The sequence below is a fragment of the Pseudomonas aphyarum genome (genome assembly GCF_028657055.1).
Taxonomy (GTDB): Bacteria; Pseudomonadota; Gammaproteobacteria; order Pseudomonadales; family Pseudomonadaceae; genus Aquipseudomonas; species Aquipseudomonas aphyarum.
Genome location: NZ_JAMDGS010000014.1, coordinates 223,005 through 277,561 on the forward strand (window position 1 = coordinate 223,005; position 54,557 = coordinate 277,561).

General features: G+C 62.3%; 57 protein-coding genes (2 of these 57 cut by a window edge). 22 read left to right on the forward strand and 35 right to left on the reverse strand.

The annotated features are described in order from the left end of the window. From ilvD to M5G18_RS21840, 5 genes are all read right to left on the reverse strand, one after another. Window positions 1–237, reverse strand: partial view of a dihydroxy-acid dehydratase gene (gene ilvD / locus M5G18_RS21820; protein ID WP_007953430.1) — the 5' end (the start) only. The gene continues 1,605 nt to the left of window position 1, outside the view; the window shows 237 of its 1,842 coding nt (coding positions 1–237); its start codon is at window positions 235–237; its stop codon lies beyond the left edge, outside the window. A gap of 255 nt (window positions 238–492) precedes the next feature. Beyond that, window positions 493–1,710 carry a multidrug effflux MFS transporter gene (locus tag M5G18_RS21825; RefSeq protein WP_273896162.1) on the reverse strand — a complete coding sequence of 406 codons (1,218 nt, stop codon included), beginning with the start codon at window positions 1,708–1,710 and terminating at the stop codon, window positions 493–495. Continuing rightward, a complete protein-coding gene (locus M5G18_RS21830; protein WP_273896163.1) occupies window positions 1,703–2,659 on the reverse strand; it encodes a diiron oxygenase in 957 nt (318 codons plus the stop codon). The genes M5G18_RS21825 and M5G18_RS21830 overlap by 8 nt, the downstream gene beginning before the upstream one ends. Then, a complete protein-coding gene (locus M5G18_RS21835) occupies window positions 2,656–3,729 on the reverse strand; it encodes a SagB family peptide dehydrogenase (protein WP_273896164.1) in 1,074 nt (357 codons plus the stop codon). The genes M5G18_RS21830 and M5G18_RS21835 overlap by 4 nt, the downstream gene beginning before the upstream one ends. Before the next feature lie 446 nt (window positions 3,730–4,175). Then, complete coding sequence (locus tag M5G18_RS21840) at window positions 4,176–5,372, reverse strand: class I SAM-dependent rRNA methyltransferase (protein ID WP_273896165.1); 1,197 nt, start codon at window positions 5,370–5,372, stop codon at window positions 4,176–4,178. 266 nt (window positions 5,373–5,638) lie between these two features. Here M5G18_RS21840 and M5G18_RS21845 point away from each other — a divergent pair, with 266 nt between their 5' ends. The 3 genes from M5G18_RS21845 to M5G18_RS21855 all read left to right on the forward strand — a co-directional run bounded on the left by M5G18_RS21845 (window position 5,639) and on the right by M5G18_RS21855 (window position 7,685). After that, window positions 5,639–6,451: an HDOD domain-containing protein gene (locus tag M5G18_RS21845; protein ID WP_164872189.1), complete on the forward strand. Its 813-nt coding sequence runs from the start codon at window positions 5,639–5,641 to the stop codon at window positions 6,449–6,451. A gap of 28 nt (window positions 6,452–6,479) precedes the next feature. Further along, a complete protein-coding gene (gene mutM / locus M5G18_RS21850; RefSeq protein ID WP_007953423.1) occupies window positions 6,480–7,292 on the forward strand; it encodes a bifunctional DNA-formamidopyrimidine glycosylase/DNA-(apurinic or apyrimidinic site) lyase in 813 nt (270 codons plus the stop codon). Window positions 7,293–7,361: 69 nt separating this feature from the next. After that, window positions 7,362–7,685: a multidrug transporter gene (locus M5G18_RS21855; protein WP_273896166.1), complete on the forward strand. Its 324-nt coding sequence runs from the start codon at window positions 7,362–7,364 to the stop codon at window positions 7,683–7,685. A 38-nt stretch (window positions 7,686–7,723) separates the two neighbouring features. Here M5G18_RS21855 and M5G18_RS21860 read toward each other — a convergent pair whose 3' ends face one another. From M5G18_RS21860 to M5G18_RS21880, 5 genes are all read right to left on the reverse strand, one after another. Continuing rightward, a complete protein-coding gene (locus M5G18_RS21860) occupies window positions 7,724–7,975 on the reverse strand; it encodes a YfhL family 4Fe-4S dicluster ferredoxin (protein WP_003195146.1) in 252 nt (83 codons plus the stop codon). Between the two features lie 102 nt (window positions 7,976–8,077). Further along, the gene (gene coaD, locus M5G18_RS21865) at window positions 8,078–8,557 is read right to left on the reverse strand and encodes a pantetheine-phosphate adenylyltransferase (protein ID WP_007953414.1); all 480 of its coding nucleotides are present in this window, start codon (window positions 8,555–8,557) and stop codon (window positions 8,078–8,080) included. A gap of 115 nt (window positions 8,558–8,672) precedes the next feature. Then, entirely contained in the window at window positions 8,673–10,268 is a 1,596-nt protein-coding gene (locus tag M5G18_RS21870; RefSeq protein WP_007953413.1) for a GMC family oxidoreductase, read from the reverse strand. 42 nt (window positions 10,269–10,310) lie between these two features. Next, on the reverse strand, window positions 10,311–10,856 hold the full coding sequence (locus M5G18_RS21875) for a twin-arginine translocation pathway signal protein (RefSeq protein WP_273896167.1): 546 nt from the start codon (window positions 10,854–10,856) through the stop codon (window positions 10,311–10,313). A 24-nt stretch (window positions 10,857–10,880) separates the two neighbouring features. Beyond that, window positions 10,881–12,311 (reverse strand): coniferyl aldehyde dehydrogenase, encoded by a 1,431-nt coding sequence (locus M5G18_RS21880; protein WP_115079522.1) that lies wholly within the window; start codon window positions 12,309–12,311, stop codon window positions 10,881–10,883. Window positions 12,312–12,457: 146 nt separating this feature from the next. Between M5G18_RS21880 and M5G18_RS21885 the strand changes: the two genes are divergently transcribed. Together M5G18_RS21885 and M5G18_RS21890 are read left to right on the forward strand one after the other, a co-directional pair. Further along, window positions 12,458–13,129 carry a TetR/AcrR family transcriptional regulator gene (locus tag M5G18_RS21885; protein WP_007953407.1) on the forward strand — a complete coding sequence of 224 codons (672 nt, stop codon included), beginning with the start codon at window positions 12,458–12,460 and terminating at the stop codon, window positions 13,127–13,129. A 28-nt stretch (window positions 13,130–13,157) separates the two neighbouring features. Further along, a complete protein-coding gene (locus tag M5G18_RS21890; RefSeq protein WP_273896168.1) occupies window positions 13,158–14,012 on the forward strand; it encodes a sulfurtransferase in 855 nt (284 codons plus the stop codon). A gap of 4 nt (window positions 14,013–14,016) precedes the next feature. On the opposite strand, the gene M5G18_RS21895 is transcribed toward M5G18_RS21890, so the two are convergent. The 6 genes from M5G18_RS21895 to M5G18_RS21920 all read right to left on the reverse strand — a co-directional run bounded on the left by M5G18_RS21895 (window position 14,017) and on the right by M5G18_RS21920 (window position 19,704). Next, window positions 14,017–14,847, reverse strand: coding sequence for an AraC family transcriptional regulator (locus M5G18_RS21895; RefSeq protein WP_273896169.1), 831 nt, complete (start codon window positions 14,845–14,847; stop codon window positions 14,017–14,019). 4 nt (window positions 14,848–14,851) lie between these two features. Continuing rightward, window positions 14,852–15,850, reverse strand: a complete 999-nt coding sequence (locus tag M5G18_RS21900) for a hydrolase (RefSeq protein ID WP_273896170.1) — start codon at window positions 15,848–15,850, stop codon at window positions 14,852–14,854. Window positions 15,851–15,913: 63 nt separating this feature from the next. Then, a complete protein-coding gene (rsmD, locus tag M5G18_RS21905; RefSeq protein ID WP_273896171.1) occupies window positions 15,914–16,522 on the reverse strand; it encodes a 16S rRNA (guanine(966)-N(2))-methyltransferase RsmD in 609 nt (202 codons plus the stop codon). Beyond that, complete coding sequence (locus tag M5G18_RS21910) at window positions 16,522–18,009, reverse strand: M16 family metallopeptidase (RefSeq protein ID WP_273896172.1); 1,488 nt, start codon at window positions 18,007–18,009, stop codon at window positions 16,522–16,524. The genes rsmD and M5G18_RS21910 overlap by 1 nt, the downstream gene beginning before the upstream one ends. After that, window positions 18,002–19,357, reverse strand: coding sequence for a M16 family metallopeptidase (locus tag M5G18_RS21915; protein ID WP_273896173.1), 1,356 nt, complete (start codon window positions 19,355–19,357; stop codon window positions 18,002–18,004). The genes M5G18_RS21910 and M5G18_RS21915 overlap by 8 nt, the downstream gene beginning before the upstream one ends. 152 nt (window positions 19,358–19,509) lie before the next feature. Next, window positions 19,510–19,704, reverse strand: coding sequence for a hypothetical protein (locus M5G18_RS21920; protein WP_273896174.1), 195 nt, complete (start codon window positions 19,702–19,704; stop codon window positions 19,510–19,512). Here M5G18_RS21920 and ftsY point away from each other — a divergent pair. The 4 genes from ftsY to rpoH all read left to right on the forward strand — a co-directional run bounded on the left by ftsY (window position 19,703) and on the right by rpoH (window position 23,881). Continuing rightward, the gene (ftsY, locus tag M5G18_RS21925; RefSeq protein ID WP_273896175.1) at window positions 19,703–21,220 is read left to right on the forward strand and encodes a signal recognition particle-docking protein FtsY; all 1,518 of its coding nucleotides are present in this window, start codon (window positions 19,703–19,705) and stop codon (window positions 21,218–21,220) included. The genes M5G18_RS21920 and ftsY overlap by 2 nt on opposite strands. Next, window positions 21,217–21,888, forward strand: a complete 672-nt coding sequence (ftsE, locus tag M5G18_RS21930) for a cell division ATP-binding protein FtsE (RefSeq protein WP_007953396.1) — start codon at window positions 21,217–21,219, stop codon at window positions 21,886–21,888. The genes ftsY and ftsE overlap by 4 nt, the downstream gene beginning before the upstream one ends. Continuing rightward, a complete protein-coding gene (gene ftsX, locus M5G18_RS21935; RefSeq protein ID WP_007953395.1) occupies window positions 21,885–22,910 on the forward strand; it encodes a permease-like cell division protein FtsX in 1,026 nt (341 codons plus the stop codon). The genes ftsE and ftsX overlap by 4 nt, the downstream gene beginning before the upstream one ends. A gap of 116 nt (window positions 22,911–23,026) precedes the next feature. Further along, window positions 23,027–23,881 (forward strand): RNA polymerase sigma factor RpoH, encoded by an 855-nt coding sequence (gene rpoH / locus M5G18_RS21940; RefSeq protein ID WP_007953393.1) that lies wholly within the window; start codon window positions 23,027–23,029, stop codon window positions 23,879–23,881. Between the two features lie 70 nt (window positions 23,882–23,951). Here rpoH and mtgA read toward each other — a convergent pair whose 3' ends face one another. Next, a complete protein-coding gene (mtgA, locus tag M5G18_RS21945) occupies window positions 23,952–24,674 on the reverse strand; it encodes a monofunctional biosynthetic peptidoglycan transglycosylase (RefSeq protein ID WP_230734024.1) in 723 nt (240 codons plus the stop codon). A gap of 74 nt (window positions 24,675–24,748) precedes the next feature. On the opposite strand from mtgA, the gene M5G18_RS21950 reads away from it, so the two are divergent. The 4 genes from M5G18_RS21950 to trmB all read left to right on the forward strand — a co-directional run bounded on the left by M5G18_RS21950 (window position 24,749) and on the right by trmB (window position 26,992). After that, on the forward strand, window positions 24,749–25,129 hold the full coding sequence (locus M5G18_RS21950; RefSeq protein ID WP_273896176.1) for a DUF423 domain-containing protein: 381 nt from the start codon (window positions 24,749–24,751) through the stop codon (window positions 25,127–25,129). Window positions 25,130–25,201: 72 nt separating this feature from the next. After that, window positions 25,202–25,402 carry a sulfur carrier protein ThiS gene (gene thiS / locus M5G18_RS21955; protein WP_007953386.1) on the forward strand — a complete coding sequence of 67 codons (201 nt, stop codon included), beginning with the start codon at window positions 25,202–25,204 and terminating at the stop codon, window positions 25,400–25,402. A gap of 60 nt (window positions 25,403–25,462) precedes the next feature. Then, window positions 25,463–26,257 carry a thiazole synthase gene (locus M5G18_RS21960; protein ID WP_007953385.1) on the forward strand — a complete coding sequence of 265 codons (795 nt, stop codon included), beginning with the start codon at window positions 25,463–25,465 and terminating at the stop codon, window positions 26,255–26,257. 9 nt (window positions 26,258–26,266) lie between these two features. Further along, window positions 26,267–26,992: a tRNA (guanosine(46)-N7)-methyltransferase TrmB gene (trmB, locus tag M5G18_RS21965; protein ID WP_085646976.1), complete on the forward strand. Its 726-nt coding sequence runs from the start codon at window positions 26,267–26,269 to the stop codon at window positions 26,990–26,992. Window positions 26,993–27,058: 66 nt separating this feature from the next. Here the strand turns inward: trmB and M5G18_RS21970 are convergent, their stop codons facing one another. The 10 genes from M5G18_RS21970 to M5G18_RS22015 all read right to left on the reverse strand — a co-directional run bounded on the left by M5G18_RS21970 (window position 27,059) and on the right by M5G18_RS22015 (window position 34,119). Further along, window positions 27,059–27,382: a DUF3392 domain-containing protein gene (locus M5G18_RS21970; RefSeq protein WP_074690154.1), complete on the reverse strand. Its 324-nt coding sequence runs from the start codon at window positions 27,380–27,382 to the stop codon at window positions 27,059–27,061. 19 nt (window positions 27,383–27,401) lie between these two features. Then, complete coding sequence (gene hemW / locus M5G18_RS21975) at window positions 27,402–28,607, reverse strand: radical SAM family heme chaperone HemW (RefSeq protein WP_007953367.1); 1,206 nt, start codon at window positions 28,605–28,607, stop codon at window positions 27,402–27,404. Next, the gene (gene rdgB / locus M5G18_RS21980; protein WP_007953366.1) at window positions 28,604–29,200 is read right to left on the reverse strand and encodes an RdgB/HAM1 family non-canonical purine NTP pyrophosphatase; all 597 of its coding nucleotides are present in this window, start codon (window positions 29,198–29,200) and stop codon (window positions 28,604–28,606) included. Before rdgB ends, hemW begins: the two co-directional genes overlap by 4 nt. Beyond that, entirely contained in the window at window positions 29,197–29,631 is a 435-nt protein-coding gene (locus tag M5G18_RS21985; RefSeq protein WP_007953365.1) for a DUF4426 domain-containing protein, read from the reverse strand. Before M5G18_RS21985 ends, rdgB begins: the two co-directional genes overlap by 4 nt. 26 nt (window positions 29,632–29,657) lie before the next feature. Next, on the reverse strand, window positions 29,658–30,278 hold the full coding sequence (gene metW / locus M5G18_RS21990) for a methionine biosynthesis protein MetW (RefSeq protein ID WP_007953362.1): 621 nt from the start codon (window positions 30,276–30,278) through the stop codon (window positions 29,658–29,660). A gap of 7 nt (window positions 30,279–30,285) precedes the next feature. Then, a complete protein-coding gene (gene metX / locus M5G18_RS21995) occupies window positions 30,286–31,425 on the reverse strand; it encodes a homoserine O-succinyltransferase MetX (RefSeq protein WP_134022578.1) in 1,140 nt (379 codons plus the stop codon). Window positions 31,426–31,696: 271 nt separating this feature from the next. Then, window positions 31,697–31,993, reverse strand: coding sequence for a DUF167 domain-containing protein (locus tag M5G18_RS22000; RefSeq protein WP_273896177.1), 297 nt, complete (start codon window positions 31,991–31,993; stop codon window positions 31,697–31,699). Continuing rightward, window positions 31,990–32,580: a YggT family protein gene (locus M5G18_RS22005; RefSeq protein ID WP_011336374.1), complete on the reverse strand. Its 591-nt coding sequence runs from the start codon at window positions 32,578–32,580 to the stop codon at window positions 31,990–31,992. Before M5G18_RS22005 ends, M5G18_RS22000 begins: the two co-directional genes overlap by 4 nt. A 10-nt stretch (window positions 32,581–32,590) precedes the next feature. Next, window positions 32,591–33,409 carry a pyrroline-5-carboxylate reductase gene (gene proC, locus M5G18_RS22010; RefSeq protein WP_207984224.1) on the reverse strand — a complete coding sequence of 273 codons (819 nt, stop codon included), beginning with the start codon at window positions 33,407–33,409 and terminating at the stop codon, window positions 32,591–32,593. Window positions 33,410–33,432: 23 nt separating this feature from the next. After that, the gene (locus M5G18_RS22015) at window positions 33,433–34,119 is read right to left on the reverse strand and encodes a YggS family pyridoxal phosphate-dependent enzyme (RefSeq protein WP_273896178.1); all 687 of its coding nucleotides are present in this window, start codon (window positions 34,117–34,119) and stop codon (window positions 33,433–33,435) included. Window positions 34,120–34,175: 56 nt separating this feature from the next. Between M5G18_RS22015 and M5G18_RS22020 the strand changes: the two genes are divergently transcribed. Further along, entirely contained in the window at window positions 34,176–35,210 is a 1,035-nt protein-coding gene (locus tag M5G18_RS22020; protein ID WP_123454310.1) for a type IV pilus twitching motility protein PilT, read from the forward strand. 116 nt (window positions 35,211–35,326) lie between these two features. Here the strand turns inward: M5G18_RS22020 and M5G18_RS22025 are convergent, their stop codons facing one another. Next, window positions 35,327–35,944 (reverse strand): C40 family peptidase, encoded by a 618-nt coding sequence (locus tag M5G18_RS22025; protein ID WP_007953345.1) that lies wholly within the window; start codon window positions 35,942–35,944, stop codon window positions 35,327–35,329. A 249-nt stretch (window positions 35,945–36,193) separates the two neighbouring features. On the opposite strand from M5G18_RS22025, the gene M5G18_RS22030 reads away from it, so the two are divergent. Next, window positions 36,194–36,628 (forward strand): NINE protein, encoded by a 435-nt coding sequence (locus M5G18_RS22030; protein WP_127800400.1) that lies wholly within the window; start codon window positions 36,194–36,196, stop codon window positions 36,626–36,628. Window positions 36,629–36,663: 35 nt separating this feature from the next. On the opposite strand, the gene M5G18_RS22035 is transcribed toward M5G18_RS22030, so the two are convergent. From M5G18_RS22035 to gshB, 7 genes are all read right to left on the reverse strand, one after another. Next, window positions 36,664–37,935, reverse strand: a complete 1,272-nt coding sequence (locus tag M5G18_RS22035; RefSeq protein ID WP_273896179.1) for a dihydroorotase — start codon at window positions 37,933–37,935, stop codon at window positions 36,664–36,666. Beyond that, a complete protein-coding gene (locus M5G18_RS22040) occupies window positions 37,932–38,936 on the reverse strand; it encodes an aspartate carbamoyltransferase catalytic subunit (RefSeq protein ID WP_007913665.1) in 1,005 nt (334 codons plus the stop codon). The genes M5G18_RS22035 and M5G18_RS22040 overlap by 4 nt, the downstream gene beginning before the upstream one ends. A gap of 27 nt (window positions 38,937–38,963) precedes the next feature. Beyond that, window positions 38,964–39,467, reverse strand: coding sequence for a bifunctional pyr operon transcriptional regulator/uracil phosphoribosyltransferase PyrR (pyrR, locus tag M5G18_RS22045; RefSeq protein WP_085646969.1), 504 nt, complete (start codon window positions 39,465–39,467; stop codon window positions 38,964–38,966). An 81-nt stretch (window positions 39,468–39,548) separates the two neighbouring features. After that, the gene (gene ruvX, locus M5G18_RS22050; RefSeq protein WP_007953334.1) at window positions 39,549–39,986 is read right to left on the reverse strand and encodes a Holliday junction resolvase RuvX; all 438 of its coding nucleotides are present in this window, start codon (window positions 39,984–39,986) and stop codon (window positions 39,549–39,551) included. After that, window positions 39,986–40,558, reverse strand: a complete 573-nt coding sequence (locus tag M5G18_RS22055) for a YqgE/AlgH family protein (protein WP_039767938.1) — start codon at window positions 40,556–40,558, stop codon at window positions 39,986–39,988. The genes ruvX and M5G18_RS22055 overlap by 1 nt, the downstream gene beginning before the upstream one ends. A gap of 59 nt (window positions 40,559–40,617) precedes the next feature. Continuing rightward, on the reverse strand, window positions 40,618–41,517 hold the full coding sequence (locus M5G18_RS22060; protein ID WP_007953332.1) for an energy transducer TonB: 900 nt from the start codon (window positions 41,515–41,517) through the stop codon (window positions 40,618–40,620). A 107-nt stretch (window positions 41,518–41,624) separates the two neighbouring features. Further along, window positions 41,625–42,575, reverse strand: a complete 951-nt coding sequence (gshB, locus tag M5G18_RS22065; RefSeq protein WP_273896181.1) for a glutathione synthase — start codon at window positions 42,573–42,575, stop codon at window positions 41,625–41,627. A gap of 224 nt (window positions 42,576–42,799) precedes the next feature. Here gshB and pilG point away from each other — a divergent pair, with 224 nt between their 5' ends. The 7 genes from pilG to mdcA form a co-directional block, all read left to right on the forward strand. Next, on the forward strand, window positions 42,800–43,204 hold the full coding sequence (pilG, locus tag M5G18_RS22070) for a twitching motility response regulator PilG (RefSeq protein ID WP_007953330.1): 405 nt from the start codon (window positions 42,800–42,802) through the stop codon (window positions 43,202–43,204). 60 nt (window positions 43,205–43,264) lie between these two features. After that, complete coding sequence (gene pilH, locus M5G18_RS22075) at window positions 43,265–43,630, forward strand: twitching motility response regulator PilH (protein ID WP_007953328.1); 366 nt, start codon at window positions 43,265–43,267, stop codon at window positions 43,628–43,630. Between the two features lie 10 nt (window positions 43,631–43,640). Further along, the gene (locus M5G18_RS22080; protein WP_007953327.1) at window positions 43,641–44,180 is read left to right on the forward strand and encodes a chemotaxis protein CheW; all 540 of its coding nucleotides are present in this window, start codon (window positions 43,641–43,643) and stop codon (window positions 44,178–44,180) included. A 13-nt stretch (window positions 44,181–44,193) separates the two neighbouring features. Beyond that, entirely contained in the window at window positions 44,194–46,254 is a 2,061-nt protein-coding gene (locus tag M5G18_RS22085; protein ID WP_273896182.1) for a methyl-accepting chemotaxis protein, read from the forward strand. 35 nt (window positions 46,255–46,289) lie between these two features. After that, entirely contained in the window at window positions 46,290–52,205 is a 5,916-nt protein-coding gene (locus M5G18_RS22090; protein WP_273896183.1) for an Hpt domain-containing protein, read from the forward strand. Then, the gene (locus tag M5G18_RS22095; RefSeq protein WP_273896184.1) at window positions 52,198–52,665 is read left to right on the forward strand and encodes a chemotaxis protein CheW; all 468 of its coding nucleotides are present in this window, start codon (window positions 52,198–52,200) and stop codon (window positions 52,663–52,665) included. The genes M5G18_RS22090 and M5G18_RS22095 overlap by 8 nt, the downstream gene beginning before the upstream one ends. 320 nt (window positions 52,666–52,985) lie before the next feature. Then, window positions 52,986–54,557: the 5' portion of a malonate decarboxylase subunit alpha gene (gene mdcA / locus M5G18_RS22100; protein ID WP_273896185.1), read on the forward strand. The gene runs 99 nt beyond the window's last position; 1,572 of the gene's 1,671 nt are visible here — the first part of the coding sequence; it begins with the start codon at window positions 52,986–52,988; the stop codon falls past the right edge of the window.

A 54,557-nucleotide genomic window follows, 5' to 3' on the forward strand; every position in this document is an offset into this window, starting at 1 on the left:
CACGGCGATGGTGTTGAATTCTTTTGCAACGCCGCCAGCGCGTTCGATCTCACGGGCAACCAGTTGACCCAGGTCCTTCAGGTGAACGTGACCCGGTACGAACTGGGTGAAGGAGTTGGCAATGGCGATGATCGGCTTCTTGAAGTCGTCATCTTTCATCCCGGTGGCGCGCCACAGTGCGCGGGCGCCGGCCATGTTGCGGCCGTGGGTGGATGTTTTCGAGCGGTAATCTGGCATGGAGCACTCCGGGCGGCTAATCAGGTATCAAAAGGGAGTGAGCTTCTATTGACGTCTGGAACACTCAGAAATGGCCGTGTGTCCTGATGTTGCCGATGACGTTGCGGGATCGCCGCTGGTCTCAGCCTGAGCTCATAAACCCGCCGGGGATGAATGGCGATGAATCTCGCGATTCTACACCGCTGGCGTCAGGAGGGAATGGCGCAAAGCGTTGTTCCAGTGCTGACGAAGCGTGCGGGATGACGACCGGCAGGATTAATCGCTGTCCGGTTGCCCCACCAGATCGTTGCGCCGACTGATCCGGGCGTTCAACGCCAGTGCCACTCCGCTGAGTATCACGAAGCTGTAGCCCAGTGTGGATTGCAGATTGGTCGGGCTCAGGCTGATCAAGGCACTGATCAAGCCGCCGCAGATGAAAATGATCGTGCTGCCGGCCGAGGCCGAAGTGCCGGCGTTTTCCGGAAACAGACTCATGGCCCGGGACGTGGCCGCCGGCCGGGCAATGGTGGTGCCGGCGGTGCAGATCAGCATCGGGATCAGCACGGTCGCCGGAGCCAGTGCAAAGTTCGACGACAGGTACAGCATGGTCACGCCGGCGAACAGGATCAGGCTCAGGCCGACGACCATCTGCTGGCCGCTGTTGATGCGCCTGCTCAGCACGCTGGCGAGGATCCCCCCGGTGACGTAAGCCGCACCGTAGATCAGCAGGATCAACGAAAACTCGTAAGCGGACAGTTGCAGTCGATCCATGAAGATCAGCGGCGAGATCACGATGAATGAAAAGTGGCAGGCGAAGGCAAACGCTGAAATCAGCCAGTAACCGACGAAGTCGAAATCCCCCAGAACCCGTCGATAGGCCCTGAGGAAGTTCGTACGTGTGCCACTGGCGGTCGGTCGGGTGTTCTCCAGAAACAGCCAGGCCTTGAGCAGCACTGCGGCTGATAATGCGATGAACACCCAGAAGCTGCCGCGCCAGCCCAGCGTCGCCTGAAGAAAGGTGCCGGCCAGCGGCGATATCGAGATGAAAATCCCGCCGGCGGTCACCATCAGGATCCGCAGGCGATCACGTTGCTCGCCTTCAAACAGGTCCTGCACCAGCGCCTGTGACAGCACGAAGCAACCGCACCCCAGCGCCTGCACCACCCGAAAAATCAGAAACAGCGAATAGTCCGAGGTCATCACGCACCCGAGGGCGCCGAGTATGGAAATGCTCATGCCGGCGAGCAGCAGCCCCTTGCGCCCGATCACATCCGACAGCGGCCCGATCAGCAACTGGGCGAAGGCAATCCCGACGGCAAACAGGCTGATCGACAGGGCGATGTCCGCCGGGGTGCGGCGAAAATGTTCGGCCAGTGCCGGGAACGAGGGCAGCAGGACATCCAGTGGAAAGACGCCGAGCAACACCATTGCCAGCAAAAGACTGACAGCCCCGCGCCGCTGTCGTCGGGTCACCACAGATTGTCCGTCATCCATCGATCAGTCCTGCCCTGGCAAATAGTGTCTGGTTTTGAGGTTCGGTAAAAAATCCGGCTTTTTTCAATGCGTTCAATGTAGCGAGGCTGCCAGCACGTGCCCGCCGCCGACTGGCCTGGGTCGTTGTCATCGTGCCGAGAATGTCCATCACCGTGGTGTTTGCAATGCCCGCGCCACAGAGGCTTTCCTGCAGCCAGTGCTCATCCACTTCGAAGAAGATTTCCAGAATGTCGAGCAAGGTCGTCGCGGTGAACGTTCGCTGTCGCGGGTTCAGGTGCAGCCAGAGGTAGTGGAACACCTCGGTGAAATAACGGCTGTGGCGCGCTTCGTCGGTGAGGTGATCGCGCAACATGTCGTTGACCCCGGACACCAGGCTGTCGCGGCAGACATCCAGCAGTTCACGGGCAATGATCGTTTCCGAAACGAAGCCCAGAAGAAAGCACGCCAGCGGCCGTTGCGCCTGCGCGGTGCGCGCAATCAGCAGGTTCATCCGGGTGATTCGTCTGGGCATGACCGGGCGCCCGGAAATGGCGTAGAGGCTGGCAATCTGCTCTGCCACCTGACTGGAAAACAGGGCGTGATAGCCCTCGTCGGTGTAGAGCTGGAGCGCGGCGGTTTTCATCGGCGCAGGCACCGCGACCGGCAGCTCGCCGTGGACGATGGTTTCGACGGCGCGATTGACGATCCGGTGTTCGAGCAACGTGGTGTAGTCGAGAAAATGCACCAGATGCCGGGCCGTAAGCCGATGCAGCATCGAACGGCCCGCTGCTTCAATAGACGGGTGGGCGAGATAGGGCAGGAACGCCGGCGGAAACCAGTGCCGGGTCTCCAGTTGTTCCTGCACGTTTTCCGGCAAGCGGTAATCGTGGGGGCTGGTGCGAACCGAGGCGCGGGTGTTCCAGTCACTCAGCGTGAACTGAAAGACCGGTGCCGGGGCGAGGGCGCTCATGGTTGTGCCTCACGCAGCAGCTCGCGCATTTCCTGACACATCGCCTGACCGTCGCTTTCCCCGCAACCGACAAAGAACAAGGGTTGTTCCGCACTGTTCTCGAGTTGCAGCAACGTTTCGACCTGATCATCGGAAAACGCGCCCGTGAGCCAGGTGTTCATGCCCAGCGCTGTAGCCACCAGTTGAAACGTCTGCGAAAGGTGCCCGGCTTCGACGAACGCCATTCGATAGGCGCGCGAGTGCGGGTATTTCCACCAGAGCCGGTCGAAGCGGGCGGTGATGAACAGCCCCAATGGCAGGTTATTGATGAAATGCTGGCCCCCCAACAGATTGCCGGGCGCGGTGTCGGGCAAAGGGTTGATGAAGCTCAGGGCGTGTTCGGCGGGGTGGTAGGCATAAACCCCAGGCGCCAGTCCGTCGACGTTCTGTACAAACACGAACCCGGCACAGGCATTGAGACCGCCGCCGGAAGGGCTGCTGCGCCGCGCGCCCAGTCCTTCGGCGATGCTGTCGTCGCAGTCGGTTTCGCGTTCTCCCAGGTAACCGAGTGACAGGTAAAGCAAGGTGCCGACATCGTCCAGCGACACGGCGGCACCGGTGAAGGATCGGCAGGTCTTTCGCCGGATCAGTGAATTCGACAGGCTGTCGTCATTCAGTGCCAGCGGCTCGGGCAGGGCGATGAGTGCGTTCGGACGGGTATTCACAGGGATGTCGTACGGCGGTGGAGTGGCAAGCACTGTGTTGCAGTGTTCGAGGTACTGCCTGGACCATTCCTGAATGTTTCGGGGCGTGTGTTCGCAAGGAATATCCCGAGTCCCGATATGGTAGATCATGGACAGTTCATCCCAGCCCCAGACTGGTGCCGAGATTTTTGAAGAAGTCAGTATTCCGGCATTTAATAACTGTGTGTCTATTATATTGCTGTCGTCGTATAAGTCAGGGTCGTGGACAAGTTGCGCCAGTCGGGAAGAGTATTCAAGATCAAGTTCATGTTGAGTATGGTCTTTGTAGTTCCAGACTATCTGGCCGGGCGTTCGTGGCAGTATGAATAAATAAGGATTTATATGCATGTTGGGGCACGCTGCTCTGGATAAGTGCTTTGTCAGAGGCGCTGGGTAGCCGGCTATACCCAGCGCCCACCTTACTTAACGGGCTTTAGGTGCGACCAGAAAAGCCAGGTTTGCGAGGGTGCGGGATTCCAGAGTAATTGCTTTCATGATTGAACTCCTTGTTCGTTGTTGCTTCGTGGTTAGTTGGTGTCACCTCCGTGGTGACGACTTAATAATAGTTTGTAATGGATTAATCGCAAGCAAATATTAAGTAGGAATAATCCAGTAATTTTGTCGGAGTGATCTTTGGCTGGAAGTGAGTGTGTAAGTTAAATTTCAGTAAATAAAGTATTCGCGGAAATATCCTGCACGTCGGCAGGACGATAAATGTAGGAACGCAAAGTTAAAGACAAAAAGAAGGGGAGCCCATGGGCTCCCCTTTCGATAGCGTCATTGCCGTGCGTCTGTCAGCTGTTCGGCAGCAGGCGGCAGGTGATGCTCTTGATGTAGCGGGTTTCCGGGATGGCCGGGTGTACCGGGTGATCCGGGCCCTGACCGCCGCGCTCCAGCAGCTGGATGTTGCGGTCCAGGTGACGGGCGCTGGTCAGCAGGATGTTCTGCAGATCGTCTTCCGGCAGGTGCATCGAGCACGAAGCGCTGAACAGGATGCCATCCTTGGTGAGCAGGCGCATGGCTTGCTCGTTCAGGCGACGGTAGGCGCCTTCACCGTTTTTCAGGTCTTTCTTGCGCTTGATGAACGCAGGCGGGTCGGCAACGATCACGTCGAAGCGCTCTTCGCTGGCCTTGAGTTCCTTCAGGGCTTCGAACACGTCGCCTTCGATGCAGGTCATCTTGTCGGCGAAACCGTTGAGTGCGGCATTGCGCTCAACGCCGTCGAGGGCGAAGCCCGAGGCGTCGACGCAGAACACTTCGCTGGCGCCGAATGCGGCGGCTTGCACGCCCCAGCCACCGATGTAGCTGTACAGGTCCAGCACGCGTTTGCCCTTGGCGTAAGGGGCCAGGCGCGCACGGTTCATGCGGTGGTCGTAGAACCAGCCGGTTTTCTGGCCCTGAATCACCGGGGCTTCGAATTTCACGCCGTTCTCTTCCAGCGCCACCCACTCCGGCACCACGCCGAACACGGTTTCGGTGTAACGCTCGAGGCCTTCGGCATCGCGCGCGGCGGAGTCGTTCTTGAACAGGATGCCGCTTGGCTTGAGCACTTGGGTCAGCGCCGCGATCACGTCATCTTTATGGGCTTCCATGGTCGCCGAGGCGAGCTGGACCACAAGGATGTCGCCGAAACGGTCGACCACCAGACCCGGCAGCAGGTCGGAATCGCCGTAGACCAGACGATAGAACGGTTTGTCGAACAGGCGCTCGCGCAGCGACAGGGCCACGTTCAAGCGATGCACCAGCAGCGACTTGTCCAGCGGCAGCTTGATGTCGCGCGACAGCAGGCGCGCGCAGATCAGGTTGTTCGGGCTCATGGCGACGATGCCCAGCGGCTTGCCGCCGGTGGCTTCGAGGATCGCCTGGTCGCCGGCCTTGAAGCCGTGCAACGGGGTGGCGGCCACGTCGATTTCGTTGCTGTAGACCCACAGGTGACCGGCGCGCAGGCGACGGTCGGCGTTGGCTTTGAGGCGCAAGCTAGGCAGGGACATGACGTCGCTCCGGAAAAAAGAGCGGGAGTATACCGTGTTGCGCTGCATGCGGGTTCGACGCTGGACACGCGGCGCGTCAGCCCGGCCTGCAAATGAATGAAGGCAGAATTGGCCAGATGGTCTTGAATGAAAGTTTCCGCCGATCTGCCCCCGATGTGTCGTCCGTCGGTTTTTAGAGGTTAGAATCGCCGCCTGTCCCAGAGTGTGTACTTATGTCCCAAGAGCTGACCACCGAACAGATTCAACAGTCCCTGCAAGGCATCAGTGTGCCCGCGCAGCCGCAGATCATGGTGGATCTGCAAATGGAGCAATACATGCCCGACCCGGACCTGGAGACGATCGCCAAGCTGATCTCCCAGGATCCCGGCCTGTCCGGCTCGCTGCTGAAAATCGTCAACTCGCCGTATTACGGCCTGAGCAACAAGATCACTTCGATCAAGCGCGCGGTGAACCTGCTGGGCAGCCGTTCGATCGTCAATCTGATCAACGCGATGTCGATCAAGGGCGAGATGAACGACGACACCATCGTCACCCTCAACCGTTTCTGGGATACCGCCCAGGACGTGGCCATGACCTGCCTGACCCTGGCCAAGCGCGTCGGCACCGAGGCCAGCGACGAGGCTTATGCCTTGGGGCTGTTCCACGACTGCGGCGTGCCGCTGATGCTTCAGCGTTTCCCGGACTACATGACGACGCTCGAAAAGGCCTACGCCAACGCGAGTGCCGAGCGCCGGGTCGTGGACACCGAGAACGATGTCTACAACACCAACCACTCGGTGGTCGGTTATTACACCGCCAAGTCCTGGCGCCTGCCGGAACACGTCAGCGCGGCCATCGCCAACCACCACAATGCCTTGGCGATCTTCAGCGACGAGACTTCGCGCAACACTCAGATGAAAAACCTGCTGGCGATCCTGAAAATGGCCGAGCACATCTGCGCGTCGTACCGGGTGCTGGGCAACCAGACCGAAGACTTCGAATGGCAGGCGGTCGGGCCGCTGGTGCTTGAGTACATCGGCCTTTCGGATTACGACTTCGAAACGTTGAAGCAGACCATCCGCGAACTTGGCGCGCACTGATTCAAGAAGCTAATGATTCGAGGAACTCATGCCTGAATTGCCGGAAGTCGAAACCACCCGCCGCGGTATTGCCCCGCACCTGGAAGGGCAGCGCGTCAGCCGGGTGATCGTGCGGGACCGGCGGCTGCGTTGGCCGATTCCCGAAGACCTCGATGTGCGCCTGTCCGGGCAACGAATCGTGCTGGTCGAGCGGCGTGCCAAGTATCTGCTGATCAACGCCGAAGTCGGCACGCTGATCAGCCACTTGGGCATGTCGGGCAACCTGCGGCTGGTTGAGGTCGGGATGCCGGCGGCCAAGCATGAGCATGTCGATATCGAACTGGAGTCGGGCCTGGCCCTGCGTTACACCGATCCTCGGCGTTTCGGGGCGATGCTCTGGAGCACCGACCCGCTCAATCACGAGTTGCTGATCCGTTTGGGCCCGGAGCCGTTGACCGATCTGTTCGATGGCGAGCGGTTGTATCAGCTGTCACGCGGGCGTTCGATGGCGGTCAAGCCGTTCATCATGGACAACGCGGTGGTGGTGGGGGTCGGCAATATCTACGCGACCGAAGCACTGTTCGCCGCCGGTATCGATCCGCGCCGTGAAGCCAAGGGCATTTCCCGGGCGCGTTATCTGAAGTTGGCGATCGAGATCAAACGTATCCTCGCTGCGGCCATCGAGCGTGGCGGCACCACGTTGCGTGATTTCATCGGTGGCGACGGGCAGCCGGGGTATTTCCAGCAGGAACTGTTTGTCTATGGTCGTGGCGGCGAGCACTGCAAGGTCTGCGGCACGGGCCTGCGGGAAATGAAGCTCGGCCAGCGCGCCAGCGTCTGGTGTCCGCGCTGCCAAAGCTGAGCAAAGCGTCCGAAAAAGTCCTACGGTCTATAGTGAGTTGTCTTACTGTTCAGCCCGAAGGATCGTGCCATGAAGTCCTTGCAATCCCTCATCGTCGCCCTGCTGCTGTGCTTCAGCCTGACCGTTCAGGCCACGGAAGGCGGCAGCGGTGACCCTCGTTACGCTATCCAGAATCCACCGGCCTACGCCATGCTCGGCGATCTGCTGATTGCCCGACCATTGCTGGTCGTGGCGACGGTGATCGGTGCCGGGGCGTTCGTCGTGTCGTTGCCGTTCACCGTGCTGGGTGGCGGAATTGGCGATGCGGGAGAGGCGTTGGTGGTGGCGCCGGCGAAAGCGGCGTTCGTGCGTTGTCTGGGCTGCACCGGGGAGGGATTCGAGCAGCGTGAATGACGCGATCGCAGCCGGGAGCTGCGATCGGATTCAGTGGCTCAAGCCTTGCCGGTGATCTTGCGGTATTTCTCCATCAACTGTTCTTCAGTCTCCGGGTGGGCTTCGTCCAGTGGAATGCAATCCACCGGGCAGACCTGCTGGCACTGCGGCTCGTCGTAGTGGCCGACGCACTGGGTGCACAGGTTCGGGTCGATCACGTAGATCTCTTCGCCTTGGGAAATGGCGGCGTTCGGGCACTCGGGTTCGCAGACGTCGCAGTTGATGCAATCGTCGGTGATGATCAGGGACATGCTAACTCCAGCCGGGGCGGGGAGCCCGGGCGCTATGAATCAATGCGCGCAATTGTGCCGCATTGGCGCCCGTAGTGCACGCGGGCGCCGTTTGAACGGTCGTTACTTCTTGAAGCGCAGGGTCAGGGCTTCGGCCACCGCCGGGTGGACGAACTTGCTGATATCGCCGCCCAGGGCCGCGATTTCCCGCACCAGGGTCGAGGAAATGAACGAATAACGCTCGGACGGGGTGAGAAACAGGCTCTCCACATCCGGGGCCAGCTGGCGGTTCATGTTGGCCAGCTGGAATTCGTACTCGAAGTCCGACACCGCGCGCAGGCCACGCAGGAACACGTTGGCGTTCTGCTCTTTGGCGAAATGCGCCAGCAGCGTCGAGAAGCCGACCACTTCCACGTTCGGCAGGTGTTTGGTGACCTCGCGGGCCAGCTCGACCCGTTGTTCCAGCGGGAACAGCGGATTCTTCTTGGGGCTGGCGGCGACGGCGATGATCACATGGTCGAACAGGCGCGAGGCGCGTTCGACCAGATCGCCATGGCCCTTGGTAATAGGGTCGAAGGTACCTGGGTACAACACTCGGTTCATCGCGTCGTCCTGGCGGGAATCCGTTGGGGAGTCGGATGGTATCGCAGCCGTCCCGGTCGGGAAAGTCGCCTGTTGGGTAAGAAAGCACTATAGACGATCGCAATTTTCGTCTTTTTCACGGGTTTCTCAACCGTTCGCCGAGGGATGTAGCCAGTTGCGCCGTCAGACCGTACACCGACAGCTGCGGGTTGGCGCCGATGCTGGTGGGGAACAGCGAACCGTCATGGATCGACAGATTGCTCAGTTGATGATGGCGGCCGAGGCTGTCGGTGACGGCGGTTTTCGGGTCCTCGCCCATCGCGCAGCCGCCCATGACGTGAGCGCTGCCCAGGCGGGTGCGGTACAGCTCCAGACTCAGGCTGTCGATCAACGAGCGGGCCTCGGCCAGGCTGTTCACGTAGCGCGCATCCGCGTGCATCGGCATCACCGCTTTGGCGCCGCCGGCGAACTGGATCTCGGCCATGCTGTGGAATGACCGGCGTAATCCTTCCCAGGTGTAAGGCGACACCTGATAGTCGAGCACTGGCGAGCCGTCACCGCGCAATTCGACGCTGCCGCCCTGGCTGTCCGGGTGAAAACCGTCGCGCAGCAGGGCGAGCATCGCGTGGGTGTGCGGCAGGTCCGCCATGTGTTGCGCGCTTTCCTGACCAAAGCCACCGAGCAACGTGGCGGCCAGTGCGGGGTGCAGCGGCGGCACTTCGAGTTTGTAGGCCATCGGGCCGGTGGTGCCGTCCTTCCACTGGAAATGGTCCGAGTAGATCGACTGTGGCGCGCCGTAGAACGGGTTGATGACCTCGTCGAAACGCCCGGCGGACATGTTAACCAGATGCAGGAAAGTACGCTTGCCCAGCCGTTTGTGCGGATCCGGTGCATCCGAACGCATCAGCAGCGCCGGGCTGTTGATCCCGCCGCCGGCCAGCACGTAATGTCGCGCCTTGACCGTAATGGTGCGTCCAGTCGGCTCGACGCAGCGTTCGTCCATCGCCACGCATTGCAGGCCGGTGACCTTGTCGCCGCTGATCAAAAGCTTTTCGGCCCGGGCCAGATAGAGCAGTTCGCCGCCCTTTTCCAGGGTTGCCGGAATGGTCGTGACCATCATCGATTGCTTGGCGTTGGTCGGGCAGCCCATGCCGCAGTAGCCGAGGTTCCAGCAGCCGCGCACGTTGCGCGGGATCACGTGCCAGCTGTAGCCGAGTTGTTCGCAGCCTTTGCGGATCACGTCGTTGTTGGCATTGGGCGGCACCATCCACGGGGCGACGCCGAGGCGCTGCTCCATTTTTTCGAACCACGGCGCCATGTCGGCGGGGCTGTGGCCTTTGACGTTGTGTTCTTTGGCCCAGTGTTCGAGGGTCGGTTCGGGCGTGCGAAAACTCGATGTCCAGTTGATCAGCGTGGTGCCGCCGACCGCGCGGCCCTGAAGGATGGTGATCGCGCCATCCTTGCTCATGCGGCCGATGCCTTCCTGATAGAGGCTGCTGTAGGCCTGGTCTTCCAGCAGTTTGAAATCGCTGCTGGTCTTGAGCGGGCCTTCTTCGATCAGCAGCACTTTGTAGCCGGCGGCGCTGAGGATTTCCGCCGTGGTGCCGCCACCGGCGCCGCTGCCGATGATGGCGACATCGGCTTCCAGGGTCAGGTCATCGGTGAGTTGCGCGCCGTTGTAGGTTTTCCAGCCACGGGCAAGGCCTTCGCGAAACGGGTCGGGTACGGGCATCGATCAGGTTCTCTTATTATTGTTTTGCGTGGGTCGCCAGGCTCAAACGGCGGGCGGGCCGGGGTAACCGCAATGGGCCCAGGATTCGGCGCGGGTGTACCAGGCCATCATCACCATTTGCAGCAACGAGCTGTGGCCCATGCGCAGCAAGCTCAGCGAGCTGTTTTCCCAACGTTCGAGGAAGTGACGGATCGCCTCGGCGCTGGCGTTTTCCCAACTGCCCCAGATTCCGGTCAATGGCCCGCGTGTCACGGCCATGCCCAGCACATCGAACAGTTGCCGGGTGAGCTTGAGCATTTCCGGCGACAAGTGATCGAGGCTGTAATCCAGCGACTTCAGGGTGCCATCGACAGCGGCGGGCAGCTTTTCCACAGCAACGGCGCCCTCCAGCATCACTGGAATCAGCGCGCGCAGAAACAGCAGGTCGCCGCTGCGCAACGTGGCGAATCCGTTGGCTGAAACGCTCGACGAACAGCCGCTAAGGCTGGCACCAAGGCCGGCGGTGGCGAGAAAAGCCGTGGCGCCCAGGCTGAATTTCAGCAGGCCACGGCGCGACAGGGCAGGTGTTTCGGTCAGGCTTGGGTGCATTGTTGTTATTACCCGGCGGTGACGTTAGCGAATGAACAGTTTCTGGATCAGTTTCTGAATGGATTTGCCGTACGGCGGGTAGATCAGCTTCGCCGCGTTGAAGCGCTGTTTAACGAGTACGCCCTTGGCCTTGCTGAACGTCAGGAAACCTTCGTGCCCGTGGTAATGGCCCATGCCCGACGGGCCGATGCCGCCGAACGGCATGTCGTCCTGCGCCACGTGCAACAGCGTGTCGTTGAGGCAGACGCCACCGGAATGGGTTTCGCTGAGTACGCGCTTCTGTTCGCGCTTGTCGTAGCCGAAGTAGTAAAGAGCCAGAGGACGTGGCCGCTGATTGATGTAAGCAAATGCCTGATCCAGATCCTGATACGGCACGATCGGCAGCAGCGGGCCGAAGATCTCGTCCTGCATCACCGTCATCTCGTCGCTGACATTCAGCAACAGGCTGTGAGGCATGCGCCGGCCCTGGCCCTGGTCGAACAGCGGAATCAACAGCGCGCCCTTGCTGGTGGCGTCGCTGAGGTAGCTGTTCAGTCGCGCCAGTTGGCGCTCGTTGATGATGGCGGTGTAGTCGGGGTTGTCGGCGAGTGTCGGATAAAAACCGCGCACCGCCTGGCGATAGGCTTCGACGAAACCACCGATGCGCGCTTCCGGCACCAGCACGTAGTCCGGGGCCACGCAGGTCTGGCCGGCGTTGAGGGTCTTGCCGAAAGCGATGCGTTCGGCGGCGTCCTTGAGCGGTACGTCGTGGGAAACGATGGCCGGGGATTTGCCGCCCAGTTCCAGCGTTACCGGTGTCAGGTTTTCTGCCGCTGCGCGCATCACGTGCCTGCCGACGCTGGTGGAGCCGGTGAACAGCAGGTGGTCGAAGCGCATCTTCGAAAACGCCACGCCGACATCGGCCTCGCCGAGCACCACGCACACCAGATCTTCGGGGAAGATCCGCGCCAGCAGTTCCTTGAGCAGCAGGCCGGTGGCCGGGGTCGATTCGCTGAGTTTGAGCATCACTCGATTGCCGGCCGCGAGCGCGCCGGTCAGCGGGCCGATGGCCAGGAACAGCGGGTAGTTCCACGGCACGATGACGCCGACCACACCCAGCGGCTGATACACGACTTTCGCCGACGCCGGCTGGAAAGCCACACCCACTTTGCGCCGCGAAGGTTTCATCCACTGGCTGATGTGCTGGCTGGCGTAGTGAATGCCGTGCAGGCTCGGCATCAATTCGGCGAGCAGGGTTTCATCGGCGCTGCGGTGGCTGAAGTCGGAGCTGATGGCGTCGATCAGGGCCTGCCGTTCGCTGCTCAGCAAATCGCGCAGGGCCTTGAGCCATTGCTGGCGCTGGGCCGCAGGCGGCATCGGGTTGGCGGCGTAGGCGGCACGCTGCGCATCGAACAGCCGGTTGAGCTCTTCCAGCGGCTGTTGCAGCGTTTGCAGGTAGGCAATATCGGCAGTCATCGTCAGCTCCGGAGATGTTGTTGTGAGGAACTTTTTAGAGTCTATGCTCTATAAAGTCAAATGGCTTCCTTGCGCATCCTGGTTTTATCCCGTTCCGGTTAGGTCGTAAGATGCCCCCCAACGCACTCTGAATTAAAGCTCAAGCCATGGCCCCACGGATCAAAACCAGCGAGCGCATCGTGCAGAACAGCCTCGAGCTGTTCAATCAGCAGGGCGAGCGCAGCATCAGCACCAATCACATCGCCGCCCACATGGAGATTTCTCCGGGCAATCTGTACTACCACTTCCCCAACAAGCAGGCGATCATCGCCGTGCTGTTCAGTGAGTACGAAAGCCTGGTGGACAGCTTTCTGCGTCCGCCCCAGGGCCGTGCCGCGACGGTCGAAGACAAGCGTTTCTATCTCAAGGAGCTGCTGTCGGCGATGTGGCGCTACCGTTTCCTGCACCGCGATCTCGAGCACCTGCTCGACAGCGATCCGGACCTGGCCGGGCGTTATCGGCGCTTCTCCCAGCGCTGCGTGATCCAGGGCGCGGCGATCTACGAAGGCTTCGTTGCTGCCGGGATCCTGAAGATGGACCGGGTGCAGATCGAGTCCCTGACCCTCAACGCGTGGATCATCCTCACCTCGTGGGTGCGCTTCCTGTGCACGACCCGGGAGAATTCCAATCACCTCAGCGAACAGGCCATCAAACGTGGCGTGTATCAGGTGCTGGTGCTGGAAGCGGGGTTCGTCACCGAGCAGGCCCGCGATGAGGTCAATGCCTTGTTCGAAGAGTTCTACGTGCCGCTGGCCCAGGCCCTCGAAGAAAGACCGTAAGCCCATTTCCTCACTGGAGTCGTTCGCTATGCCGATTGCGCAACTGATCAGCCCGACCGCACTGGATGCCCGCAAGGCGCAACCGGGGCTGGTGATTCTCGATTGCCGTTTTGCCCTCGAAGACCCGGATTACGGCCAGCGCAGCTACGCCGAAGGGCACATCGCCGGGGCACATTTCGCTGATCTTGAGCGCGACCTCAGCGGCCCGGTGACCAAGGGCGTGACCGGTCGTCATCCGCTGCCGGAGCCGGCGGCGCTGATCGAACGCCTGCAAGCCTTCGGCATCAACAATGACAGTGACGTGGTTTTGTATGACGACGGTCCCGGTGCCTATGCGGCGCGGGCCTGGTGGTTGCTGGCGTGGCTGGGCAAGCGCGACGGCGTGTTCATTCTCGATGGCGGTCTCAAGGCCTGGCATGCGGCGGGGCTGCCGTTGAGTCTTGATCCACCGTCAGCAGCTCGCGGCAATTTCAGCGGCCAGCCGGACATGAGCCTACTGCTCAGCGCAGAGCAGTTGCAGCAGCGCCTCGGCCAGCCGGCCCTGACCCTGCTCGATGCCCGCGCCTTGCCGCGCTTCAAGGGTGAAGTGGAACCGATCGACCCGATCGCCGGGCACATTCCCGGCGCGCAATGCGCGGCGTTCACCGACAATCTGGGCAGCGACGGGCGTTTCCTGCCGGCCGATCAGCTCAAGCAGCGTTTCGCCGCGAAACTCGGCAAGCGTTCGCCGGCCGATCTGGTGGCGTATTGCGGTTCTGGTGTGACGGCGTGTCACAACCTGTTCGCCCTGAGCCTGGCGGGTTACCCGTTGGGTTCGCTGTATGCCGGATCGTGGAGCGAGTGGATCAACGAGCCGTCGCGCGGTATCGCCACCGGCGAGTAAGCGCTCAGCGATCCAGCCGCGCACTGCGATAGGCCGCCGGCCCCACGCCATAAACCTGTTTGAACTGCCGGCTCAGATGGCTCTGGTCGGCAAATCCCAGCTGCGTGGCGACTTCCACCGGCAGGCAGCCGCTCTGCAACAAGCCCCGCGCGCAGGCGATCCGCTGCTGCATCAGCCAACTGTGCGGCGGCATGCCGGTGGCGCGGCGGAACACCCGGGCAAAGTGGAAAGGCGAGAGGTTCACGGCCGCCGCCAGTTCTTCCAGCGAGGGCGCCGCCGCCAGTTGCGCGTGCAGCAACTCCTTGGCCATCGCCACCGCGCGGTGCTCCTTGCCGGGGTTGCCGTTGATCTGCACCGCCGCGTGACGCTGCAACAGCAGCATCATCATCTCGCGCCATACCGTTTGCTGCTGCAGCGCGGTGGCGGGGCTTTCCAGCAAACGATGCAACTGACAGAAACCGTTGACCAGATCCGGATCGCGATACAGCGTCGCGCCGAAGGCCGGCATCGGTGCGGTCGGTAGTTCCAGTTCATTGAGCAGCGCGACGATCTGCCCGGTGTCGGGATAAAACGCCCGGTACAGCCAGCCGTCCTCGGTGCCCTTGTGGCCGTTATGCACTTCGTCCGGATTGATCAGCACCAGCGTGCCGCTGCCCGCCAGGTGTTCGGCGCCGCGATAACGGTAGCGCTGGGCGCCGGCCATGATCATGCCGATCACATAACCGTCGTGGACGTGCGGGGCGAAACGATGCTCGATGTAGCGCGCGGTCAACAGCTCGACACCGGCCAGAGGCGCGGCTTGCCAGAAACGGATCGACTCGCCCTGTTCGCTCATGACCTCACCCGCGCCCCGCGTCGGTCAGCCACTGCGGAATCCGTCGTTCCAGGTAATAACCCGGCTGACGGAACGTGCCGTCGACGAAACCGACATGTCCGCCCTTGCTCTGCAATTCGAACTGGGTCGTGGCCGACAACTCACTGACCGAAGGCAGACTGTGGGGGAACACGAACGGGTCGTCGGCCGCCTGAATGATCAGGGTCGGCGTGCGGATCTCGCCGAGAAAATAGCGGCTCGACGCGCGGCGATAGTAATCCTCGGCATCGGCGAAACCGTGCAGCGGCGCAGTCACCCGGCCATCGAAATCCCAGAAGGTGCGCATGTTTTCCAGCGAGCCGAGCGCGGCCAGTGCGGCGAGACCGTCCTCGCGCCCGTCGTGCTGGAACTGGCGCTGCTTGTTCTTGATGTAGGCGACCATCTCGCGCATGAAGTGCGCCTGATAGACCTTCGAGAAACCCTGACCAATACGGTCGGCGCATTGATCGAGGCGAAACGGCACCGACACCGCCACCGCACCGAGCACGCCGCTGGCGCTGCCGGTTTCCCCCAGATGCTTGAGCAACACATTGCCGCCGAGTGAATAGCCGACCGCATACAGCGGCGCCAGTGGCCGCTTGGCTTTCAGGTGGCGAATGGTCTCGGCGAGGTCTTCACTGGCGCCGGAATGGTAGCTGCGCGGCAACAGGTTCGGTTCGCCCGAGCAGCCGCGCCAGTTCAGCGCAACACTGGCCCAGCCTTGCGCGGCGAGCGCTGCCTGGATCCCGGCCACGTAAGGCGAATTGGAAGAACCGGTCAGCCCATGCAGCACCAATACCAGCGGCGCTTCGGCGCTGTGCGGGCCGTGCCAGTCGAGGTCGAGGAAGTCGCCGTCGTCCAGCCACAGCCGTTCGCGCTGGCGATCAAGGTGCACGGTTTTGCGCCACAGCGGCCCCCACAAGGTTTGCAGGTGCGGATTGCCGAGGCCGAAGGCGGGGATGAACGGTTTTGACGAAGGGGGCACGATTGCTCTCGATGCAGCGCAGCGAGCCTCGGCTGAGACTCGCCGCTTTTTCAGGCCGGTCGGTTAACCGGCGATCACTGCCATACGTTGCCACAACGCGTAGTACACCCGCCCGGATTTCTGCTCGCGGTGCAGGCGCCAGTTGCCCGGCAGGCCGAGGGTCGATGGCGCGGTTTCGCTTTCAGTGTAGATCCACGAATCGTCGGCCAGCCATTGGCGCTCTTCCAGCAATGAGCACACCGTCGGCAGCAGGTTCTGGTTGAACGGCGGGTCGAGGAACACCAGGTCGAACGCGGTTGCGGTCTGGGTTTCGAGGTAGCGCAGGGCATCGGCGGTCTGCACGTGGCCGTTGGTGCAACGCAGCGTGCCGAGATGTTCTTTCAGGCTGGAGACTGCGACGTGGCTGGCATCCAGCGCCTGACCCATGGCCGCGCCACGGGACAGCGCTTCCAGAAAAAGCGCGCCGCTGCCGGCGAACGGATCGAGCACCTTGGCCCCGGCAACGTACGGCGCGAGCCAGTTGAACAGGGTTTCGCGCACCCGGTCAGGCGTCGGACGCAGGCCCGGCGCATCAGGAAAGCTCAGCTTTCGGCTGCGCCATTCGCCGCCGATGATGCGCAACTGGTTCACACCGTTGTGCAGTTTTTGTACAGGTTTCTTTGGACTGGCCATTAATGCTCCGGAACCCCGAGCGGCTGCTCGGCAGGTTTGTCAGATGGGGCCGGTAACGGCTTTTGCGGCACGGTCGGGCCAGCGCTGACGATGACCAGTTTATCCGTGCTCAAGTGTTTGTTCAGGACGTCGCGAACCTGCTCGACCGTCAGGCTCTGGGATTGACGCATGAAGTCATCCAGATAGCTCAGCGGCAGGTTGTAGAAACCCATGGCGCCGAGCTGGCCGACGATATCGGCGTTGCTCGCGGTGGACAGCGGGAAGCTGCCGGCCAGTTCGCGCTTGGCGTCGTCGAGTTCTTTCTGGGTCGGGCCGGTCTTGAGGTAGTCGGCGAGCACGTCCTGCACCAGTTTCAGGGTGCCTTCGCTCATTTCCGCGCGGGTCTGCAGGTTGATCATGAACGGGCCGCGAGCCTGCATCGGGCTGAAGGCCGAATACACGCCGTAGGTCAGGCCGCGCTTCTCGCGCACTTCGCTCATCAGCCGGGTACCGAAACCGCCACCGCCGAGGATCTGGTTGCCCATCGACAGCGCGGCGTAGTCCGGGTCATCACGGTCGATGCCAAGTTGCGCGATCATCAGGTTGGTCTGTTTCGACGGAAACTCGATGTGGCCGATGCCGGCTTTCGGCTCGGTCGGTTGTTCGACTTTCGCCAGCGCCGGGCCTTTTGGCAGCGCAGCGGACACCTGATTGGCAATCGCCTCGGCTTCGCTGCGGGACAGATCGCCCACCAGCGCAATCACCACGTTGCCGGCCGCATAGGCCTTGGCGTGGAACTCACGCAGTTGTGCCAGGGTGATCTTCGGCACGCTTTGCGCATTGCCGTCGCTGGAATGGGCGTACGGGTGATTGCCGTACAGACGCTTCATCAGCTCTAGGCTGGCAAGTTTGCCGGGGTTCTGTTTCTGGTATTCGAAACCGGCGAGCATCTGGTTCTTGATGCGCGCGAAGGAATCGGCCGGGAAGGTCGGCTTGCCCACTACTTCCGAGAACAGCTTCAACGCCGGCTCGCGTTTGTCGGCGGCGCTCAGGCTGCGCAGCGACGCGATGGCCATGTCTTTATAGGCGCCGTTGCCGAAATCCGCGCCCAGACCTTCGAAACCTTGGGCGATGGCGCCGACATCCTTGCCCGCCACGCCTTCGTTGAGCATGGCGTTGGTCAGCAGGGCCAGCCCCGGCGCGTTGCCGTCCTGGCTGCTGCCAGCGGAAAAGATCAGGCGCATGTCGAACATCGGCAGTTCGCGAGCCTCGACGAACAGCACCTTGGCGCCTTCGGCGGTGTTCCAGGTCTGCACGTCGAGCTTGCGACTGGCCGGGGCCTTGCCGTCGAGTTCGGCCAGCGATTGCAGCTTCTGGCTGGACTTGGCGTTATCCAGCGCTTCGCTGGCCTTGGTGTTGTCGCTCGGCACCAGGTAGAACGCGGCGGAGCCGACGATGGCCACGGCGATCAGGCCGAGCAGCAGGCGTGGGGTTTTGCGCTCACTCATGAGTCGTCTCCAGTGGCAGGACGTGGGCGACGCTGAGACGTTCGCGGGTGAAATACAGCTTGGCGGCGTTCTGGATGTCTTGCGGGGTGACGCTTTCCAGATCGGCCAGTTCGGTGTCCATCAGCTTCCACGACAGACCGACGGTCTCCAGCTGGCCGATGGCGGTGGCCTGGCTGGTGATCGAGTCGCGCTCGAAGACCAGGCCGGCGATGACCTGCGCACGCACGCGCTCCAGCTCTTCGGCGGACGGCGCAGTGGTTTTCAGTTGTTCCAGCAGTTTCCACAGGCCGGCTTCAGCCTGGACCATGGTCTTTTTCTTCTGGGTGTTCGGCGTGGCCGACAGGGTGAACAGGCTGTCGCCGCGGGTGTAGGCGTCGTAGCTCGACGAACCACCGGACACCAGCTCTTCACCACGCTCCAGTTGGGTCGGGATGCGGCCGCTGTAGCCGCCGTCCAGCAATGCCGAGATCAGGCGCAAGGCGTTGACCGAGCGTTTGTCTTCGGCGGTGGCGATGCTCGGGACGTTGAAACCGAGCATCAGGCTCGGTAGTTGGGTCTGCACGTGCAGGGTGATCTGGCGTTCACCCGGCTCGGCCAGTTCCAGCGGTTTTTTCGCCGGCGGCACGTCGCGTTTCGCGATTGGCCCGAAGTAGCGCTGGGCGAGGGTTTTCACCTCGTCCGGGGTCACGTCGCCAACCACCACCAGCGTGGCGTTGTTCGGCACGTACCAGGACTGATACCAGTGACGCAGCTCTTCGACCTTCATCCGCTCAAGGTCGGCCATCCAGCCGATGGTCGGCGTGTGATAACCGCTGGCTGGGTAGGCCATGGCCTTGTAGCGCTCGTAGGCCTTGGACATCGGCTTGTCGTCGGTGCGCAGGCGACGCTCTTCCTTGATGACTTCGATTTCCTTGGCGAACTCGTCGGCCGGCAGGCGCAGGTTGGCCATGCGGTCGGCTTCCAGTTCGAAGGCCACGCCCAGACGGTCGCGGGCCAGCACCTGGTAATAAGCGGTGAAGTCGTCGCTGGTGAACGCGTTCTCTTCGGCGCCGAGGTCGCGCAGGATCAGCGAGGCTTCGCCGGGGCCGACCTTCTCGCTGCCCTTGAACATCATGTGCTCGAGGGCGTGGGACAGACCGGTCTGTCCCGGGGTTTCGTAGCTGGAACCGACCTTGTACCAGACCTGCGACACCACCACCGGCGCGCGATGGTCTTCGCGCACGACGACCTTCAGGCCGTTGTCGAGGGTGAATTCGTGGGTCGGTTGCGGGTCGGCCGCCAGGGCCGAAAGGGGCAGGCAGACTGTGCTGAGCAGCAGGCCTGCGGCGCGGCGGGCTAGAGCATTCATTCGTTTTTAAACCTGTTGGGCTGCCCGCTTGGTCTTAGCGTCGGCGGGCGAGAGGGTGCTAGGATACTGATCCGTTTTACTGGCGGCCACGCCTATCAGGCCACTGATCGGTCTATAGGTTGTACGGGTTACCGGCAGAAGCTTTGAGTTTCTCAGCTAAACTCTGCGTTTTCGCCGACGATGCCGTTCCAGTCCTTCGTATTTAATGACCTTTGAGGTGCTTTTGGTGCCTCGACAAAATGTTGCGCGTGAACAAGCTGGATGAAACACAGTCTGTTCTGCATCGAATATTTATTTGCCGGGGCGCCCCTGTGGCGCGTCGCTACCGTGAGATAGCCGTCCTCCATGTTTGGTTCCAACGACGACAAGAAGACCCCAGCTGCGGCTGGCGAGAAGAAAAGCCTGTTCGGATGGCTGCGCAAGAAACCGCAGGAACCCGTCGTCGAACAGCCGACTGCCATTCCTGAGCCGGTCCCTGCGCCCGCTCCCGTAATAGAAGAAGCGCCGGCACCGGTTGTGCTGCCGATCGCCGAGCCGGTGCTGCAACCGGTGGTCGAGGCCGAGCCTGAAGCGCCGGCCGCCGCCGAACTGCCGCTGACCGCGGCCAGCGAGCCGTGGCTGACCTTGCCAGTGGCGGAAGAGCCGGTGGCGCTGGTTGAAGAGGCTGCGTCGCATGTTACGCCGCCGATTCCTGCGCCGGTTGCGTTCGCTCCCGAGCCTGTTCAGGCGCTGGTGGTGGAAGCTGCTCCGGTCATTCCAGAACCTGTGGTTGCTGCCCCGGTTGCTCCGGTTGTCGAAGCGCCCGAGCCTGCACCTGCACCTGCACCTGCACCTGCACCTGCACCGGTCGCCGTAGCGCCAGCCGCGCCAGTCGCTCCTGTGGAAATCCAGGTTGAAATCCCGGTCGAGGCCCCGCGCACCGAAGAAACCAAGGCCGGCTTCTTCGCCCGCCTCAAGCAAGGCCTGTCCAAGACCAGCGCCAGCATCGGCGAGGGCATGGCCAGCCTGTTCCTCGGCAAGAAAGCCATCGATGACGAGTTGCTCGACGATCTCGAAACCCGTTTGCTGACCGCCGACGTCGGCGTCGAGGCGACTTCGGTGATCATCCAGCGCCTGACTCAGAAAGTCGCACGTAAAGAACTGGCCGACGCCGACGCCCTGTACAAATCCCTGCAAGCCGAGCTGGCTGCAATGCTCAAACCGGTCGAGCAGCCGCTGAAGATCGTTTCCCAGAACAAGCCGTTCGTGATTCTGGTGGTCGGCGTCAACGGCGTCGGCAAGACCACCACCATCGGCAAGCTGGCGAAGAAACTGCAGCTGGAAGGCAAGAAAGTCATGCTCGCCGCCGGTGACACCTTCCGTGCTGCGGCGGTCGAGCAGTTGCAGGTCTGGGGCGAGCGCAACAAGATTCCGGTGATCGCCCAGCACACGGGCGCGGACTCGGCTTCGGTGATCTTCGACGCCGTGCAGGCCGCCAAGGCTCGTGGCATCGACGTGCTGATCGCCGACACCGCCGGTCGTCTGCACACCAAAGACAACCTGATGGAAGAACTGAAAAAGGTTCGCCGGGTGATCGGCAAGCTCGACGCCGATGCGCCGCACGAAGTGCTGCTGGTGCTCGACGCCGGCACCGGCCAGAACGCCATCAACCAGGCCAAGCAATTCAACCAGACCGTCGAACTGACCGGCCTGGCGCTGACCAAGCTCGACGGAACCGCGAAGGGCGGGGTTATTTTCGCCCTGGCCAAGCAATTCGGCCTGCCGATCCGCTACATCGGCGTCGGTGAAGGCATCGACGATCTGCGTACCTTTGAAGCCGAACCCTTTGTCCAGGCACTGTTTGCCGAGCGGGAGCGTTCATGATTCGTTTCGAACAGGTCGGTAAGCGCTACCCGAACGGTCACGTCGGCTTGCATGAGCTGAGCTTTCGAGTCCGTCGCGGCGAGTTCCTGTTTGTCACCGGCCACTCCGGTGCCGGTAAATCCACGCTGTTGCGCCTTTTGCTGGCGATGGAACGTCCGACCAGCGGCAAGCTGCTGCTGGCCGGGCAGGACCTGAGCACCATCAGCAATGCGCAGATTCCGTTCCTGCGTCGGCAGATCGGCGTGGTGTTCCAGAACCATCAACTGCTGTTCGATCGCACGGTGTTCAACAACGTCGCGCTGCCGTTGCAGATTCTCGGACTGTCCAAGGTCGAGATCGCCAAGCGAGTCGATTCGGCGCTGGAGCGCGTGGCGCTGTCGGACAAGGCCGAGCTGTATCCGGGCGACCTGTCCACCGGTCAGCAACAGCGCGTCGGCATTGCCCGCGCCATCGTTCACCGTCCGGCCCTGCTGCTGGCGGACGAACCGACCGGTAACCTCGACCCGCGTCTGGCGGCCGAGATCATGGGCGTGTTCGAAGACATCAATCGTCTGGGCACCAGCGTGCTGATCGCCAGTCACGACCTGGCGCTGATCGCGCGCATGCGCCATCGCATGCTGACCCTGCAACGCGGCCGATTGATCGGCGACGGGGAGGCCGGCGTATGAGTGCAACACGCAGTCCGAAGGTTTCCGAGCGCGTGGCCCCGAAGGCCGCCGATCCGCAACCGCCAAAGAAGAAAAAGCACGACGATGACGACGGCCCGGATTTCGCCACGTTGTTCCGTGCCTGGATCGAAAGCCATCGCGCGAGCTGGATCGACAGCCTGCGCCGTCTCGGCAAGCAGCCGATCGGTAGCTTCTTCACCTGCATGGTGATGGCGGTTGCGCTGAGCCTGCCGATGGGCCTTTCGCTGTTGCTGAGCAACGTCGAGCGTCTGGGCGGCTCGTGGCAGCGCGCGGCGCAGATTTCGCTGTACCTGGAGCTCGAGGCCAGTCCGGCTCAGGGCGAAGCGTTGCGTGATCAGATCAAAGGCATGCCGGGCGTAGCTGATGCTGAATATGTCGGCCGCGATCAGGCGCTGGAAGAGTTCCAGCAGCAGTCCGGCTTGGGCGAAGCCCTGCGCGAGCTGCCGGAAAACCCGCTGCCGGGCGTAGTGCTGGTGACGCCGAACGAGGTCGACAAGTCGACCCTGGAAGCATTAAGACAAAAACTTTCCGAGCTGCCCAAGGTACAACAGGCGCAACTTGATCTAGTCTGGGTCGAGCGTCTGGCCGCCATCCTCAAGCTCGGCGACCGCTTCGTGTTCGGTCTGACGGTGTTGCTGGTTTCTGCATTACTTTTGGTGATAGGCAATACCATTCGTCTTCATATTGAAAACCGCCGCACCGAGATAGAAGTGATTAAACTCGTCGGCGGCACCGACAGCTATGTGCGTCGTCCCTTTCTTTATATGGGCGCGCTGTATGGCTTCGGTGCGGGGCTGCTGTCCTGGGGTGTTTTGGCGTTCGGCCTGAACTGGCTGAACGACGCGGTGGTCGGGCTGGCCGGCTTGTACGGCAGTGATTTCGCACTGGCCGGCGTGCCAGTTGCCGACGGTCTGTCGCTCTTGCTTGGCGCGGTGCTGTTGGGTTATATCGGTGCATGGATTGCAGTCGCACGTCATCTCAGGGAGCTGGCGCCGAAGTAGAATCTTTTTTTGCGCGTGATTGACCTTTCAGTGGTTAAGGAAACTTTCATTTGAGTTTCCGGTCAATTTTTCGCAATGCTGAAAAGCATGAGTATGTAAGTCGGAGGTTTTTCCGTATGTCCAATTCTTTGCAACCTGCGTATGCATTGGTTCCAGGCGCAAACCTGGAAGCCTACGTGCACACCGTCAACAGCATTCCATTGCTGACGCCGGAGCAGGAGCGTGAACTGGCCGAGAGTCTCTACTATGAGCAGGATTTGGGGGCGGCTCGGCAGATGGTGCTCGCCCACCTGCGGTTTGTCGTACACATCGCCCGTAGCTATTCCGGCTACGGTCTGGCTCAGGCTGACCTGATCCAGGAAGGTAACGTCGGCCTGATGAAGGCCGTGAAGCGTTTCAACCCGGAAATGGGCGTGCGTCTGGTGTCCTTCGCGGTGCACTGGATCAAGGCCGAGATTCACGAGTTCATCCTGCGCAACTGGCGGATCGTGAAAGTCGCGACCACCAAGGCCCAGCGCAAGCTGTTCTTCAACCTGCGCAGCCAGAAGAAACGTCTGGCCTGGCTGAACAACGAGGAAGTCCACCGTGTGGCGGAAAGCCTCGGCGTCGAGCCGCGTGAAGTGCGTGAGATGGAAAGTCGCCTGACCGGCCATGACATGGCCTTCGACCCGGCTGCGGAAGCGGACGACGACAGTGCTTTCCAGTCGCCGGCCAACTACCTGGAAGACCACCGGTACGACCCGGCGCGTCAACTGGAAGACGCCGACTGGAGCGACAACTCCAATCACAACCTGCACGAAGCACTGGAAGTGCTGGACGAACGCAGCCGCGACATCCTCTACCAGCGCTGGCTGGCAGAAGAGAAAGCCACGCTGCACGACCTGGCGCAGAAGTACAACGTGTCGGCCGAGCGGATCCGTCAGCTCGAGAAGAGCGCGATGAACAAGCTCAAGTTGTCGATTGCCGCATAACCGGCAGTCCGGCAATAAAAAACGCCCCGATCAGTGATGATCGGGGCGTTTTTGTTTGCCCGTCAGAAAGTCATTGGGCCCAGGGCGCGCGGCGCGAATCGTTGAGTGTCAGCAAATAGCTGTCGCCACCCAACTGGCTCATCTGCTGGCGAATCCATCCGGCACGGCGTGACACGTAAGCGGTTGGGTGGCTGGCGCTCCAGACCCGGGGATTCGGCAGCACAGCCGCCAGATAGCTCGCCTGCTGACGGGACAGCGACCTGGCGCCTACGCCAAAGTGATGCCTTGCCGCCGCTTCGGCACCAAACACGCCGTCATCCCATTCGACACTGTTCAGGTACACCTCGAGAATCCGCTGCTTTGGCCAGAACACTTCGATCAGCGCGGTGAACCAGGCCTCCAGGCCTTTGCGCAGATAGCTGCGACCGGACCACAAAAACAGGTTCTTCGACACTTGCTGACTCAGGGTGCTGGCGCCGCGAATCGACCCGCCGAGTTCGTTGTGGGCCAGTGCGGCCTTGATCGCACTCAGGTCGAAACCCCAGTGCTCGGGGAATTTCTGGTCTTCGCCGGCAATCACCGCGACCTTCAGGTCATCGGAGATCTCGTCCCACGGTTTCCAGGTGCGTTGCAGATCGATCGGCTCGCCGTCGATCCAGGATTCGATCTTGCGTTCGACCATCAGCGCCGTGCCCGGTGGCGGCACGAAGCGAAACACCAACACCAGCAATACGCTGCCGCCCGCGAACCAGAGCAGGGCCTTCGTGAAACGACGGAGAAATAAACGCAGCATAGAGATGGCTTGGCCGAACCGGTTGAGCGGGCCATTATACAGACCCTGCCGATCGAGTCTGACTGGAGTTCTACATGCTGCGTAGCTTTCTGATGCTGGCTGCCTTCTTTGGTTTCACCGGTGTCGGCCTCGGCGCATTCGCCGCCCATGGCCTGAAAAACCGCCTGACCCCGGAGTATCTGGCGATCTTCCACACCGGCGTCACCTACCAGTTGGTGCACGCACTGGCGCTGTTCGGCTTGGCGCTGCTGGCCACCCAGCTGCAGGGGCGTCTGATCGCCTGGGCCGGCATCTCGTTCAGTATTGGCATCCTGCTGTTCTCCGGCAGCCTGTACCTGCTGACCACCATAGGCATCGGCAAGCTCGGCATCATCACCCCGTTCGGTGGCCTGGCGTTCCTGATCGGCTGGCTGTGCCTCGGACTCGCCGCCTGGCGCCTGCAGCCAACCGCTTGACGCTTGGTGCTGACCTTTAGGTCATGATCGGGCTAGAATGCCACCCCCTAAAAAGTGATGGCGGCGTTGCGCATGCGCATTCAGTTGAACGGTGAATCCTTTGAACTGCCCGACGGTGAAACCGTTGCGGCCCTGCTGACCCGTCTGGATCTGACCGGACGCCGCGTCGCGGTCGAACTCAATCTGGATATCGTCCCGCGCAGCCAGCATGCCGACACCACTTTGAATGACGGCGACAACGTCGAAGTGGTGCACGCCATCGGCGGCGGCTGATCGCCAGGCCTGCATGGGCCGAGAATTCTGCAAGACCCTCACCCCAACAGAGGATTCCCCATGAGCATCGTTCGTAGCGACAAGCCTTTCGTTCTGGCCGGTCGTACTTACCAGTCGCGTTTGCTGGTCGGTACCGGCAAGTACCGTGACATGGAAGAAACCCGCTTGGCCATCGAAGCCTCGGGTGCCGAGATCGTCACCTTCGCCGTGCGCCGCACCAACCTGGGCCAGATCGAAGGCGAGCCGAACCTGCTCGAAGTGCTGTCGCCGGATCGCTACACCTTCCTGCCCAACACAGCTGGTTGCTACGACGCAGTCGAAGCCGTGCGCACCTGCCGCCTGGCCCGTGAGCTGCTCGACGGCCACAACCTGGTGAAGCTGGAAGTGCTGGCCGACCAGAAAACCCTGTTCCCTAACGTGATCGAAACCCTCAAGGCCGCCGAAGTGCTGGTCAAGGAAGGCTTCGACGTGATGGTTTACACCAGTGATGACCCGATCATCGCCCGTCAATTGGCCGAAATCGGCTGTATTGCGGTGATGCCGCTGGCCGGTCTGATCGGCTCGGGCCTGGGGATCTGCAATCCATACAACCTGCAGATCATCCTCGAAGAAGCCAAGATCCCGGTGCTGGTGGATGCTGGTGTCGGCACCGCTTCCGACGCCACCATCTCGATGGAACTGGGCTGTGACGCGGTGCTGATGAACTCGGCCATCGCCCACGCCCAGCAGCCGATCATGATGGCCGAAGCCATGAAACACGCGATCGTCGCGGGCCGCCTGGCCTACCTCGCCGGCCGCATGCCGAAAAAACTCTATGCCAGCGCCTCTTCGCCGCTGGATGGTCTGATCAAGTAAGAGCTATTGATGACTGAATCGAACGACACGCCAATCCAGACGGAAGAAGGCGACGAGCGCCAACACCGCCGCATCAAGAGTTTCGTGATGCGCGCCGGGCGCATGACCGAAGGCCAGCAGCGCGGCCTGGATCAGGGCGCGCCGAAGTTCGTCCTGCCGCTGGCCGATGCGCCGGTGGATTACGACCAGGTGTTCGGCCGTTCCGCGCCGCGTTCGCTGGAGATCGGTTTCGGCATGGGTCACTCGCTGCTGGAAATGGCCGCCGCTGCGCCGGAACAGGATTTCATCGGTGTCGAGGTTCACCGTCCGGGTGTCGGCGCGCTGCTCAACGGCGTGCTGACTCAGGGCCTGACCAACCTGCGGGTCTACGATTGCGACGCGATCGAAGTGCTCAACCGTTGCATCGCCGACAACAGCCTCGATCGCCTGATGCTGTTCTTCCCGGATCCGTGGCACAAGAGCCGCCATCACAAGCGCCGCATCGTTCAGGCTTCCTTCGCTGAACTGGTGCGCAGCAAGCTGAAAGTCGGCGGCATTCTGCACATGGCCACCGACTGGGAGCCGTACGCCGAATACATGCTGGAAGTGATGAACGTCGCTCCGGGCTATCGCAACCTCGCCGAAGACGGCAAGTGCGTGCCTCGCCCGGCCGAACGCCCGATCACCAAGTTCGAACGCCGCGGCGAACGTCTCGGACATGGCGTGTGGGATCTGAAGTTCGAGAAGCTCGCTTAAGCGTCACGCAATAAAAAACTGTGGGAGCCAATGGCTCCCACAGTTGTTTTGGGTAGTAGCTGAAAATCAGCGGCGATCCGCGACTACGCCGATCAAAACGAGCACCACCAACAACACCGGCGCCAGGCTGTAGTTGTTGAACTGGCTCAGCCCCTTCACCACCCAAGGCGTCGCGTAGATCAGCGCCGCGCCGCTGCCGATCAGGCACAGCAGGGCCATCAGCGGCACGCGCAGGGCGCCGGCGATGCTGCCCAGGCGTTGCTCGACCCAGCCTTTGAAGTCAGCGCCGAACAGCACCAGCAGGCAACCCACCAGGGCCAAAGCGATTTCCGAGAGGTTGCTGCGACTCCAGCGGGACACGGTGGCGAGCAGGTCGAGTATCAAATCCATGCGGTTTCCTTAAGAGCGGTCAGCTCAGAAATTTCTGCAGCAAGTCGTTGAGGAACAGTTGTCCGCGCTCGGTGGCCGCCAGACGTGACGGTTCGACCTGCAACAGACCGCTTTGTTCGGCCTCGCGCCGGTGTTCGTCGAGGCTCTCCAGCGGCAGGCCGGTGCGCTCCGGGTACAGGCGCGATTCGACGCCGGCGGTCAGGCGCAGGGCGTTCATCAGGAACTCGAACGGCATCTCGTCGTTGGTCAGGGCTTTCTCGCCGGCCTGGAAGCTTTTGGCCGGGTTGAGGTAGTCCTTCGGCAGGCGCGTCTTCCAGGTGCGCACGATGCGCCCGTCCGGGTGACTGAGCTTGCCGTGGGCGCCGGCGCCGATGCCGATGAAGTCGCCGAAGCTCCAGTAATTCAGGTTATGCCGCGCCGGGCGACCCGGTTGCGCATAGGCCGAAACTTCGTACTGCGCGTAACCGTGCTCGGCCAGCAGCGCCTGTCCGGCCTCTTGAATGTCCCACAGCGTGTCGTCTTCCGGCAGCACTGGCGGCTGGTTCCAGAACACAGTGTTCGGCTCCAACGTCAGCTGATACCAGGAAATGTGCGTCGGCTTCAGCTCGATCGCCTGGCGCAGGTCGCTCAGGGCATCGTCCAGCGACTGGTCCGGCAAGCCGTGCATCAAGTCGAGGTTGAAGTTATCGAACCCGGCCTGGCGCGCCATGCCGGCGGCGCGGATGGCTTCATCGCCGTTGTGGATACGGCCGAGGGCCTTGAGCTTTTCCTGCTGGAAGCTCTGGATGCCGATCGACAGGCGATTGATCCCCAGTTTGCGGTAGGCGACGAACTTCTCTTGCTCGAACGTCCCGGGATTGGCTTCCAGGGTGATTTCGATGTCGTCGGCAAACGGAATGCGCTGTTTCACACCTTCCAGCAAGCGGCCGAGGGCTTCGGCACTGAACAGACTCGGCGTGCCGCCACCAAAAAAGATCGAACTCAACTCACGGCCGTATACCGCGTGCAGATCCTGGTCGAGGTCGGCCAGCATCGCGTCGACGTACTCCTGCTCCGGCAGCACCGGGCTGGCGGTGTGGGAGTTGAAGTCGCAATAGGGGCATTTGCGCACACACCACGGGATGTGGATGTACAGCGCCAGGGGCGGCAGCGTCGGCAACGGTGCCCGAGGCGAGGAGGCGGCGCCGCCGATAATCAGCGACGACGCGGAGGAGCTATCGGTCATTTCAAGCCCAGACGCTGGCGCAGCAGATCCATTGCACGGGCGCGGTGGCTGATCTGGTTCTTGTCGCTCGGGCTCAGCTCGGCGCTGGACACGTTACGCTCCGGCACCCAGAACAGCGGGTCGTAACCGAAACCGTGCTCACCGCTGGCGGCGGTCAGAATGCGCCCGTGCCACAGGCCTTCGCAGAGGATCGGCAGCGGATCGTCGGCGTGACGCACCAGCGCCAGCACGCAGACGAACTGCGCGCCGCGCTCGGCTTCAGGCACATCCTTCAAGGCGTCGAGCAGCTTGGCGTTGTTCGCCGCGTCACCCTTGCCGTCGGCGTAGCGCGCCGAGTAGATGCCCGGCGCACCGCCGAGGAAGTCCACCGCCAGACCCGAATCGTCGGCCAGCGCCGGCAGCCCGGAAATGCGCGCGGCATTGCGGGCCTTGAGGATCGCGTTCTCGACGAACGACAGGCCGGTTTCTTCCGGCTCCACGCTGCTGAATTCGCCGATCGAGCGCAATTGCACCGATTCGCCGAGCATGGCCTGGAGTTCCTTGAGTTTGCCGGCGTTATGGCTGGCCAGTACGAGTTGCTTGAGATTGATCATTGGCCAGGGAAAAGCTCTTGGTTGAAATTGATGGTGTTGATCTTGTCGCCGGTCTGCACCTTGATTTCAAAGGTGCGGGTTTCCTGCTGTTCCACCGGGTATTGGGCGATGTAGTAGATCGCGCCCTGTTCGGTGATCTGGCGGAAAGTCAGCGGCACGCTCTGGCTGGTCAGGTCTTTGACGGTGCCGGTGACCTGGGCGATCAGCGGTTTGCCGTCCTTGATCACCGAGACATTGATCACGCCCTGGTTCTTGCTGCGGATCAGCTCGGCAGCCTTGGCGATGTCCGGCGTCAGGAAGGTCGAGTTGAAGGTGTTGTAATGCACGGTGACATCACCGAACACTTCCTTGCGTTCGCCCTTGATGGCATCGGCGGCCACGGCCGACAGGCTCAGGCAGGCGGCCAATAGCGCGGTAATCAAGCGTCCCATGTTCGTTCTCCTCGCAATGTCGTGGTTCAGACCGCGATTCTGTGATCCGCAAGCCCCGGGCTGCTGACGCGGTAGATACCGATCTCACCTAACAGATTAGGCCATAGCTTACTGGCCCACCCGTGGCGGTGCTGTTGATCCACGGCAAGCCGATCAATGACCTTCGCCTCACGTTCGCGACAAAGTTCTTCAAAGTCTTCGAAGGTGCAGAAGTGAATGTTCGGCGTGTTGTACCAGGTGTACGGCAGGAACTCGGAGACCGGCATCCGGCCCTTGCTCGCCAGGTACCAGCGGCAGCGCCAGTGACCGAAGTTGGGGAAGGTGATGATGCACTGGCGACCGACCCGCAGCATTTCGTCGAGGATCTTGTCCGGGTAATGCACGGCTTGCAGGGCCTGGGTCATCACCACGATGTCGAAGCTGTTGCTGGCGAAGTTGCCCAGGCCCTTGTCCAGATCCTGCTCGATAACGTTGACGCCCTTGGCCACGCACTGCGCGATGTTGTCGGCGTCGTTTTCCAGGCCGTAGCCGGTGACCTGCTTGTGGTCGCGCAGCCAGGTCAGCAACTCGCCGTCACCGCAACCGAGGTCGAGCACGCGGCTGCCGGCGGGGATCCATTCCTGGATGATTTCCAGATCAGCTCTCATGGCTTTCTCACAACGTAATGCGGTTCATGTAATTGCCGAACGCCTGCAAGTAACGCGGGATCGGAATCAGGAAGGCGTCGTGGCCTTGCGGCGCGTCGATTTCCAGGTAGCTGACGTCTTTGCGCGCGGCCATTAGCGCGTCCACCAGTTCCCGCGAGCGGGCCGGGGAGAAGCGCCAGTCGGTGGTGAACGACATTACGCAGAACTTGGCCTTTGCACCTTCGAAGGTTTTCGCCAGGTTATCGTTGAAGTTCGCCGCCGGATCGAAGTAGTCCAGCGCTTTGGTCATCAACAGATAGGTGTTGGCATCGAAGCGCCCGGAGAACTCTTCGCCCTGATAGCGCAGGTAGCTTTCGACCTGGAACTCGACGCTGTGAAAGTCGTAGTTGAGCTTTTCGCTCTTCAGGCCGCGGCCGAATTTCTCGCCCATGGAGTCGTCGGACAGGTAAGTGATGTGCCCGACCATCCGCGCCAGCATCAGGCCGCGCTTGGGAATCACACCCTGTTCCTGGAACGAGCCGCCGTGGAATTCCGGGTCGGTGAGGATCGCCTGGCGCGCCACTTCGTTGAAGGCGATGTTCTGCGCCGACAGCTTGGGGGCCGAGGCGATGGCCAGGCAGTGGCGAACGCGATCCGGATACGTGATGGTCCATTGCAGCGCCTGCATCCCGCCGAGGCTGCCGCCGATCACCGCCGCCCATTGGCCGATGCCGAGCAGGTCGGCCAGACGTGCCTGGCTGTGCACCCAGTCTTCCACGGTCAGCACCGGGAAGTCGGCGCCGAACGGCTTGCCGGTTTCCGGATTGAGGCTGCTCGGGCCGGTGGAGCCGTTGCAACCGCCGAGGTTGTTCAGGCTGACCACGAAGAACTTGTTGGTGTCTATCGGTTTGCCGGGGCCGATGCAGCTGTCCCACCAACCGGGCTTGCGGTCGTCGACGCTGTGGTAACCCGCAGCGTGGTGGTGGCCGGACAGGGCGTGGCAGATCAGCACGGCGTTGCTCGCTTGCGCGTTCAGCGTGCCGTAGGTTTCGTAGATCAGGTCATAATCGGCCAGCGAACGGCCGCAGGCCAGGGCCAGCGGTTCGCTGAAGTGCGCCGTTTGCGGCGTCACCAGACCAACAGAATCGGGGGGAAAGGCAGCTGGCATCGACCCTGCTCTCGTTGAAATGAGGCGTAAGTCTAAAGAGCATGGGGGTTAGCAGCAAGCTAAGGGCAGGGTGTTTGGGAAATGGGTGTTTGGCTGGGGATTTTTCCCCTCACCCTAACCCTCTCCCGGAGGGAGAGGGGACTGACCGAGGTGATCTTTCGAGCTGCACTGACCTGATATTTTCGAGTTGAACTCAAGTTTCGAAAACAACAATTATCGGCTCCCTCTCCTGAGGGAGAGGGCTGGGGTGAGGGGCAGGGGCTACGCATACTTATGACGGGCGCATGCCCAGCCCCGGCAAATCCGGCAACTTCTTCGGCGAGCAAATCTTCACTCGCTTCTGCCGGTTCAACTCACCGCCGATCAGACTGACCTGACTTTTGGAAACCCCAAAAGCCTTGGCCAGAAACCCCATCAGATAGGCATTGGCCTTGCCCTCAACCGGCGGCGCGGTCAGGCGGATCTTCAGGCGATCACCGTGCAGCCCGCAGAAATCATCGCTGCGGGCGGCCGGTTGCAGGTGACATTCCAGAATCAGGTCGTCACCGTCCCAGCGAAACCAGCTCACATCAGCAGGCGCAGGATTTCCGGCATCATCGTCATCGCCGCGAGGTTGTTGATCACCAGCATGTCGATCAGCTTCAGCACGAGGAAGGCGAAAATCGGCGACAGGTCGAGACCACCGAGGTTCGGCAGGATGCGGCGGAACGGCGCCAGGGCCGGTTCACAGATCTGGTTCACCAGTTCGGCGCCCGGATTGTGGCTGCCCGGTGCGACCCAGGACAGGATGATGCTGATGATCATGGCCCAGAAGAAAATCTTCAGGAACAGCGCCGTCACACCGATCAACGACCAGATCAGCAGTTGCAGCGGGTTACCGGTAGTGCCATAGGTCAGCAGCAGGGTCAGCGCCATCAGCGCCAGTTGCACGAGAATCGCCAGCACCAGCGACGACATGTCGAGGCCGAACAGGCTCGGGATGATCCGGCGCAGTGGCTTGAGCAGCGGCTGGGTCGCCTTGACCACGAACTGGCACAACGGGTTGTAGAAGTTCGCCCGCACCAGTTGCAGGACGAAGCGCAGCAGCACGATCAGCAGATACAGGCTGCCGAGGGTTTGCAGCACGTAGACCGCTGCGGTGTTCAATCCAATCATGTAAGGCTCCTTATTTGCCCAGTTGTTCGGCCATTTCGGCCGAGCGGTGCGCGGCGGCGCCGAGTGCTTTTTCCACCAGGGCTTCGAAGCCGCCGGCCTGGAACGATTTGATCGCAGCTTCCGTGGTGCCGGCCGGCGAGGTCACGCGGCGGCGCAGTTCGGCAGCGTCGACGTCGCTGGACACCGCCATGTGCGCAGCGCCCAGAGCGGTCTGCAAGGTCAGTTGCTCGGCGGTTTCCTTCGGCAGGCCGAGTTTGACGCCGGCGGCGGTCATGGCTTCGATCAGCAGGAAGAAGTACGCCGGGCCGGAACCGGAGACCGCAGTGACGGCGTCCAGTTGCTGCTCTTCGTTCAGCCACAAGGCGATGCCGACGGCGGACAGCAGCTCTTCAGCCTGCTGGCGTTGTTCGGCACTCACTGCGCCGGTGGCGTACAAACCGCTCACACCCTGACGCAGCAGCGCCGGGGTGTTCGGCATGCAGCGCACGATCGGTTGCTCGCCGAGCCATGCGGTCATGCTGGCGCAGGTGATGCCGGCGGCGATGGAGACCACCAGTTGATTCGGTTTCAGGCTCGGGCGAATCGCTTCGCACACGGCTTTCATGGCCTGTGGCTTGACTGCCAGCACGACAACGTCGGCACCGTCGATGGCCTGGGCGTTGTCGGCGAAGGTTTCGATGCCGTGTTCGGCGCTGACTTTGGCGCGGGTTTCTTCGCCCGGATCGCTGGCGCGAATCCGTGCAGCTTCCAGACCCTTGGCCCGCAGGCCGCCGATCAGGCTGGCGGCCATGTTGCCGGCACCGATAAAGGCAATACGCGTGTTGCTCATGTCAGGTCCTTATCTGGAAATGTTCAAGATTGGGAGTAGTCGCGGGCGCCGAACAGGGCCGTACCGATACGGACCCAGGTCGCGCCCTGGGCAATGGCCGACTCGAGGTCGTGGCTCATGCCCATGGAAAGTGTGTCGAGCGGCAGATCGAGGCTCGCCTGCAACTTCTGAACGGCGGCGAATGCAGCATCCTGCTCGGCGCGATTTTCAGTCGGCTCGGGAATCGCCATCAATCCACGCAGCTTCAGGCGCGGCAGGGCGATGATGGCCTGGGCCAGCGCCGGCAGGTCTTGCGGCGTGCAGCCGGACTTGCTGGCTTCACCGCTGACGTTGACCTGAATGCAGATGTTCAGTGGCGGCAGATCCGCAGGGCGTTGCTCGGACAGGCGTTGGGCGATTTTCAGACGATCCACGGAGTGCACCCAGGCGAAATGCTCGGCAATCGAGCGGGTCTTGTTCGACTGAATGGGGCCGATGAAGTGCCAGATCAAGGGCAGGTCGGCCAGTTCGAGCTGTTTGCTCAAGGCCTCTTGCAGGTAGTTCTCGCCGAAATCGCGCAGGCCGGCGGCGTACGCTTCGCGCAGGGCTTGTGCCGGTTTGGTCTTGCTCACGGCCAGCAGCTGGACGCTGTTTTCATCGCGCCCGGCGGCTTTGACGGCTGCCTTAATGCGCGAACTAACCAGTTGAATGTTGTCTGCTATCGTGGACATCAAGAGGCGCCAGCGGTCTGAAGGTTCGCGGCATTCTACTGGAATTGAGGGACGCTATGGATATCACTGAACTGCTGGCCTTCAGCGCCAAACAGGGCGCTTCCGACCTGCACCTGTCGGCCGGTCTGCCGCCGATGATCCGCGTGGATGGCGACGTGCGGCGGATCAATCTGCCGGCGCTGGATCACAAGCAAGTGCACGAGCTGATCTACGACATCATGAACGACACCCAGCGGGTGGACTTCGAGAAACATCTGGAAACCGACTTTTCCTTCGAAGTCCCCGGCGTGGCGCGCTTTCGGGTCAATGCCTTCAACCAGAACCGTGGCGCCGGCGCGGTGTTCCGGACCATCCCGTCGAAAGTGCTGAGCATGGAGGACCTGGCCATGGGCGACGTCTTTCGCAAGATCACCGATGCGCCACGCGGGCTGGTGCTGGTGACCGGGCCGACCGGCTCCGGCAAGTCCACGACCCTGGCGGCGATGATCGATTACCTCAACACCCATCGCCATCACCACATCCTGACTATCGAAGATCCGATCGAATTCGTCCACGAATCGCGCAAATGCCTGATCAATCAGCGCGAAGTCCATCGCGATACCCGCAGTTTCGCCACCGCATTGCGTTCAGCACTGCGCGAAGACCCGGATGTGATCCTGGTGGGCGAGATGCGTGATCTGGAAACCATTCGCCTGGCGCTGACCGCCGCCGAGACCGGGCATCTGGTGTTCGGCACACTGCACACAACGTCGGCGGCCAAGACCATCGACCGGGTGGTGGACGTATTCCCCGGGGACGAAAAATCCATGGTGCGCTCGATGCTCTCGGAGTCCTTGCTGGCGGTGGTGTCGCAGACGCTGATCAAGAAGGTCGGCGGCGGCCGGGTGGCGGCGCACGAGATCATGCTGGGGACGTCGGCGATCCGTAACCTGATCCGCGAGGACAAGGTGGCGCAGATGTACTCGGCGATACAGACCGGCGGCTCGCTGGGGATGCAGACACTCGACATGTGCTTGAAGGATCTGGTGACCAAGGGCTTGATCAGCCGCGAGCATGCGCGGGAAAAGGCGCGTACGCCGGATAACTTCTAGGCAAAAAAAATCGCAGCCCGTGGGCTGCGATTTTGATCGTTCCCACGCTCTGCGTGGGAATGCCTCAATGGACGCTCTGCGTCCGCTTTGAGACGCGCAGCGTCAAACGAACTAGCTCAGCGCTGAACGACGCGCATCTGCCCCTGTTCCTTCGGCAATACGCGTTTGGCCACCACGTAATGCTTTTCCCAGTACGGCTTGTTCAGTGTGTCGATGCTCACCGACTTGCCGCGCCGTGGCGCATGGATGAAACGGTCGTTGCCCAGGTAGATGGCAACGTGATTGACCCGACGGCTCTTGATGTTGAAGAAAATCAGGTCGCCCGGCTTCAGGTCCTTGCGTTCGACTTTCTCGCCGTGACCGCTGGCCATGGCGTTCGAGGTGCGTGGCAGGTCGAACGTGGCGTCGTTGAACGCGTATTTCACCAGACCGCTGCAGTCGAAGCCTTTACTCGGGCTGCTGCCGCCCCAACGGTAGGGTGTACCGAGGACGTTTACCGCGCGACTGAGGACGTTGCTGCTTTCCTTGGTCGCCATCGGTGGCACCAGCTTGCTGCGGCCGTTGCTGCTCAGCGTGGTGTGTTTGACCTGTTTGCCTTTGTTCGATGGAGCAGAGGCATGGGATTTAGGGGTAAAACCGTTAACGTTTGGAAGACGTTGCTCACGATTGGTGGCGTGGGCGGCCAGTGGCATTAATAGGCAAATGGTTAGCCATGTCTTGAAAAATGGACGCATTAGGCAGGGCTCTTCATGTGATAGCGCGCAACTTTATAACAGCTTTTTTGTCCCTTCCGAGGCCGTTGGTCGATTCAATCGGGTGCCAACGGAACCAAATAAGCGGCAAAAAGACGCAATTGTCGGACAGGAGTCCGGTGCTATAAGGCTTTGACGGGAGACACGGTAGCATTTGCCATACGTCGGCTACCTGTAAAAAAGTCACAAAGAATTAAAGAATATTTATCTATCGCGTGTATCGAGGTCTTAATGAACGGCTATCAGCTGCCCCGAGTGAAGGAAAAAGACACCCATAGCAAGGTGATCGGCTACCTGTTGTGGATTTTCGGTTTCACAGGCTCTCACCGCTTCTATTACGGCAAACCGGTGACCGGCACGATCTGGTTTTTCACCTTCGGGTTGCTGGGGATCGGCTGGCTGATCGACGTGTTCCTGATCCCGGCAATGGATCGCGAAGCCGACCTGCGTTTTACGGCGGGGCCGATCGAGTACAACGTGGCGTGGATTCTGCTGACTTTCCTCGGCGCGCTCGGCGTGCACCGGATGTATCAGGGCAAGTGGATCAGCGGGGTGGTGTATCTGCTGACCGGCGGGTTGTTCTTTCTGGGGGTGCTGTATGACTTCTGGACGCTGAACGATCAGGTGTCGGTGCGTAATGCCGAAGGGCGGGGCGCCTTTCAGTAAGTGATGGCGAGGGAGCTGGCTCCCTCGCCATTTTTTTACGCCTGATGGCTGATCCGGCCATCCACCAAGGTGTAACGCACCACACCCGGCAGGCTATGACCGAGGAACGGACAGTTCTCGCCTTTCGACAGCCAGGTTTCGCCGGCCACGGTCGAAGCCTTCGGATCGAACAGCACGATATCCGCCGCGCCGCCGACCGCCAGTTTGCCCGCCGGCAGGCGCAGGGCCTCGGCCGGGCCGGCGCTCAGGCGGGCCAGCAGGGTCGGCAGGTCCAGCAGACCATCCTCGACCAGCGTCATCGCTAGCGGCAGCAGCAGTTCGACGCTGCTGATGCCCGGTTCGGTCGCACCGAACGGTGCCAGTTTGGCATCGCGCTCGTGGGGCTGGTGATGGCTGGAGATGGCCGAGACCACGCCGGACTTCACTGCATCACGCAGGCCGTCGCGATCCGCGCGGGTGCGCAGCGGCGGTTGCACGTGATACAGGCTGCTGAAGTCGATCAGCGCTTCGTCCGTCAGGATCAGCTGATACAGGGCGACATCCGCGGTGACTTTCAAACCACGGGCCTGGGCCTGAGCGATCAGAGCCACACCGCGAGCACTGGTCAACTGGCTGAAGTGCGCACGCACGCCGGTCTGTTCGACCAGCAGCAGATCCCGGGCCAGGGCCACGGTTTCAGCGGTTTCCGGGATGCCCGGCAGGCCGAGGAAGCTGGCGGTGGGGCCTTCGTGGGCCAGGCCGCCGTCAGCGAGGTCGTGATCCTGCGAGTTGAAAATCACCGTCAGGTCGAAGGTCGCCGCGTAATCCAGCGCCCGGCACAGGGTACGGGTGTTGCGGAAGCTTTCGAGGCCATTGCCGAACGCCACACAACCGGCGTCGCGCAGGGCGACCAACTCGGCCAGTTGCTCGCCATCCAGACCTTTGCTCAGCGCGCCGATCGGGAACACCTTGGTGTTGCCGGCCTCGCGGGCGCGGTCGAGGATCAGTTCGGCCACGGCGGAGGTGTCGAGCACCGGTTTGGTTTTCGGCGGGCAGCACAGGCTGGTCACGCCGCCGGCCGCAGCAGCGCGGGTTTCGCTGGCAATGGTGCCTTTGCGACTGTAGCCCGGCTCGCGCAGGGCGACGTTCAGGTCGACCAGCCCCGGAGCGGCCACCAGGCCTTGGGCGTCGATGGTTTCGACGGCGGTGAAACCGGCCGGTGCCGCGCCGAGGGCGACGATCTTGCAGGCTTCAACGTGAATGTCGGTGATTTGATCCAGGCCGCTGCTTGGGTCGATGACGCGGGCGCCGAGAATGCTGAGCTTCACTGGGCGTTCTCCTGCTCGAATTGACGCTGCGCTGTTTGTCCGCTCATGGCCATCGACAGCACGGCCATACGGATCGCGATGCCGTAGGTGACTTGATTGAGGATCACCGAGTGCGGGCCGTCGGCCACTGCCGACTCGATTTCCACGCCGCGGTTGATCGGCCCCGGGTGCATGACGATGCAATCGGGCTTGGCGCCGGCCAGGCGCGCGGTGGTCAGGCCGAACAGGCGGTAGAACTCGCCTTCGCTCGGCAGCAGGCCGCCGGTCATGCGCTCACGTTGCAGGCGCAGCATGATCACCACGTCGACGTCTTTCAGGCCTTCGGTCATGTCGGTGTAGACCTTCACGCCGTATTGCTCGATGCCGATCGGCAGCAGGGTCTTCGGCGCGATCACGCGGATGTCCGGGCAACCGAGGGTCTTCAGGGCGAGCATGTTCGAGCGCGCCACCCGCGAGTGCAGGATGTCGCCGACGATGGCCACCGAGAGGTTCTCGAAACCGCCTTTGTGACGGCGGATGGTCAGCATGTCGAGCATGCCCTGGGTCGGGTGCGCGTGCCGGCCGTCGCCGCCGTTGATGATCGCCACTTGCGGGCAGACATGCTCGGCGATGAAGTGTGCAGCGCCCGAGTCGCCGTGGCGCACGACGAACATGTCGGCGGCCATGGCTTCCAGGTTGCGCAGGGTGTCGAGCAGGGTTTCGCCCTTGCTGGCCGACGAGGTCGACACGTTCAGGGTGATCACGTCCGCCGACAGCCGCTGGGCCGCCAGTTCGAAAGTGGTGCGGGTGCGAGTCGAGTTTTCGAAGAACACGTTGCACACGGTCTTGCCGCGCAGCAACGGGACCTTCTTCACGGCCCGGGCACCGACTTCGAGGAACGAGTCGGCGGTGTCGAGGATTTCCGTCAGCAACTCGCGGCGCAGGCCGTCGAGCGAGAGGAAGTGGCGCAGCTGGCCCTGATCATTGAGCTGCAGCGGGCGCTTGGTATCTAGAGGCGTCATCGCGAGGGGGACTCTCAATAGGGCGGATTAAAGGGCAAGGTCTTGCAGTTCGAGGGCCAGCTCCGGCCCGGACAGCTTGACCCGCTCGTGGGCGGCCAGCGACAGGGTCGCGCCGACCACGTTCGGGCGGATCGGCAGTTCGCCGGCGTCCAGGTCCAGCAGGCAGACCAGCGTCACGCTGGCCGGGCGGCCGTAGTCGAACAGTTCGTTCATGGCGGCGCGGATGGTCCGGCCGCTCATCAGTACGTCGTCGATCAGCACCAGATGCTGGCCTTCGATTTCGAAGGGCAGGGCGGACGGGCGCACCTGCGGGTGCAGGCCGTTCTGGCTGAAGTCGTCGCGGTAGAAGGAAACATCCAGCGTGCCCAATGGCGCGTCGCTGCCCAGCTCTGCGAGCAGGGCCTGGGCGACCCAGACGCCGCCGGTGCGGATGCCGATGTAACGCGGTTCGCTGATCTCACGCTGGGCAAGGTGCGCCTTGAGGCGGGTCGCCATCTGGCTGATCAGATCGGCGGGATTTGGCAGGCTCATGGTTGCTCCTTCTTGGGGTCGAGCCGGTTCTCGCGAACCGGGGCTCGGGTTGTAACCAAAAGAAAAGCGCCGTAGCGCTTGTCAGGATTCAAATAGTGCGGTGTTTTCGTCGAGCCAGCCTTGCAGCAGCAGGGCGGCGGCGATGGCGTCCACCGGGTTGTCGCGGTAGCTGCCTTTCTGCCCACCGCGCACCAGTCGTTCGCCCTTCGCTTCGAAGGTCGTCAGGCGTTCGTCGTGGGTATAGAAAGGCAGGTTGAAGCGGCCATTGAGGCGTCGGGCGAATTTCTCGGCGCGGGCGCACATTTCGCTGGGCGTGCCGTCCATGTTCAGCGGCAGGCCGACCACCACGGCGTCGGGTTTCCATTCCTTTATCAGGGCTTCGACCTGATTCCAGTCCGGCACACCGTTTTGCGCCTTCAAGGTACACAGTTCGCGGGCCTGGCCGGTAATCACCTGGCCGACCGCCACGCCGATCTGTTTGGTGCCGTAGTCGAAGCCGAGGATCAGGCGCAGGGCCATCAGGCGTGTCCTGCCTGGCTGGTCAGCAGGCTGAGGTTGATCCCCAAATGCTTGGCCGCCGCTTCCAGGCGCAGTTCACTGCTGGTGTTGAACAGGATGTCGGCGTCGTACGGGCAGGTCAGCCAGGCGTTGTCGGCCAGTTCGGCCTCCAGCTGACCGGCTTCCCAACCGGCATAACCGAGGGTGATGACGCTTTTGGCCGGGCCCACGCCGTCGGCGATGGCGAACAGCACATCCTGCGAGGTGGACAGGGCCAGATCGCCCTCCAGCTCGACGGTGGCCTGGAAGGTCTTGCCCGCCGGGTGCAGGACAAAGCCGCGATCGGTCTGCACCGGGCCGCCGATGAAGATCGGCACATGCTGGCACAGCGCTGGCGGATCGATGTCCGGGCGCAATTGTTCGAGGATGTCGGCCAGATTCAGCTCTTGCGGTCGGTTGACCACCAGCCCCATGGCGCCATTGGCCGTGTGCTCGACGATGTAGGTCAAGGTGTGGGCAAAGTTCGGGTCGGCCATGTGTGGCATGGCGATCAGGAAGTGATGCTTGAGGTAGCTGGGGCTGACGTTTTTCATGTGCGCTAGTGTGGCGTTCGGGGGGCGAACTGACAAGCTGGAGCGGGCAAAAGATCGACTCAGTTACTGGACAGCCGGTCGCCCCGGGCGAATTTCCAGGTGCGGATGATTTCCAGCCGGTCGATGTCCGACAGGTCCCCGGTAAACGGTGCAAACGGTGCCGCCAGGCGCACGATGCGCTGCGCCGCCTGATCCAGCAGCGGCTGGCCGGAAGACTCCAGCACCAGCACTTCATACAGCGAGCCGTCGCGGTTGATCGACACCATCAGGCGCAGATTGCCGTAGATCTGCTTGCGCCGGGCTTCGTCGGGGTAATTGAGGTTGCCGATGCGCTCGACCTTCTTGCGCCACTCGTCCTTGTACCAGGCGCCCTTGTCGCGCATGGTCGACGCAGCGCTCAGGCGGTGGATACGTGGGCGCTTGGCGTAGAGCTGTTGTTCGTTGGCCAGTTCGGCTTCGAGGCTGGCGATGTCGCTGGAGAGCTGCGAGCTGTCGAAAGTCGGGGCGTCGACCGTCGGTTTGGTCTCGGTCTTGGCTTCTTCTTTCTTGGTCGGCGCCTTTTTCGGTTTCGGCGCGACGGTCGTCACCGCTGCTTTGGGTGCGGCTTCCTGCACTTCCGGCTTGGCGGCCGGCGGCGGGGTGACTTTCTTGACCTGGTTGTCCTGGAACGGCGCGACTTCGGTGGTCTTGGGGATCGCCTTCTTGTCGAGGGTGCCGCTGCCTTCCTGGTTTTCCTGGGCGAGGAAATCGGCCTTCGCCGGCTTCTTTTCGCTCTTGAAGGTGGCGAGGGTGATTTCCAGGGTTTTGCTGATCTGCTTGGGCTCGACCATGGTGAAACCCACGCCGAGCAGCAGCGCCAAATGGATCAGCGCCGCGAGAAACAGGGTAAATCCGAGGCGATCGACCGGGCGCACGCCTTTATGGGCGAGTTCAGCGGGCAGATCGGACGGAAGTGTCATGACAAGAAAACCAACATCGCGTTTTTCACAGGCCGCGCATGATAACGCAATGTTGGTTTCACGCCTTTAGCTTCAAGCATCAAGCGACAGGCTGCATGTGATGCACATCAAGCTTGCAGCTTTTTCTCGATGGCATCCATCAGTAGGCCGCCGATGTCGGTGCCGAAGGCATTGTCGATTTCGCGGATGCAGGTCGGGCTGGTGACGTTGATTTCGGTCAGGTGCTCGCCGATCACGTCCAGGCCGACGAACAGCAGGCCTTTTTCGCGCAAGGTCGGGCCGACCTGGGCGGCGATCCAGCGATCCTTGTCGGTCAACGGACGGGCTTCGCCACGACCACCGGCCGCGAGGTTGCCACGGGTTTCGCCCTGGGCCGGAATCCGCGCCAGGCAGTAATCCACCGGCTCGCCGTCGATCATCAGGATGCGCTTGTCGCCGTCCTTGATCGCCGGCAGGTAGGCCTGGCCCATGATCTGCTGGGCGCCGAGGGCGGTCAGGGTTTCCAGAATCACCGACAGGTTCGGGTCGCCGGCACGGTGACGGAAGATCGAAGTACCGCCCATGCCGTCCAGCGGCTTGAGGATCACGTCGCCATGTTTGGCGGCGAATTCACGCAGCACGTCGGCGCGGCGGCTGACCACGGTCGGCGGCGTGCACTGCGGGAACAGCGTGGCGAACAGTTTTTCATTGCAGTCGCGCAGGCTCTGCGGCTTGTTGACCACCAGCACCCCGGCGGCTTCGGCCTGTTCGAGCAGGTAGGTGGAGTAGACGAACTCCATGTCGAACGGCGGATCCTTGCGCATCAGGATCACGTTCAGGTCGCTCAGCAGCGAATCCTGCTCGGTGCCCAGTTCGAACCATTTTTCCGGGTTGGCGAAGACTTTCAGCGGCTTCATCCGCGCCCGTGCCTGGCCTTCACCCTGATAAAGGTCTTGCTGTTCCATATAGAACAGTTCCCAGCCGCGCTTCTGCGCCGCCAGCAGCATGGCCAGCGAGCTATCCTTTTTATAGGAAATGCTGGCGATAGGGTCCATGACAATCCCGACGCGAACGCTCATTGGGTTTTCCTCGAAAATTGGCTACCGGATCGGTATGAAAAAAGTGCCGCCAGAGTGGCGCCGGGCGGGTTTTCGGTCAAGGAAAAACCCGTCGATAGATTGCGTCTGGAGACTGTGCTAAAAAGGCTCCCAGCCGTGCTGGCCCTTGAGCATCAAGGGTTTCCAGCCATCAGTCATCGCAAAACGGACAAATTGATTCGCAAAGGCGACGGTAGAGCCCCCTTATGGAACAGCAGTCCAGCGCCTTGAAGGTCATGGTGATCGACGACTCGAAAACGATTCGTCGCACCGCCGAGACCCTGTTGAAAAATGCAGGGTGCGAAGTCATCACCGCGATCGACGGTTTTGACGCCCTGGCGAAGATCGCCGACCACCATCCCGGGATCATCTTTGTCGACATCATGATGCCGCGTCTGGATGGTTATCAGACCTGCGCTTTAATCAAGAACAACAACGCGTTCAAGGGCACGCCGGTGATCATGCTGTCGTCCCGGGACGGGCTGTTCGACAAGGCCAAGGGGCGGATTGTCGGTTCCGATCAATTTTTGACCAAGCCTTTCAGCAAGGAAGAACTGCTCGACGCGATTTCGGCCCATGTTCCGGGCTTCGCTGCCGCTTTGCCGCAGTAAGACACGCACAGAGACGCTCGGCCAGCGGGCCCGGTGTCGACAAGAAAAATGGGGAAGACCATGGCACGTATCCTGATCGTCGATGATTCGCCGACCGAAATGTACAAACTCACCGGCATGCTGGAAAAGCACGGGCACGAAGTGCTGAAAGCCGAAAACGGCGCCGACGGCGTGGCCCTGGCCCGCCAGGAAAAACCCGACGCGGTGCTGATGGACATCGTCATGCCCGGCCTCAACGGCTTCCAGGCCACCCGCCAGTTGACCAAGGATGCGGAGACCAGCCACATCCCGGTGATCATCATCACTACCAAGGATCAGGAGACCGACAAGGTCTGGGGCACCCGCCAGGGCGCCAAGGACTACCTGACCAAACCGGTCGACGAAGACACGCTGATCAAGACCCTGAACAACGTGCTGGCCGGTTGATCGCGCCGCCATGAGCGAGTCGCTGACCGCGTTCGAACTGTTGTGGCAGATCGACCAGCGCTGTCGCCTGCTGGCGGCGGACCTGCCGTCGCAACCGGCGCGCCAGGATCGCTGGAGCGGCATCGGCTTTCGTCTGGGCGAGCACTGGTACGTCACGCCGATGGGCGAAGTCAGCGAAGTGCTGCCCGAACTGCGCGTCACCCAGCTGCCGGGCGTCAAGCCGTGGGTCAAGGGCGTGGCCAACCTGCGCGGACGCCTGCTGCCGGTCATGGACCTGTGCGGCTTTTTCGGCCATGAGCTGTCACCGATGCGCAAGCAGCGGCGGGTACTGGTGGTAGAGCATCAGGACGTATTTGCCGGGTTGCTGGTCGATGAGGTCTTCGGCCTGCAGCACTTCGAGCAGGACAGTTTCGAATCCGTCTCGATCAGTAAACGGCAAGGCTCCAAGGGCGAGTTCATCAAGGGCTATTTCCGGCGCGAGCAGAACTGGCGGGTGTTCAGCCTGTTTGCGCTGGCGCAGTCACCGAGTTTCATGCACGTCGCGGTTTAACAGGCGAGGACCGATGATCAAAGCAAAAACAGGCAAGCCCGCAGAAGGCTCGCGCAGCCGCTCGCAGATCATCGTGCTGTTCATCGCACTGATCGTGTTCATCATGCTGCTGTTCGCCAACTTCGCTTACCTCAACACCCAGGCCAACTACGACAAGCAGTACATCGGCCACGCCGGCGAGCTGCGGGTGCTGTCGCAGCGGATCGCCAAGAACGCCACCGAAGCTGCCGCCGGCAAGGCCGCCGCGTTCAAACTGTTGAGCGACGCGCGTAACGATTTTGCCCAGCGCTGGGGCTACCTGAAGAAGGGTGACCCGGCCACCGGCCTGCCGCCCGCGCCGTCCACCGTGCGTCCGGAAATGCGCGCCGTGCAGCTGGACTGGGAACGCCTGCTGAAAAACACCGACGCGATTCTCTCCAGCGAACAGACCGTGCTGTCCCTGCATCAGGTGGCTGCAACTCTGGCCGAAACCGTGCCGCAGTTGCAGATCGAATACGAAAAGGTCGTGGAAATCCTCCTGCAACGCGGTGCGCCGGCGGCGCAGGTGGCGATGGCCCAGCGTCAGTCGCTGCTGGCCGAGCGGATTCTCGGCGCGGTCAACACCGTGCTGTCGGGCGATGAAAACTCCCAGCAGGCCGCCGATGCCTTCGGTCGTGATGCCGCACGCTTCGGTCAGGTGCTTAACGGCATGCTGCAAGGTAACCCGGCGCTGAAGGTCAGCCAGGTCGAAGACCGTGACGCCCGCGCTCGCTTGAGCGAGATTTCCGAACTGTTCCAGTTCGTCTCCGGTTCGGTGGATGAAATCCTCGAAACCTCGCCGGAGCTGTTCAAGGTCCGTGAGTCGGCCACCAATATCTTCAGCCTGTCGCAGACCCTGCTCGACGAAGCCTCGCACCTGGCCACCGGTTTCGAAAACCTCGCCGGCGGGCGCAATACCGACACCATCGGCGGTTATGTGTTGGGCCTGCTGGCGCTGGCCTCGATCATCCTGATCGGCATGGTCATGGTCCGGGAAACCAACCGTCAGTTGCGCGAGACCGCCGAAAAGAACGAGCGCAACCAGAACGCGATCATGCGCCTGCTCGACGAGATCGAAGACCTCGCCGACGGCGACCTGACCGTAACCGCCTCGGTGACCGAAGACTTCACCGGGACCATCGCCGACTCGATCAACTATTCCGTCGACCAGCTGCGCGATCTGGTCGCCACCATCAACCTCACCGCCGGCCAGGTCGCCGCTGCGGTGCAGGAAACCCAGGCCACCGCCATGCACCTGGCCCAGGCCTCGGAGCATCAGGCCCAGCAGATTTCCGAAGCCTCGACCGCGATCAGCGACATGGCCCAGTCCATCGATCAGGTGTCGGCCAACGCTGCCGAATCCTCGGCAGTGGCTGAGCGCTCGGTGGAGATCGCCAACAAGGGCAACGAGGTGGTGCACAACACCATCCACGGCATGGATAACATTCGCGAGCAGATCCAGGACACCGCCAAGCGCATCAAGCGTCTGGGCGAGTCGTCCCAGGAAATCGGCGACATCGTCAGCCTGATCGACGACATTGCCGACCAGACCAACATCCTCGCCCTCAACGCGGCAATTCAGGCCTCGATGGCCGGTGATGCCGGGCGTGGTTTCGCCGTGGTTGCCGACGAAGTGCAACGGCTGGCCGAGCGCTCGTCCGCCGCGACCCGACAGATTGAAACACTGGTGCGGGCGATCCAGACCGACACCAACGAAGCCGTGATTTCCATGGAACAAACCACCACCGAAGTGGTGCGCGGCGCACGGCTGGCGCAGGATGCCGGTGTGGCCCTGGAAGAAATCGAAGGCGTGTCCAAGACCCTTGCGGCGCTGATCCAGAGCATTTCCAACGCGGCGCAGCAGCAGACGTCTTCGGCCGGGCAGATTTCCCTGACGATGAACGTGATCCAGCAGATCACCTCGCAGACCTCGTCCGGCTCCACGGCCACCGCCGAGAGCATCGGCAACCTGGCGAAAATGGCCAGCCAGTTGCGGCGCTCGGTGTCCGGGTTCACCTTGCCGGCGGCGCCTGCGCCCGTCGCGGACAAGGCGTGAGGCCTGCGGGCGAGTCCATGTCGAGCGGAGTGGTTATGGGTGACCGGCACGACTACGTGGCCCTCGAATGGGTCAAGGGTGAAATAGCCGAGACGCTGAGGCAGGCGCATCAGGCCATCGAAGCCGTGCTCGACGACCCGCAGTCGGTGCCCGGGCTGGACGAGTGCCTGGCCTGCATCCATCAGGTGCACGGCAGCCTGCAGATGGTCGAGTTCTATGGCGCGGCATTGCTCGCCGAAGAAATGGAACACCTGGTCGAAGCGTTGCAGAACGACCGCGTCAGCCACCGTGATGAAGCGCTGCACTTGCTGTTGCAGGCGCTGGGTCAATTGCCGATCTACCTAGACCGCGTGCAGGGCGCCCGCCGTGACCTGCCGCTGGTGGTGCTGCCGCTGATCAACGATTTGCGCAGCGCCCGGGGCGAAAGCCTGTTGTCGGAAACCAGCCTGTTCAGCCCGCAGTTGCCTGAACTTGCGCCTTTGGGCGAGGAAACCCTGGCACTGCTGGAGCCGGCAGAGCTGCCGAATGTGCTGCGCAAATTGCGCCAGATGCTGCAAATGGCGCTGGTCGGATTGCTCCGCGAACAGGACGACCAGACGCACCTCGGTTATCTGGCCAAGGTCTTTACCCGGCTTGAAGCACTCAGCGATAACTCGCCGCTGAGCCCGTTGTGGCAGGTCGCTTCGGCGCTGGTCGAAGGCATGCGCGAAGGCCGGATCGCCAACAGCCCGGCCCTGCGCAGCCTGTTCAAGGACGCCGACAAGGAACTCAAGCGCCTGCTCGAACAGGGCATGCCCGGCCTCAACCAGCCGCCACCGCCTGAACTGCTGAAAAGCCTGCTGTTTTATATCGCCAAAGCCGAACATCCCACCGGGCAGATGCTGACCATGAAAGATCGCTACTCCCTGGACGACGCGCTGCCCGACAGCGCGATGGTCGACGAAGAACGCGCGCGCCTGGCCGGCCCCGACCGCGATGCCATGCGCTCGGTACTCGCGGCGCTGTGCGAAGAACTGGTACGGGTCAAGGAACGCCTTGACCTGTTCGTGCGCAGCGACCGCCAGCACGCCTCGGATCTGGACAGCCTGCTGGCGCCGCTGCGGCAGATCGCCGACACCCTGGCGGTGCTCGGTTTCGGCCAGCCGCGCAAGGTGATCATCGATCAACTGGCGGTGGTGCTCAGCCTCGCGCAGGGCCAGCGCGAACCGAACGACGCCACGCTGATGGACGTCGCCGGCGCCTTGCTCTACGTCGAAGCGACCCTGGCCGGGATGGTCGGCACGGTGGAACCGGAGAGCCCGGAAGACTCGCGCCTGCCGACCACCGATCTGACGCAGATCCATCAGATCGTGATCAAGGAAGCGCGTATCTGCCTGCAACAGGCCAAGGACATGATCGTCGACTACATCGACGCCGACTGGGATCGCCAGCAACTGCAAAGCCTGCCGGCGCTGCTGACCCAGGTGCGCGGCGCGCTGGCGATGATCCCGCTGGCACGTGCGGCAAGTCTGCTCGAAGCCTGCAACGGATTTATCCGCGAGCATCTGTTGCTCGACCCCCACGAGCCGGGCTGGCAGCAACTCGACAGCCTCGCCGACGCCATCACCAGCCTCGAGTATTACCTCGAACGCCTGACCGACGACCCGCAGGCACCGAGCGAACACTTGCTGGATATCGCGCAGAAAAGCCTCGCCAGTCTCGGCTTCTTTCCTGACGAACAGCCCGGCGAGCCGCAGGTGCCGGTGCTCGACGATGTGCTCAGCCCCAGCGAAGCGCTGGTGATGCAGGATTTGCAGGAGCTGGACGATCCGGAGATCGTGCAGTCGTTGGCCGAAGTGCTGGCCAGTCCGGTGTCGGCGGTCAACCCGCCGGCGCTGACCACGCCGGGCAGCCTGCTGCCGCCACCGGCCGATGAAGAACCGGTGGACGATGAGCTGCGCGAAGTGTTCCTCGAAGAGACCGGGGAAGTGCTCGAAGTGCTGAGCGAATACCTGCCGCGCTGGTCTGCCGAGCCCGATGACCGCGCCGCCCTGAGTGAACTGCGCCGCGCCTTCCACACCCTCAAGGGCAGCGGCCGGATGGTGCGCGCGCTGGTCCTCGGCGAGCTGGCCTGGGCGGTGGAAAACCTGCTCAACCGCGTTCTCGAACACAGCGTCGAACCCGGCCCGGCGGTGCGCCAGTTGCTGGCCGACACGCTGCTGCTGTTGCCGGATCTTATCGCCGAATTCGCCACCAACGGCCAGCGTCAGCGCCACGATGTCGATCAACTGGCGGCTCGCGCCCACGCGCTGGCCAAGGGCGACACGCCGTTGCCGGCCGAAGACGTGGAAGACGTTGCAGCCCTCGATCCGCTGTTGCTGGAGATTTTCCGCAACGAAGCCGAAACCCACCTCGCCAGCCTCAATCGTTTTCTTGATCAGGCCGCCGAGCACGTGCCGTTGCAGGCCAGCGACGAATTGCAGCGCGCGCTGCACACGCTCAAGGGCAGCGCATCGATGGCGGGGGTGTCGCCGATTGCCGAACTGGCGGCACCGCTGGATAAACTGGCCCGGGAATTCAAGGCCCATCAGCTGGCGCTGGATCTGGACGAAGTGGAACTGCTGCTCGAAGCCGAGGGCCTGTTCCGTGTCGGTCTGCGTCAGCTCAAACACGATCCGCTGGCGCCGATTGTCGGCGCGCAGTCGCTGATCAAACGTACCGAAACCCTGCTCGGCGAACGCCTGGAATCGATCCTCAACGCCCCCAGCAGCGCTTTGCGGGTCAAGCGCGACCCGCAACTGATCAACAACTTCCTGGCTCAGGGCATGGACATCCTGCTCGACGCCGAAAACCTCTTGCAGCGCTGGCAGCAGCACCCCGGCGAACGTCAAGAACTCAGCGCGCTGTTGGACGAGCTGACCACCCTGGGCGAAGGCGCGCACCTGGCGGATCTGCTGCCGGTGGATGTGCTGTGCGAAGCCTTGCTCGACCTGTACGGCGCCGTCGAAGAGAGCAGCCTGGCGGTCAGCGAGCGGTTTTTCCATGAGGCGCAGCAGGCCCACGAAGCGCTGATCAACATGCTCGACGAACTGGCCGCCGGCCAGGAAATCACCCCGCAACCGCAACGCATCCGCGCCTTGCACGAACTGCTCGACGAAAGCCTCGATCCGTCGGCCATGGGGCTGATCCGCAGCGACGGCAGCCGCACCCTGAGCATCCGCGAACTGGGCAGCGCCACCGCCGAACTGCAACAACACAGCGTCGACAGCGAGCCGGACGACGAGATCGTCGAGATCTTCCTTGAAGAGGCGGTGGACATTCTCGACAGCGCCGGGCAAGCCTTGCAGCGCTGGCTGAAAGATCCGGAAAACGGCGCACCGCTGTCGTCGCTGCAACGGGATCTGCACACGCTGAAGGGCGGCGCGCGGATGGCCGAAGTGGCGGCGGTCGGCGACCTGGCCCATGAGCTGGAAGGCCTTTACGAAGGGCTGGTGGATCGTCGTTACAGCCACAGCGAAGCCCTCGACCGATTGTTGCGCCAGAGCCACGAGCGTCTGGCGCAGTTCCTCGAACAGTTGCACCGGCACCAGCCGCTGGATCCGGCGCAGGACCTGATCGAGGCGATCCGCCGTTTCCGTCAGGGCTCGGCCGCCAATCCTGAAACGCCGCCAACCAGCGTCACGCAGGACGGCCCCGGACACGATCCGGAGCTGCTGGACATCTTCCTCGAAGAAGGTTTCGACATTATCGAAAACTCTGGCGCCGCGCTGCTGCGCTGGCAGGCCGAGCCCGGCAATCGCCAGGAAGTGGAAACCCTGCTGCGCGACCTGCACACCCTCAAGGGCGGCGCGCGGATGGTGGAGATCGGCCCGATCGGCGACCTCGCCCACGAGCTGGAATATCTTTACGAAAGCCTGTCCGCCGGCACCCTGCAAGGCAGCGCCGAACTGTTCGCGCTGTTGCAGCGCGGCCAGGACCGCTTGGCGCAAATGCTCGACGCGGTGCGCGCCGGCCAGCAGTGCCCACCGGCGGACCGGCTGATCAGCGCGATCCAGAATTTCAGCCATCCGCTGGTCGTGCAAACCCCTGCACCCGTGCCGCCGGTGGCGGTGAAGGCCGAGCCTGCTGCCCCGGCACCCGAGGCAGGGGCGGACATGGTCAAGGTTTCTGCCGAGCTGCTGGATGAACTGGTCAACCTCGCCGGCGAAACCTCGATTTTCCGTGGGCGAATCGAACAGCAAGTCAGCGATGCGCAGACCGCCCTGCACGAGATGGAAACCACCATCGAGCGGATGCGCGACCAGTTGCGCCGGCTCGACACCGAAACCCAGGGGCGGATTCTCAGCCGCCAGCAAGTGGACGCCGAGCGCCTCGGCTACGAAGATTTCGACCCGCTGGAAATGGACCGCCATTCGCAGCTGCAGCAGCTGTCACGGGCGCTGTTCGAGTCCGCTTCCGACTTGCTGGATCTGAAAGAAACCCTCGACCGGCGCACCCACGACGCCGAGAACCTGTTGCAGCAACAGGGGCGGATCAACACTGAATTGCAGGAAGGCCTGATGCGCACGCGCATGGTGCCGTTCGAACGCATGTTGCCGCGTCTGAAACGCATCGTCCGGCAGGTCGCCGAAGAGCTGGGCAAGGACGTAGCGTTCAACGTCGGCAACGCCGAAGGCGAGATGGACCGCAACGTCCTCGAACGCATGGCCGCACCGCTGGAACACATGCTGCGCAACGCCGTCGACCATGGTCTGGAGTCCGCCGAAGTCCGGCTGGCTGCGGGCAAACCCGCGCAAGGACAGATCAGCCTCGACCTGTCCCGCGAGGGCGGCGACATCGTGTTCGACATCCGCGACGATGGCGCCGGCGTGCCGCTGGACGCGGTGCGGCGCAAGGCGATCAAGCGTGGGCTGCTGGCGCCGGACGCCGACATCAGCGACCGCGAGGTGTTGCAGTTCATCCTCCAGCCAGGCTTTTCCACGGCCGAGAAAATCACCCAGATTTCCGGGCGCGGCGTGGGCATGGACGTGGTGCACGAAGAAGTCCGGCAACTGGGCGGCACCATGAGCATCGACTCGGTGCCGGGGCAGGGCGTGCATTTCCGCATTCGCCTGCCGTTCACCGTGTCGGTCAACCGTGCGCTGATGGTGCAGTGTGGTGAAGATCAGTATGCGATTCCGCTGAACACCATCGACGGCATCGTCCGCGTGCTGCCGAATGAACTGGACGGGCATTTCCGTCTCGATCCGCCGAGTTATCAGTACGGCGGCCAGCGTTATGAACTGTGCTACCTGGGCGAGCTGCTGAAAACCGCGCCCCGGCCAAAACTGTCCGGCCAGAGCCTGCCGGTGCCGGTCTTGCTGGTGCAGTGCAACGACCGGCACATCGCGGTGCAGGTCGACACGATGGCCGGCACCCGCGAGATTGTGGTCAAGAGCCTCGGCCCGCAGTTCGCGTCGGTGCAGGGCGTGTCCGGAGCGACGATCCTCGGCGATGGCAGGGTGGTGCTGATTCTCGACCTGTTGGCGCCGATCCGCGCGATGCAGGCGCGGTTGCCGCAGCGTCCGGCCAGTCATGAAATCGAGAGCGAACCGCAGAAGCCGTTGCTGGTGATGGTGGTCGACGATTCGGTCACGGTGCGCAAGGTCACCAGCCGTTTGCTTGAACGCCACGGCATGAACGTGCTGACCGCCAAGGATGGGGTCGATGCGATGCTGCTGCTGGAAGAACACATGCCCGACCTGATGCTGCTCGACATCGAAATGCCACGCATGGACGGCTTCGAAGTGGCGACCCAGGTGCGCCACGACGAACGCCTGCAACACCTGCCGATCATCATGATCACCTCGCGCACCGGCCAGAAACACCGCGACCGCGCGATGGCCATCGGCGTCAACGACTACCTCGGCAAGCCGTACCAGGAATCGGTGCTGCTCGAAAGCATCGCTCTGTGGAGCAAAAAACATGCATGAACGCCGACACAACCAGCGCACCAGCCAACTCACCGGGCTGCTGCTGCCGCTGGCGGATCGCAACCTGATCCTGCCCAACGTCGCCGTCGCCGAGTTGATCGACTACCAGTCCAGCGCCTTCGATCTTGATACGCCACCGTGGTATCTCGGTCGGGTAACCTGGCGCGAGCGGCAGATTCCGTTGCTGAGTTTCGAGTCGGCGTGCGGCAACAAGATTGTCATCGGCGAGCGGGCCCGGATCGTCATCCTTAATGCCCTCGGCGGGCGGCCGGAATTGAAGTTCATTGCGCTGCTGGTGCAGGGGATTCTGCGCTCGTACAAGCTCGACAGCCAGTTGAGTTATGTCGACGTGCCGTTGTGTGCGCTGGAGCAGGCGGCGGTGCAGGTGGGGGAGCAGGTGGCGAAGGTGCCGGATCTGTTGGCGCTGGAGACGTTGTTGGTGGATGCGGGGCTGGTTTGAGTTCGCTTGAGTTTTGGGTTGCCTCTTCGCCCTTTCCCTCACCCCAGCCCTCTCCCGGAGGGAGAGGGGGCCGACCGAGGTGTCTTGGATCATTCATCGACCTGAGCCACCGAGTTGATTATGGATTCAAAGCAAATCGTTCATTTCGGTGCATCTCGCCAATATCCTCCGATCGGTCCCCTCTCCCTCCGGGAGAGGGCTAGGGTGAGGGCAGCTCTTGATCATTACGCTGACCGTAATGATTCACCACCGCGCTTGATTGATGCCCCCACCCGACACTCCTAAGGTAGCTCCACGACAGCGAACCCCGTGGAGTGAGCATGACAACAACAATATCCCCCGACTCGCGCTGGACGCGGCGGCGTGACGAGAAGCAGCGGCGCCTCGACAAGGTGCGCGGGCTGGCCGACGGTGCGGTGTTGCCCACCGACAGGATCGTCGCGGCGCTTGAGGCGCTGATCCATCCGGGCGACCGTGTGGTGCTGGAGGGCAACAACCAGAAGCAGGCGGATTTCCTTTCCCGTGCGCTGGCCAAAGCCGATCCTGAAAAGCTCCACGACCTGCACATGATCATGCCCAGCGTCGGTCGCTCCGAGCATCTGGACCTGTTCGAACGCGGCATCGCCCGCAAGCTCGATTTCTCCTTCGCCGGTACCCAGAGCCTGCGCATCAGCCAGTTGCTCGAAGACGGCTTGCTGGAAGTCGGCGCGATCCACACCTACATCGAACTCTACGCCCGGCTGGTGGTGGACCTGATCCCCAACGTCGTGCTCTCGGCCGGGTTCATGGCCGACCGTGCCGGCAACATCTACACCGGCCCGAGCACCGAAGACACCCCGGCGCTGATCGAACCGGCCGCGTTCAGCGACGGCATCGTCATCGTCCAGGTCAATCAACTGGTGGACGACGTCAGCGAGCTGCCTCGCGTGGACATCCCCGCATCGTGGGTCGATTTCGTGGTGGTGGCGGACAAGCCGTTCTACATCGAGCCGCTGTTCACCCGCGACCCTCGCCACATCAAGCCTGTGCACGTGCTGATGGCGATGATGGCGATCCGCGGGATCTACGAAAAACACAATGTGCAATCGCTGAACCACGGCATCGGTTTCAACACCGCCGCCATCGAATTGATCCTGCCGACCTACGGCGAATCCCTCGGCCTCAAGGGCAAGATCTGCCGCAACTGGACCCTCAACCCGCACCCAACCCTGATCCCGGCGATTGAAAGCGGTTGGGTCGAAAGCGTGCATTGCTTCGGCACCGAACTGGGCATGGAAAACTACATCGCCGCCCGGCCCGATGTGTTCTTCACCGGCCGCGACGGCTCGCTGCGTTCCAACCGGATGTTCTGCCAACTGGCCGGGCAATACGCGGTGGACCTGTTCATCGGCGCAACCCTGCAAGTCGATGGCGATGGCCATTCCTCTACCGTGACCCGTGGCCGCCTCGCCGGTTTCGGCGGCGCGCCAAACATGGGTCACGACCCGCGCGGCCGTCGTCACGGCACCCCGGCGTGGCTTGATATGCGCCACGATGATTCGCAGCAACCGATGCTCGAACGCGGTAAGAAACTCGTGGTGCAGATGGTCGAGACCTTCCAGGAGGGCGGCAAACCAACCTTCGTCGAAACCCTCGACGCGGTAGAGGTGGCAAAGAAAAGCGGGATGCCGCTGGCGCCGATCATGATCTACGGCGACGACGTCACCCACCTGCTCACCGAAGAAGGCATCGCCTACCTGTACAAGGCGCGCTCGCTGGAAGAGCGTCAGACGATGATCGCTGCGGTCGCTGGCGTCACCGCCATCGGTCTGCGCCACAACCCGAAAGACACCGAACGCATGCGCCGCGAAGGCCTGATTGCCTTGCCCGAAGACCTCGGCATCCGTCGCACC

Bases quoted from the DNA above. Each gene is read 5' to 3' on its own strand.
- proC (WP_207984224.1), bottom strand. From the start codon at position 33,409: ATGAGCAACACGCGTATTGCCTTTATCGGTGCCGGCAACATGGCCGCC.
- mutM (WP_007953423.1), top strand. From the start codon at position 6,480: ATGCCTGAATTGCCGGAAGTCGAAACCACCCGCCGCGGTATTGCCCCG.
- M5G18_RS21835 (WP_273896164.1), bottom strand. From the start codon at position 3,729: ATGCATATAAATCCTTATTTATTCATACTGCCACGAACGCCCGGCCAG.
- M5G18_RS21825 (WP_273896162.1), bottom strand. From the start codon at position 1,710: ATGGATGACGGACAATCTGTGGTGACCCGACGACAGCGGCGCGGGGCT.
- M5G18_RS22060 (WP_007953332.1), bottom strand. From the start codon at position 41,517: ATGACACTTCCGTCCGATCTGCCCGCTGAACTCGCCCATAAAGGCGTG.
- thiS (WP_007953386.1), top strand. From the start codon at position 25,202: ATGCGCATTCAGTTGAACGGTGAATCCTTTGAACTGCCCGACGGTGAA.
- M5G18_RS21915 (WP_273896173.1), bottom strand. From the start codon at position 19,357: ATGAATGCTCTAGCCCGCCGCGCCGCAGGCCTGCTGCTCAGCACAGTC.
- M5G18_RS22025 (WP_007953345.1), bottom strand. From the start codon at position 35,944: ATGCGTCCATTTTTCAAGACATGGCTAACCATTTGCCTATTAATGCCA.
- M5G18_RS21860 (WP_003195146.1), bottom strand. From the start codon at position 7,975: ATGTCCCTGATCATCACCGACGATTGCATCAACTGCGACGTCTGCGAA.
- pilH (WP_007953328.1), top strand. From the start codon at position 43,265: ATGGCACGTATCCTGATCGTCGATGATTCGCCGACCGAAATGTACAAA.
- rpoH (WP_007953393.1), top strand. From the start codon at position 23,027: ATGTCCAATTCTTTGCAACCTGCGTATGCATTGGTTCCAGGCGCAAAC.
- M5G18_RS22015 (WP_273896178.1), bottom strand. From the start codon at position 34,119: ATGTCCACGATAGCAGACAACATTCAACTGGTTAGTTCGCGCATTAAG.
- M5G18_RS21840 (WP_273896165.1), bottom strand. From the start codon at position 5,372: ATGTCCCTGCCTAGCTTGCGCCTCAAAGCCAACGCCGACCGTCGCCTG.
- gshB (WP_273896181.1), bottom strand. From the start codon at position 42,575: ATGAGCGTTCGCGTCGGGATTGTCATGGACCCTATCGCCAGCATTTCC.
- M5G18_RS21870 (WP_007953413.1), bottom strand. From the start codon at position 10,268: ATGCCCGTACCCGACCCGTTTCGCGAAGGCCTTGCCCGTGGCTGGAAA.
- M5G18_RS22020 (WP_123454310.1), top strand. From the start codon at position 34,176: ATGGATATCACTGAACTGCTGGCCTTCAGCGCCAAACAGGGCGCTTCC.
- ftsY (WP_273896175.1), top strand. From the start codon at position 19,703: ATGTTTGGTTCCAACGACGACAAGAAGACCCCAGCTGCGGCTGGCGAG.
- hemW (WP_007953367.1), bottom strand. From the start codon at position 28,607: ATGACCGATAGCTCCTCCGCGTCGTCGCTGATTATCGGCGGCGCCGCC.
- pilG (WP_007953330.1), top strand. From the start codon at position 42,800: ATGGAACAGCAGTCCAGCGCCTTGAAGGTCATGGTGATCGACGACTCG.
- M5G18_RS21960 (WP_007953385.1), top strand. From the start codon at position 25,463: ATGAGCATCGTTCGTAGCGACAAGCCTTTCGTTCTGGCCGGTCGTACT.
- M5G18_RS21950 (WP_273896176.1), top strand. From the start codon at position 24,749: ATGCTGCGTAGCTTTCTGATGCTGGCTGCCTTCTTTGGTTTCACCGGT.
- ftsE (WP_007953396.1), top strand. From the start codon at position 21,217: ATGATTCGTTTCGAACAGGTCGGTAAGCGCTACCCGAACGGTCACGTC.
- M5G18_RS22055 (WP_039767938.1), bottom strand. From the start codon at position 40,558: ATGAAAAACGTCAGCCCCAGCTACCTCAAGCATCACTTCCTGATCGCC.
- mtgA (WP_230734024.1), bottom strand. From the start codon at position 24,674: ATGCTGCGTTTATTTCTCCGTCGTTTCACGAAGGCCCTGCTCTGGTTC.
- M5G18_RS22040 (WP_007913665.1), bottom strand. From the start codon at position 38,936: ATGACGCCTCTAGATACCAAGCGCCCGCTGCAGCTCAATGATCAGGGC.
- rsmD (WP_273896171.1), bottom strand. From the start codon at position 16,522: ATGGCCAGTCCAAAGAAACCTGTACAAAAACTGCACAACGGTGTGAAC.
- M5G18_RS21855 (WP_273896166.1), top strand. From the start codon at position 7,362: ATGAAGTCCTTGCAATCCCTCATCGTCGCCCTGCTGCTGTGCTTCAGC.
- M5G18_RS21830 (WP_273896163.1), bottom strand. From the start codon at position 2,659: ATGAGCGCCCTCGCCCCGGCACCGGTCTTTCAGTTCACGCTGAGTGAC.
- M5G18_RS22005 (WP_011336374.1), bottom strand. From the start codon at position 32,580: ATGATTGGATTGAACACCGCAGCGGTCTACGTGCTGCAAACCCTCGGC.
- pyrR (WP_085646969.1), bottom strand. From the start codon at position 39,467: ATGAGCCTGCCAAATCCCGCCGATCTGATCAGCCAGATGGCGACCCGC.
- ruvX (WP_007953334.1), bottom strand. From the start codon at position 39,986: ATGGCCCTGCGCCTGATCCTCGGCTTCGACTACGGCACCAAACAGATC.
- M5G18_RS21910 (WP_273896172.1), bottom strand. From the start codon at position 18,009: ATGAGTGAGCGCAAAACCCCACGCCTGCTGCTCGGCCTGATCGCCGTG.
- M5G18_RS22085 (WP_273896182.1), top strand. From the start codon at position 44,194: ATGATCAAAGCAAAAACAGGCAAGCCCGCAGAAGGCTCGCGCAGCCGC.
- M5G18_RS21875 (WP_273896167.1), bottom strand. From the start codon at position 10,856: ATGCACCCAAGCCTGACCGAAACACCTGCCCTGTCGCGCCGTGGCCTG.
- M5G18_RS22030 (WP_127800400.1), top strand. From the start codon at position 36,194: ATGAACGGCTATCAGCTGCCCCGAGTGAAGGAAAAAGACACCCATAGC.
- M5G18_RS22095 (WP_273896184.1), top strand. From the start codon at position 52,198: ATGCATGAACGCCGACACAACCAGCGCACCAGCCAACTCACCGGGCTG.
- M5G18_RS22090 (WP_273896183.1), top strand. From the start codon at position 46,290: ATGGGTGACCGGCACGACTACGTGGCCCTCGAATGGGTCAAGGGTGAA.
- M5G18_RS21970 (WP_074690154.1), bottom strand. From the start codon at position 27,382: ATGGATTTGATACTCGACCTGCTCGCCACCGTGTCCCGCTGGAGTCGC.
- metX (WP_134022578.1), bottom strand. From the start codon at position 31,425: ATGCCAGCTGCCTTTCCCCCCGATTCTGTTGGTCTGGTGACGCCGCAA.
- M5G18_RS21890 (WP_273896168.1), top strand. From the start codon at position 13,158: ATGCCGATTGCGCAACTGATCAGCCCGACCGCACTGGATGCCCGCAAG.
- ftsX (WP_007953395.1), top strand. From the start codon at position 21,885: ATGAGTGCAACACGCAGTCCGAAGGTTTCCGAGCGCGTGGCCCCGAAG.
- M5G18_RS21885 (WP_007953407.1), top strand. From the start codon at position 12,458: ATGGCCCCACGGATCAAAACCAGCGAGCGCATCGTGCAGAACAGCCTC.
- M5G18_RS21985 (WP_007953365.1), bottom strand. From the start codon at position 29,631: ATGGGACGCTTGATTACCGCGCTATTGGCCGCCTGCCTGAGCCTGTCG.
- M5G18_RS21895 (WP_273896169.1), bottom strand. From the start codon at position 14,847: ATGAGCGAACAGGGCGAGTCGATCCGTTTCTGGCAAGCCGCGCCTCTG.
- metW (WP_007953362.1), bottom strand. From the start codon at position 30,278: ATGAGAGCTGATCTGGAAATCATCCAGGAATGGATCCCCGCCGGCAGC.
- trmB (WP_085646976.1), top strand. From the start codon at position 26,267: ATGACTGAATCGAACGACACGCCAATCCAGACGGAAGAAGGCGACGAG.
- M5G18_RS21880 (WP_115079522.1), bottom strand. From the start codon at position 12,311: ATGACTGCCGATATTGCCTACCTGCAAACGCTGCAACAGCCGCTGGAA.
- rdgB (WP_007953366.1), bottom strand. From the start codon at position 29,200: ATGATCAATCTCAAGCAACTCGTACTGGCCAGCCATAACGCCGGCAAA.
- M5G18_RS21920 (WP_273896174.1), bottom strand. From the start codon at position 19,704: ATGGAGGACGGCTATCTCACGGTAGCGACGCGCCACAGGGGCGCCCCG.
- coaD (WP_007953414.1), bottom strand. From the start codon at position 8,557: ATGAACCGAGTGTTGTACCCAGGTACCTTCGACCCTATTACCAAGGGC.
- M5G18_RS22080 (WP_007953327.1), top strand. From the start codon at position 43,641: ATGAGCGAGTCGCTGACCGCGTTCGAACTGTTGTGGCAGATCGACCAG.